Raw genomic sequence first — 40,987 nt, forward strand, 5'->3', positions numbered from 1 at the left:
CAATTCAATATCGCTGCTTTGATTCCGGCTTTTCGACCGGGAGAGTATTGGGAAAAAGCTGCAGAAGGAATAGACAAAGCTGCAGGTGAACTGAACGATTATAATGTCGTCGTCGAAAAAATATTTTTTGACCAATATGACCAATCTTCATTTGAACAAGCTTGTAAAACGGTTCTTTCAAATGAATTTAACGGAGTGTTGATCGGAACATTGTTTTCGGATTCGGTAACCGAACTTTCGGCTTGTCTCGATGAGAAACAGATCCCATACGTGTATATCGATTCCAATATTCCAGAAAACAATCAACTGGCATATTTCGGAACTAATTCTTATGACGGAGGCTATATTGCCGCAAAACTGCTTACCGGAAAAATAGCACAAGGAAGCGATATTCTTATCGGGAAAATAGTCCGAGAACGAAACAACAGTTCCACTCAGGTAAAAAATAGAGAAAAAGGTTTTATGGAATATCTCCATAAAACAGGATTTACCGGTCATGTTTTCTTTTGCGAACTGCATATCGAAGAACCTGAATATAACGAAAAAGTCTTAAATAAAATATTCAAAGCTAATCCCGGCATAAAAGGAGCTGTCGTATTTAATTCGGTATGTTGTGTATTGGCCGATTACTTAGAGAAGAAGGGCAAAAAGGAGATAAAGCTGGTGGGATATGACCTTATTGAAAGAAATATACGGCATCTTTCGGAAGGGACAATTACATGGCTTATCGCCCAACGTCCTGAGATACAAGGCTACAACGGGATAAAAGCGTTAGGTAACTTTTTGACATACGGCAAAAAAATTCCTCGAATCAACTTTATGCCGATAGATATTCTCATTAAAGAAAATATCGGTTACTATCAAAATAATAATCTTTAAAAATTTAATATTACAATTATGGCAAATCTATTCAGTGTTAAAGACAAAGTAGTGGTAATGACCGGAGCTGCCGGTATTCTCGGCCGTACGATATCTTCATATCTTGCCGGAGAAGGAGCAAAAATGGTTATCCTCGACCGTAATGAAGAAGCAGGAAACGAACTGGTAAATAACATTAAATCTGCAGGAAACGAAGCTATATTTTTATATACCGATGTACTGAACAAAGATGTTCTATTGCAAAATAAGAAAGATATTATCGCCAAATACGGTCGTATAGACGTATTGCTTAACGCAGCAGGAGGTAACATGGCGGGCGCTACGATTCCTCCCGAAAAGACGATTTTCGATCTTGATGTAGAAGCTTTTAGAAAAGTCGTCGATCTAAATCTTTTCGGTACGGTATTGCCTACAATGGTATTTGCAGAAGAGATGGCGAAACAGAAAGAAGGGGCTATCGTAAATTTCAGTTCCGAGTCGGCTCTACGTCCACTAACTCGTGTCGTAGGTTATGGCGCAGCAAAAGCCGCAATCTCGAACTTTACAAAATATATGGCCGGTGAGTTGGCTCTAAAATTCGGACCGGGATTACGTGTTAATGCCATTGCTCCGGGATTTTTCCTGACTGAACAAAATCGTACTTTATTAACTAATCCCGACGGGTCGCTGACAGACCGTTCCCGTGTTATTCTTGCCCATACACCGTTCGGACGCTTCGGCGAACCTGAGGAACTTGTCGGAACTATCCAATACCTGATCAGCGACGCTTCAAAATTCGTAAGCGGAACGGTGGCTATTGTTGACGGAGGATTCGACGCTTTTTCGATTTAAGTACCCATTTAAATTTTCTGATAAAAATTACAAATATGATTTTATGTGAACAGACATGGCGCTGGTATGGTCCGAATGACCCTGTCAGCCTGCAAGATATAAAACAAGCCGGAGCTACCGGAATCGTAAATGCTCTGCACCAGATTCCCAACGGAGAGGTATGGACAGTGGAAGAGATCATGAAACGCAAAAAAATGATCGAAGATGCCGGACTTAAATGGTCGGTGGTAGAAAGTGTTCCGGTACATGAACACATCAAAACTCAAACCGGAGATTTTCAGAAATATATCGATAATTATAAAGAAAGCTTGCGGAATCTTGCCAAATGCGGCATATATATCGTAACTTACAATTTCATGCCGGTACTCGATTGGACTCGTACCGACCTTGCCTATACAATGCCCGACGGTTCGAAAGCCCTGCGGTTCGAACGTGCAGCTTTCCTTACCTTCGACCTTTTTATCTTGAAAAGGCCGGGTGCTGAAAAAGAGTATTCCGATGAGGAAAAAGCCAAGGCAAAAGCCCGTTATGAGCAAATGAGTGAAGCCGACAAACAATTGCTGGTACGCAACATGATCGCCGGACTTCCGGGATCGGAAGAGAGTTTTACCGTAGAACAATTTCAGGAAGCTCTCGACCGATATAAAGATATCGATGCAGAAAAACTACGTGCCAATCTGATCTATTTCTTAAAAGAAATTACTCCTGTAGCCGATGAAGTCGGTGTAAAATTAGTCATTCATCCGGATGATCCCCCCTATCCGATTCTGGGGTTACCGAGAATCCTGAGTACTGAAGAAGATTTTAAAAAACTGATTGAAGCCGTTCCGAATGAATCGAATGGACTTTGCTTGTGTACCGGTTCATTCGGTGTACGGGGAGATAACGACCTTGCCGGAATGATGGAACGTTTCGGAGATCGTATCAATTTCGTCCATTTGAGAAGTACACAACGAGATGAAGAAGGGAATTTTTATGAAGCGAATCACCTCGAAGGAAATGTAGATATGTATAACGTTATGAAAAACTTCTTGCTGTTGCAACAACGTAGAGGCGTTTCCATACCTATGCGTCCCGACCACGGACACCAGATGATCGATGATCTCCATAAAAAAACCAATCCCGGATATTCTTGCCTGGGTCGTATGCGTGGTTTAGCAGAATTACGGGGATTGGAAATCGGTATCGCAAAATCTTTGTTTAAATAAAGTTTCACCTTTTATACATAATCGCCCTTTATCTTCAACTTTCGGAAATAAAGGGCGGTTTTCTTTTTAGAGTATTCACGATCTGTTTAATTTTTCCTCCCTAAAAAGAGAATTAAGAGCCTGTTTAAATTTTACTCGAGTCAGTTTTGAAAATTTCTTCCAAATATATTTTTCTGTTTTTACGAGGATGATAGCGAGCTATCTGACGAACGAAAACGGGAAAACAGAGCGAAAGAAAATACAAAGACGACTTGAGAATATTTCTTGCATCGGAAAATTTAAACATGCTCTAATACTCTTTATCGAATAGTTTTCGTAATATTGTACCATAAAAATAACCGAACCGCTATGCTTACATTAGATAAAATCTATCAGGCTTCTTATGTACTGAAAGAAGTTATTCGCCATACAGATTTGATATATGCACCACAAATAAATCCGGAAAGTCAAATATTTCTGAAACCGGAGAATCTGCAACTGACCGGTTCTTTTAAAGTAAGAGGTGCTTATTACAAAATATCCCAACTCACCGATGAAGAAAAAGCTCATGGCGTTATCGCCTGCTCTGCCGGAAATCATGCACAAGGCGTAGCTTTGGGAGCTACCAAAAACGGCATAAAGTCTTTGATATGTCTTCCGGCAGGAGCTCCTATTTCAAAAGTAGAAGCTACAAAAAAATATGGAGCTGAAGTGTGCCTCGTCGAAGGAGTTTATGACGATGCTTATCAAAAAGCATTACAACTGAAAGAGGAAAAAGGTTATACATTCGTTCATCCGTTCGATGACGAGAACGTTATCGCCGGACAGGGAACCATCGGACTCGAATTATTAGAAGAGCTCCCCGACGTAGATGTCGTAATCGTTCCGGTAGGTGGCGGTGGTTTAATCTCCGGTATCGCTTTTGCCATAAAATCGCTGAAACCTGATGTTAAGGTTTACGGAGTACAGGCAAGCGGAGCTCCCAGTATGCTCAATTCTATAACCAACCGGAAAATAGAACGTCTTAATTCCGTATCGACGATCGCCGACGGTATCGCCGTAAAAGAACCGGGTATTCATACCTATGACATCTGCAATAAATATGTTGACGGAATCGTTGCCGTAACCGACGATGAAATCTCCACGGCAATATTGACGCTTATCGAACAGCAGAAGCTGATAGCCGAAGGAGCTGGTGCTGTATCGGTGGCAGCCGCCATGTTCAATAAAGTTCCGATCAAAGGGAAAAAGGTAATTTGCCTTGTATCCGGCGGGAACATCGACGTAACGATTCTTTCCCGTGTCATCAACCGAGGGCTTCTCAAAACCGGAAGGTCTTATACGCTTACGGTAGAACTGGCAGACCGTCCCGGTCAATTGGTCGGCGTAACCGGAATTATTGCCAGAATGGGAGCTAATGTCATTTCCGTCCATCACGAACGGGCGGGTAGTAAAGACATAACGGGTTGCTATCTGCAAGTCGTTATGGAAACCCGTAATCATGAACACATCGAAAAAATCCGGCAAGAACTGATTCGAGAAGGTTATCATGTTATTTCTTAAACGCGCAAGTATATGGAACACAGATTTGTTACATGTCTATCTTTTTTTCTATGTTTGTTGATTTTGCCGGCTTGTCAACCGAAAAAACAAAACACAGATAACAACGAGAATGAAAAAAGATATGAAAAATTTCCTCTTTCCGACTGGGTTATCGAAGATGAATCGGATTCGGCAAGCTTTACATTTCTGCACGATACATTGGAGATCGTTTCTCCTAAAGGTCTTACTATGTGGTATAATCGGGAACTTTCGGGTAACTACGAAATATCTTACTCCATATCTCTGCGCATGGACGGACGAAAAAGCGACCGACTTGCAGACATGAATTGTTTTTGGGCTGCATCCGATCCTTTGCACCCCGATTCGCTTTTCTTCCGATCGGAAGAACGACACGGTATATTCAAAAATTATAACTCTCTGAATTTATACTATGTAGGATACGGAGGAAATGACAACACGACTACCCGTTTCCGGAAATATCACGGGAAATTCTATGGTACAGAAGACGATAGCCGTGTAAAACCGTTGTTACAAGAATATACAGACGAAAAGCACTTATTGAAACCGAACAACTGGTATAATATCGTTATTACGGTACAAAACGGAGTCTCACGATTTTCGGTAAATGGTGAAGAGCTTTTCCGACTGGAAGATAAAGAAGCGTATAAAAAAGGGTATTTCGGAATACGGTTATTAGAAAACCGGGCACAAATAACGGCATTCAGCGTAGAGAAACTTTGAATTTTTTTAATTCAAGAATACCAAAATTAATTTCTCCCGATCATCATTCAAACCGGATATCGACTTGTCCGACCTTAGCGTTACCCTGCCATATAGGACCGCTTTTCAATAGCCGCATCGCTTCACGATCTAACGAAGGACATAAAGATTTTCTAATTTTGATATTTATCGGATGACCTTGCCCGTCTATTTCGAAAGTCAAAGAAACTTTACCCGAAATATTTCGGCAAGTATCTACGGGAAGCCGCATCTCCCGTTTCAAATATTTACGGAACTCCCTCCACCCCATGACCGGCTCTAAATCGGCGGATTTTACTATCACCGATTCGCTTAAAGTCATCGGACTTTCCGATAAAACAATCGACATAGGAGAATTCGGATCGGCACAGATTGAGGTAGTCTCAAATCCTACGAATGAAAATTGTAAAGAATCTTTTCCCGAGACCGGTATCGAGAATCTTCCATCCGATCCGGTAACAACCCCTGTTTTTGAGTTTTTTATCTGCACGGCGACTCCCGCCAAAGGGCTTCCCGACTTATCGGTAACAATCCCGATCGCTTCATGAGCAGCAGTAGCAAGCGGTCGTGCTGCAGCAACAGCATGTTTGCTCATAGCCATGACTTTTATCTCTTCTACCGGTTCATCGGCAAGTCTCACCTCATCCTCCGACACAACATCTGTACTCATCGCCAAAGACTCTTCAACAACACTCTCTTTATTTTTCTGTCGGATAACAGGTGTATTATGTGCCTTTCTTATCTCATCATCACTACGAACCTTTTGCTCGGTTTCTCTCTTTTTTGCCTCTGCGATCAGGGGCGGAACGATTTCAGTTTCGACACTTTTTCCTGTATCCGCCCAAATAGCCTCCGCTTGTCCGGCAGTAGTATCCATCGCCGTCATTTCGACTTCTTCTTTTCGGTTAAAAAAGAAATTGATCGTAAACAGAATCAAAAGCCCGGCAACCAAACCTGCTAAACGACGAAAATCGGCCCTCTCTAATGACGAGCGGGAAACTTTACGATGCAAATTCTCCAAATGCCGGGAATGGTCGCCCGGTACGGCATCATACCCGTCGATCGCATCATTCAGAAAAGGGTCGTTCAACGCTTCCTTCTCCAAATCCCGGGCAGCCTTGCCCCTTCTCCCGCCTCGTATGTACTGCTTTAAATTCATTCGTCACTCTGTTTTAAGATACAAATTTTCAAGTTCCTTTTCCCATTCTGGATATAGCTCTTTACATGGTTTAAAGAATAACCGGTCTTACTTGCAATATCGGCATACGACTGTTCTTGCATAAAAAACAACTCGATACATTCTCGTTGCTGCGGAGGCAGTTGTCTCATACATTTCTGTAATGCCGGTAAACGAGAATCCTCATCGTCGTCACTCAATAGATGCACAATATCCGCAGATTCCATAAAATCGGCATCAAAGTTTACCGGAATTTCCCGTTCTTCTTTCCGTAACAATCGAAAACAGTGATTTTTTACCACGCTATATAACCATGTACGAAATACGGTAATCTCATACCGTCCTATTTTTTCGGTCAACTCCTCAAAAAGCTGCATTACGGCATCTTCTGCTTTCTCGGCATTTCCCAAATATTTCAAACAGACTCCGTACAATAACGGAATATAACGGTTATATAGTTCTCCGAAATACTTCGTATCACCCGTTCTATTATACCGAGCAAGTAGCTCTTCATCGGGCAAAGATGATATGTGCGGTTTAAAAAACGTCGATTTAATTTTTTCGTAAAGATAAAGTTTCCAACCCAAAACGACAAAGGAAAAAAATTTTTCATCTCGTTTATGGAATTATGGCAAGTGCATGCATCTATATAACAAAACAATAAAATAATATATTATCTAACTCCTAAAAAAACGTATATTATGAGAACTGTTAAAATTAAGTCGATACTCAGCGTAATTTTGTGTATGGTCTGTTTTTCAGGACTATCCGCTCAATCCTTGACCGTAACGGGAACAGTAACCGATGAAAATGATCAGCCCCTTATCGGAGCAAATGTTTCGATAGAAAAAAGCCGGAAAGGAACGGTCACAAACGAACAAGGGAAATATTCGATCGAAGCGACACAAGATGACATCATCCGTTTTTCTTATATCGGATATAAAACCAAAAAAGTAAAAGCCAACCGAAAAATAATCAATGTCAAACTATATCCTGATAACAATTTGTTAATGGAAGAATGTGTCATAACGTCGGATGAAGTAAGTAACCGGGCAGTCAGCAGCAAACAAATGGCGGTCAGAAGTCTCGGCATGCCGGCACTTATCTACGATCGATATGCAAACCGGGAAGAATACAGCCATAATGACGAAAACCGATTCAAATCTCCCGTCAAAGATCCTCTATCGACATTTTCTATCGATGTGGATGCTGCTTCATACAGCAATATAAGAAGATTTATCAACCAAGGCGAAATGCCTCCGAAAGATGCCGTACGCATCGAAGAGATGATCAATTACTTCAATTACAATTACCCGAAACCAACAGGAAATGATCCGGTACGAATCACAACAGAAGTCGGTATCTGCCCGTGGAATAAAACTCATCGCTTGGTACAAATCGGATTAAAAGCCCGAGAAATCGAAAGCAAAAACCTCCCGGCATCGAATTTCGTATTTCTGATCGATGTATCGGGTTCTATGTTCGGACCGACACGTCTCGAACTCGTAAAGTCTTCGCTGCGGCTGCTGGTGAACAATCTGCGTGAAAAAGACCGAGTAGCTATCGTTACTTATTGCGGAGATGCACGGATCGCTCTACCATCTACTCCGGGAAATGAAAAACAAAAAATCAAAGATACTCTCGAAACACTCACTGCCGGAGGATCTACCGCCGGAGGTGCAGGCATAGAAGAAGCCTATCGCATTGCTCAAAAAAACTTTATCGCACAAGGAAACAACCGGATCATACTTTGTACCGACGGAGATTTTAACGTCGGCGCATCCAGCGAAACAGAATTGGAGAACCTGATCGAATCGAAACGAAAAAGCGGAATCTTCCTGACTGTTTTAGGTTATGGAATGGGAAATTATAAAGACAACAAGATGCAGATACTGGCTCAAAAGGGAAATGGCAACCATGCATATATCGACAATATTCAAGAGGCGAATAAAGTTTTGGTAAACGAATTCGGAACTACGATGTACGTCGTTGCCAAAGACGTAAAATTACAAATAGAATTCAATCCGGCAAAAGTACAGTCATATCGTCTCGTCGGATATGAGACTCGGATATTGGATAACGAGGACTTTAACGATGATACTAAGGACGCCGGAGAAATGGGTGCAGGACACACGGTCACAGCCCTTTATGAAATCATCCCCACCGGAATATCGGGTAATATTCCGGGAAGTATCGATCCGTTGAAATACCAAACCGAAACGAATATAAACACGCAAACAGGCAACTCTTCGGAACTACTGACCGTGAAACTCCGGTACAAAACTCCGGAAGAAGAGAAGAGTAAAAAAATAGAAAAGAGCGTAACGGATACGGATAAAGACAATGTATCACCGGATTTCCGATTCGCTTCGGCTGTCGCCATGTTTGCCCAATTGCTCCGAAATTCCGATTACAAAGGCGAAGCTTCTTATGATCAGGTTATAGAAACTGCCCAAAGAGGCTTATCATTCGATCCGGAAGGATACCGTACCGAATTTGTCCGTCTCGTACAAAGTGTAAAAGGGTTTTAGGTCTACATTCAATTTATTCACACGACAAGGTGAAATAATCACACAATAATTATTCCACCTTGTCATACAACTAAGTATCGACAAAACTATTCCAATAAATCATTAGTCATCAACTAATTAAATTCTCATAAATAACTCTTATAAAAATTTTCACCGAATCTATTTTCTTGCTTCGAATAAGCTTCGTAACTTTATCCCCATACAAAGAACAGTCATTATATTTATCATGCATCCATTTATACATTTACACGTCCATTCCCAATATTCTATTCTTGACGGACAAGCAAGCATACAAGCCTTAGTAGATAAAGCCATACGTGACGGCATGCGGGGCATTGCCATTACCGATCACGGAAATATGTTCGGAATCAAGGAATTTTATAATTATGTAAATAAAAAGAACGGAAGCGTCAAAAACGAGATAAAGGATTTAAAAAAAAGGATATCGGGTATCGAAAACGGAAAAATCGAATGCGAAGACCGGGATACCGAACTCTCACGCTGTAAAGCAGAACTGGAAGAGAAGGAGAAGAAACTCTTCAAACCGATCATCGGCTGCGAAATGTATGTGGCAAGAAACCGCTTACAAGATAAAAACGGTAAGCCAGATCAAAGCGGATACCACCTAATCGTTCTTGCCAAAAACCTGAAAGGATATAAAAATCTGATTAAACTGGTATCAAAAGCATGGACAGAGGGTTTTTATATGCGTCCACGTACCGATCGTGTCGAACTGGAAAAGTACCACGAAGGGTTGATCGTCGCATCTGCCTGTTTAGGCGGTGAAGTCCCGAAAAAAATAAACAAAGGCTTGCTCGACGAAGCAGAAGAAGCTGTACGATGGTACAAGAATCTATTCGGTGAAGATTATTATCTGGAATTACAACGGCACAAAGCTACCGTTCCGAATGCCAATCACGAAGCATATCCTTTGCAAGTACAAGCTAATACTAAAATTCTGGAATATGCAAAAAAATATAATATCAAGGTAATCTGTACCAATGATGTGCATTTTGTCGACGAAGAACATGCCGAAGCTCATGACCGGCTGATCTGCTTGAGTACGGGAAAAGATCTTGACGATCCCAACCGTATGTATTATTCAAAACAGGAATGGATGAAAACAACCGAAGAGATGAATGCTCTCTTCGCCGATATTCCCGAAGCCCTTATCAATACCAATGAAATACTGGATAAGGTGGAGTTTTTTTCGATCGATCATGCTCCTATCATGCCGACATTCGCTATTCCTGAAGAATTCGGGACAGAAGAAGGATATCGGAAAAAGTTTACGGAAAAAGATTTGTTCGATGAATTTACTCAAGATGAAAACGGAAATGTAGTCCTGGATCAAGCTGCAGCAGAGGCAAAAATAAATACATTAGGAGGATATGACAAACTATACCGTATCAAACTGGAAGCAGACTATTTAAAGAAATTAGCTTTCGACGGGGCAAAAACTCGTTATGGAGATCCGTTGAGTCCGGATGTAAAGGAACGGCTGATCTTCGAGCTCCATATCATGAAAACAATGGGTTTCCCAGGATACTTCTTGATCGTACAGGATTTTATCGCTGCAGCCCGTAACATGGGGGTATCGGTAGGTCCGGGACGAGGATCAGCTGCCGGATCGGCAGTTGCCTACTGTCTCGGGATTACCCAAATAGACCCGATACAATATGACTTGCTGTTCGAGCGTTTTTTGAATCCCGACCGTATTTCTTTACCGGATATAGACATTGACTTCGATGACGACGGACGAGGAGAAGTGCTTCGTTGGGTAACTGAAAAATACGGACATGAAAAGGTCGCTCATATTATTACCTACGGTACTATGGCAACCAAAATGGCTATCAAAGATGTTGCCAGAGTAGAAAAATTACCCCTTTCGGAATCAGACCGTCTTACAAAATTAATTCCCGACAGGTTACCCGAGATAGATGGTAAATCTCCGAAAATCAATCTAAAGAATTGTATTGCCGCAGTTCCCGAATTGCAACAAGCTTGTGAATCGGACAATAGGTTGATACGCGATACGATGAAATATGCTCGTATGCTCGAAGGAAATGTACGGGGTACGGGTGTTCATGCTTGCGGAACGATTATCTGCCGAGACGACATTACCGATTGGGTTCCGGTAAGTACAGCCGATGATAAAGAGACCGGTGAGAAAATGTTGGTCACTCAATATGAAGGTTCGGTAATCGAAGATACAGGACTGATAAAAATGGACTTCTTAGGATTGAAAACACTATCGATTATCAAAGAAGCCGTAGCGAATATAAAATCTCACCGAGGCATCGATATCGATATCGACAAAATATCGATAAACGACGATGCGACTTATAAATTGTACAGCGAAGGGAAAACCGTAGGGACATTCCAGTTTGAATCGGCCGGCATGCAAAAATATTTGCGTGAACTACAACCGACGACCTTTGAAGACCTCATCGCCATGAATGCTCTCTATCGACCGGGACCTATGGATTATATTCCGCAGTTTATCGACCGGAAACACGGCAGAGAACCAATTGTATATGATATTCCGATTATGGAAAAGTACCTGAAAGATACTTACGGAATTACAGTGTATCAAGAACAGGTGATGCTTCTCTCTCGGTTATTGGCTGACTTTACGCGTGGACAGTCCGATGCTTTGCGTAAAGCGATGGGAAAAAAATTAAAGGATAAACTGGATGCTCTAAAACCGCTGTTTATAAATAACGGACAAAAGAACGGACACGATCCCAAAACTTTGGAAAAAATCTGGGCAGACTGGGAAAAATTCGCATCGTACGCATTTAATAAGTCTCATGCGACATGTTACTCTTGGGTGGCTTACCAGACAGCTTACCTGAAAGCTAACTACCCTTCGGAATATATGGCTGCCGTGATGAGCCGCAATATCTCGAATATTACGGAAATCACCAAACTTATGGACGAATGTAAAGCTATGGGTATTAAAGTGCTCGGTCCGGATGTAAATGAAAGTAATTTGAAATTCAACGTTAATAAAGACGGCAATATACGCTTCGGATTGGGAGCTGTAAAAGGTGTAGGAGAAAGTGCTGTCCGCAGCATTATGGAAGAAAGGGAGAAAAACGGCCCGTTCACCAGTGTCTTCGATTTCGTACAACGAGTCAATCTGAATGCTTGCAACAAAAAAAATATAGAAAGTCTTGCCTTATCCGGAGGCTTCGACAGCTTTCCGGAAATTAAAAGAGAACAATATTTCGCCCCAAACAGTAAAGGTGAAGTTTTCCTCGAAACTCTTGTCCGTTACGGTAATAAATATCAAGTAGATAAAGCCGCTCAGATCAACTCACTATTCGGCGGAAGCGATGCTATCGAAGTAGCCAAGCCGGAAATTCCTGTTGCAGAAAGCTGGTCTGATTTGGAACGACTGGAAAAAGAACGGGATTTAGTAGGAATTTATTTGTCTGCTCATCCTTTAGACGACTATGCCTTGACTCTCGAATACGGATGCAATACCCGAATGAGCGAACTGGAAGACCGTCAGGCCTTAATCAACAAAGATATTGTCATGGGTGGTATTGTAACAGGTTTTAGAGAGGGGATGACAAAGACCGGTAAACCATTCGGAATTCTAAAAATCGAGGATTATTCAGGGTCTGCCGAGATTCCTCTTTTCGGAAAAGATTTCGTCGATTTCCGGAAATTCGGATACAACGGTATGTACCTGCTTATTAAAGCGAAATGTCAACCTCGAAAATTCAATGAGAGTGTTCTGGATATACGAATTGTCTCAATCGAATTATTGCAAGACGTAAAAAATAAACTATTGGAAAGTCTTACTGTAGTAATTCCGATCGATCAGATCAACAATGGTATAATAGAGCCATTGACAGACCTGCTTAAACCCGATAAAGAATCGAATACCGAACTTTTCTTCGAAATCTATGATCCTGAAGAAAAATATCAAGTAAAGCTTTTCGCCCGATCACACAAAGTTAATGTAACAAAAGACCTAATCCGATTTATAGAGGACAACAACGGACTATCATTCAAAATAAACGGTATTTCCCGCAAAGAAATGCAACGCAATACCGAAGAGGCAGATGACGAACTGGTGCTATACGGTACAGAGGCATCGGCTTAAAAAACATATTTATAATTCATCGAACAAATAGGATTGGTTTATTGTTTTTTTATAACTTTGTTAGACTTTTGAAAACCATTATAAATTAAAATTTTAATACTTCAAAATCATGGCATTACAAATTACAGATGCAAACTACAAAGAGCTTCTCGCTTCGAACAAGCTCGTAGTAATTGATTTTTGGGCGGAATGGTGCGGTCCATGTCGCAGTATCGCCCCAGCCGTTGAAGAACTGGCTACCGAGTTCGAAGATAAGGCGATTATCGGAAAATATAATGTCGATAACGACAATGAGTTGAGTGAAGAATACGGTATCCGTAGCATTCCCACTCTTTTATTTTTTAAAGATGGTAAACTTGTTGATAAACAAGTAGGTGCATCTTCTAAAGCCGATCTGAAAGCAAAAATCGAAGCTAACTTATAAAATATAGAATATCAGTGAAAGATTGTATGGAAAATTTCATACAATCTTTCTTTCTACCGACTCTCCTCCCAATTTGTTTTTAGAATTTTACTTATTAAAACTGAAAACATTATGAGAATCTTTATGTTAATCGTTTCGATGACGACCATCATTTTTACCGGATGTCATCAGCAAAAGAAAAGCGAGAGTCTGCTTATTGAAATGACCAATCCTACAGACCGTTACCGGAATAATGCAGGTATTGTTATCGAACGTAGCCAATTAAATAATCCGGACTCTACATTACTGCCTGTCCTTCACGATAACAACGGAAAACTAATCGTCTCTCAACTCGATGATATAGATCAAGACGGACAATGGGACGAACTCGCATTTATCAGCAATTTTTCTCCGAATGAAAACCGCACTGCAACACTTACATGGGTAACTCCGGAAAAATATCCGACTTTTAAAGATTCTATACAGACATCCGTAGGCAAGGAATCATTCAAACAATTTACCGCTTCAGGATATACCATTCTGCAAGAAGCCGATTCTATCGGATTAGGGGAAATTGCCGTTTATTCAAAAAAAGTGGCCTATCCCATAGGAGAACCGCACTATTTAATAATTAGTGAAGGGCCGGTAAGAAGAATTTTCGGAATCGACCGAAAAGAAAATGAAACATTCGCAGGCCGTATCATCGAGCTGGTAACAATCTGGGCTGGACATAACGGTTATGAAAAGGAAATAGCATTAATAAATATGCCTTCGAATACACTTCTACTCACAGGCATAAAAGATAATGTATTAAATCCGGATACGACTTTCCGGGCTTATGAATACGGATATGTCGCACTCATGGCTCATACTCTGGAAAAAGAATCATATTATACGGGAATGGCGATCATCATTCCGAATGAATATTATACCCGACGAGGTTACACTACCTACAAAGATCATAAACTATGGTATGCGGAATTGAAACCGAATGCAGAAAACAAATTGACTTTTTATGTATACGGTGCTAAAGAAAAAGATAACGAAGGATTTCGCAGTGCTGACTATTTTGAAGAATTTATCGATTATGAAACACTTTACATCGATAATCCTATAAAAGTAAATCTTGTAAATTGATATTATGGACGAAGGCCGCCTCAAACAAAAAGTACAAACCGTAATCGTATCTTGTTCCGTCATTCTGATGATTGGAAAGTTCATCGCATTTTTCATGACTAATTCGATCGGGATTCTGACCGATGCGATGGAAAGTATTGTAAATGTGGCAGCCGGATTTATTGGCTTATACAGCCTTCATCTTGCGGCAAAACCTAAAGATGAAGGCCATCCTTTCGGACATGGTAAAATTGAACTTATCTCAGCTTCTGTAGAAGGTCTTCTCATTATCCTTGCCGGGAGTTTAATCGTTTTTGAGGGAATCAAACGACTATTCATCCCTTCTGTAATCGAAAAACTGGATATCGGTATTTACATCATCGCCGGAGCTGGGATTATCAACTATTTATTGGGATATTATAGTATCCGCACCGGAAAAAAATATGACTCCATTGCCTTGATTGCCGGAGGAAAACATCTGCAATCCGACACTTATTCGAGTATAGGCTTAGTCATCGGATTAGTTCTGATGTATATTACCCGGATAGAATGGATAGATAGTGTCCTCGCATTGATTTTCGGGACTATCATTATTTTCACGGGAATCTCTATACTCAGGAAAACAGTTGCCAACCTTATGGATAAAGCGGATAAAGAGATTCTCGGCATAATCGCCGACATAATATCAAAAAACCGGCAACCCGACTGGATAGACATCCATAACCTGAAAATGGTAAAATACGGTAGTTATTATTATATAGACTGCGACCTTACTCTTCCTTGGTACTATAATATAAAAGAGGGTCACTCAGTTTGCAGAAATCTGGAAAAGATTATATGTAAAGGATTTACCGATAAAATTTCATTCTCGGTACATTCAGATTTCTGTACCAGATCCTACTGCAAGCACTGCCAAGTGACAAATTGCACATATCGGAAACAACCATTCGTTTCACCTCTACAACTTACGCTCAAGGAAATTACAGAGAGTGATGAAGAGCGTAATGAATAAAATTATCTACAAAAAGAAATCTTTAGAACTATTCAGAAAAAGAAATTCTTGTAAGAGTGAACAACTCCCATATCTCCGATTGTTATAGTAAAACAGTGTAATCTGTAATTACTGAATAATAATGAGAGCATACGATTGTAAAATCGGGGGTTCCTATGCTTCTCCAGTTATATTTCCTTCATAACCGGAACCGGAAGGATAAAATTTCTGAATATGAGAAAACTTATTCTTGCATCTGTTATGATGCTTATGGCAACAGCCTTTTCTTTCGGGCAAATGGATATTGGATTCGGCCCTAAAATCGGATTAAATCTGACAAACATGACAAACTCAAACATGAGGATAAAACCGGGCATAGTAGTCGGGGCGTTCGCAAACATGCGAATAAATGATTACTTAGGGGTTCAACCTGAAATATTATTTTCTATGCAAGGGACTAAAAAAAATGATTATACGCTGAAAATGAATTATTTCAATATCCCAATCATGGCAAAAGCCTACATGTGGAAAGGTCTAAATCTCGAACTCGGTCCACAGTTCGGATTCCGGACAAAAGCTTCCAGTGAAGAAGGAGATATAAGTGTGAATGTAAAAGATGAAACAAAAGTTTTCGATTTTGCAATCGGCGTAGGGTTGGCTTATGAGACGGAAATGGGACTCACTGCGGGATTCAGATACCTGATTAGTGCAACTAAAGCCATCGATCACGAAAAAAATAAGAACAGCGTATTTCAACTTACTGTAGGTTGGATGTTTTGAAAAAAATAAAGAACATAATTTTTTAAAGAGGGGGTCAAAACTCAATTTTAGAGAAAATGAACTTTTAATTTGAAACTTGACATCTTTCACCGATTATAAAAAAGCCGTATCACTACTCGAGAATAGAATTGATACGGCTTTTTACGTTTATCAGTTACAATCTAATAACTTTTCAAAATATTCATCTTAGAGCCTATTATTTTTTATAAAATGCGAAACAATAAAATTATCCTGTCTATTATGCCAACATACAACATTTATTCTAACAAAATTAAAATAACTTAAGTAGAAAAATAGACCACAAAAACATAAAAAAAGACAATCACATTTTTATTTTATTATATTATTTTTGTTGTATAATCAACTATGGGATATACAACTATATTTGTGGAGGTCATATCCCCTACTATAATAAATTTATTCTTACCGGCGGCCTCACGGTAAATAAAAACTTGATATATATGAAAAAATTTGTGCTTGCATCTGTTATGCTGTTTTTAGCCACCGCCTTTTCTTTTTCTCAAGAAATCGCTTTTGGAGCAAAAGCAGGTTTATCACTTTCGAACCTGACAAATAGTGATTTTAATGCACGACCGGGACTTGTAATCGGAGGCTTTGCCAACATTCGTTTCAATGACTATGTTGCTTTGCAACCGGAATTACAATATGCCATGCAAGGTGGTAAATACGATGATCTGACAACTAAACTGGACTACATTCAAATTCCGGTTATGGTAAAAGGATATATGTGGAAAGGACTGAATATCGAGGCAGGTCCACAATTCGGATTCCGCGTAGTCGGTAAAGAAAAAATAGGTAGCAAAAGTTATAGTATAAAAGACGCCACAAATGTTTTTGATTTTGCAATCGGCGTAGGATTGGGATATGAAACTGAAATGGGACTTACAGCCGGTTTCCGGTATCTGATCAGTGCAACTGATGCCTTTGACGGTGCTGACGCTAAAAATAGCGTATTCCAAATCGCTTTAGGATGGAAATTCTAATATATTAAAATAATTGCAAACCTCGGCAGAAGCATTGAGCTTACTCGAACAATTACACCGAGATATTGCATTTATTCTAACGAAAACAAAACAGGAATCTACCATTCAACAATAACAGATGCACCCTCTATATCTCCGGGTATAGGGGGTTTTTGTTTTGAAATACTCAATATTCCCCCCTCAGAAAGAGGAAACTCTGTTTGTATCGCACGTATGATTCTCCCCGCAACATGCTCTAATAAATGAGAAGAAATTTTCATTTCCCGATAAATAATTTCATACAACTGCGCATAGTTGAGCGTAGCGTCCAAATTATCCGTCTCCATAGCATCCTTGAAAGGATATTTTACTTTAACATATATTTCATAATCATTTCCTACGCATCGTTCTTGTTCAGCAACACCATGATAAGCATAAAAACGAATTTTTCTCAACTCTACAAACGTATTCATATCTGCTTTTATTTAAAGACTACCGCAAAAATACATTTTTCTATCTATTTCCATACATCGACATATCAATTCCGACTAAGAATCTGTCTAAATTTTACGATAAAAAATTCTCAAATCAATCCCGAACTAAACTCAGCCAAGCTCCGAACTTATAAAAGTTTTTATCCGGCATGAATTGTTTTTTCATTAGAAATCGTAATTTTGCAACCATAGGAGAAATAATAATATGGCAAAGGAAAACCAACCTACCGGGATGGCGCATAGCGCACTGACTGTAGAGACAACCGTTACCGGAAACATTTCAGCCTCTACGGATATTCGTATAGACGGAATTCTTCAAGGGAATCTTGATTGTCAGGGAAAAGTCATTATCGGAGAGCAAGGACGTGTACAAGGAGACATAAAAGCGGTCAATGCCGAGATTATGGGTACTGTATGCGGAAATATTGTCGTAGCAGAGACTTTGGTCTTAAAATCGAGTTCCTTTCTGGAAGGAAATATTACGGTTACAACTTTAATAATCGAACCGAATGCGCATCTGAATGGACAATGTTCGATGCGAACCTTTCAAAAATAGAAATTATCTATAATCCCTCTTATTTTTATATAACATTTATACAGTTGTTTGAGAAAATAGCCGTATCTTTGCAGTCGTTTTTGAAAAAATCACAAATACAAAATAATATTTATGGCTTTTGCGAATAATGTACTCATTGTCCGCCGGGTATTAATGGCAAAACTCGTTGAGTTATGGAAACAAGACCGTTTGGTAGAACACATTGACCGTTTACCTATCGAACTCAGTCCGCGTAATGCGAAAATTATGGGACGTTGTTGCATCCACAAAGAAAGAGCTGTCTGGAAATATAAATCCTTTCCGCTGCTGGGATTTGATATGAATGACGAACAAGATGAGTTGATCCCTCTCTCTTATTACGCCGAGAAAGCTTTAAAAAGAGGGAAAAACAATAAAGAAAATATCTTATGTGTTATTGATGAAGCTTGCTCTGCATGTGTTCAGGTAAATTACGAAGTAACCAATTTATGTCGAGGATGTGTAGCAAGAGCTTGTTATATGAATTGTTCTCGAAAAGCCATCTCTTTCGGAGAAAACGGCCAGGCCAGAATCGACCACAGTAAATGCGTCAGTTGCGGGATCTGTAAAGAAGCTTGTCCTTACCATGCCATCGTATATATTCCAGTACCTTGTGAAGAAGCCTGTCCGGTAAAAGCTATTTCTAAAGATGAAAACGGCATCGAACATATCGATGAATCGAAATGTATCTATTGCGGTAAATGCATCAATGCCTGTCCTTTCGGATCTATTTTCGAAATATCTGAAGTATTCGACGTTCTCACTAAAATAAAAGAAGGGAAACAAGTTATTGCGATCGTCGCGCCTTCTATCATGGGACAGTATTCCGAAAAACCGGAAACCATATTCGAAGCGATACGGGAAATAGGCTTCCATGACGTTCTTGAAGTAGCCGAAGGTGCTATGGAAACAACCCGAAGGGAAGCAGAAGAGCTGAAAGAAAAACTGGAAGAAGGCCAACCTTTTATGACAACATCATGTTGTCCATCCTACATAGAGCTGGTAAATAAACATGTCAAGGATATGAAACCTTATGTATCAAGTACCGGAAGTCCTATGTATTACACAGCTCGAATCGCTAAAGAAAAATATCCCGAAAGCCTTATCGTATTTATAGGTCCTTGCGTTGCCAAACGGTCAGAAGCCCGCAGAGATGAGGCTGTAGATTATGTAATGACATTTGAAGAAATAAATGCTATATTCGATGGATTATCCATCGATATGACACCGAAAAACAACGAACCGTTCCATTGCTCAGCACCCAAAGAAGGAAAGGGCTTCGGTATGTCAGGTGGAGTTATCGGAGCTGTGAAAGCACAAAATTTAATTCCCGACCTGAAAGCCTTACAAGTATCAAATCTCAATAAAAAGAATATCGGTCTGCTTCGGGCATTCTCCAAAGGTAAAGCGCCGGTTAACTTTATCGAAGTAATGGCTTGTGAGGGTGGATGTGTAACAGGACCTTCAGCACATGTAGATGCCGCAACAGGAAGCAAATTGTTTAAACAAGCTATGGAAAAGTTTTCTGCCGAAACAGAATCAGAAAAATAATACGACTAACTTAAGAGCCTGTTTAAATTTTCCAATAAAAAATACCATCAGGTCATTTTTGCGTTCTCTTCCTGTCCTTTTCCCTGTTTTCACTCGTTAGATAGCCCGCTATCATACTCGTAAAAGCAGAAAAACATACTCGGAAGAAATTCTCAAAACTGACCCTGTAAAATTTAAACAGGCTCTAAATTATCGAAGCATCGAATGAATTTTAAAATTCATTCGATGCTTCGATAATTTAATAGGTTGACTAATTTTATTAAGATACAATAAAGGCCTGCCAGAATTTTCCTATTAATAACCGAGACAGGCTATTCAAAATATAAAAGCGTTTCTTTTTACAGTTCTTTTACGATTAATAGATAATTCTTACCTTTGAAGGCAAGAAAAATAACAGCAGAATGATAGAATATATCACAGGTAAAATTTCCGAATTAACTCCGGCATCGGCAGTAATAGAATGTAATGGAATAGGCTATTTCCTCAATATATCTTTAACGACTTACAGTGCACTATCCCCGAATACCGCAACCAAACTATTTGTATATGAATCTATACGCGAAGATGCTCACGTACTTTTCGGATTTATCAGCCGTCGCGAAAGAGACCTGTTTTTGTTGTTAATTTCCGTTTCCGGTGTCGGGCCGAATACCGCACGAATGATTCTTTCCTCTCTTTCTGCTCCTGAACTGGAGCAAGTTATCGTTTCTGAAAACGTAAACATATTGAAAAGCGTTAAAGGGATCGGTGCAAAAACCGCTCAACGTATAATTGTTGACCTCAAAGATAAAATAAAACCGGGGGACAATACGTTAAATATAAGTATGCCCCAAAATCAAGAGGTACAGGATGAGGCTGTGGCCGCTCTGGTCATGTTAGGATTTCCGCAAACCGCTTCAATGAAGGTCGTACAAAAATTATTGAACGAATCTCCCACATTAAAAGTAGAAGCTATTATTAAAGCTGCACTTAAAATGCTGTAACACACATACGGGAGAAGGGAAAAGGATTCACGGATCAATGAATAAAAGGCTTTATTATCTTTTATATATTTTTCTATGTATCAGCGGGATAGGAATCTACTCTGCCTTTGCGGCTTATAACCGTGCTTTTTCCTCACTAAACCTTCCGGAAGCATCCGTCTCATCTATTCCCGCACCTGAAGACACTACAAAAAAAAGCCGTTTCCCGGTAGCTAAAACATCGATAGAGACTTATGAAGATCTTTATAAAAGCAGTCCGGCAGATCTAAAAACTCCTGAAAACGTACGCTCGGTGTTCGAATATGATCCGGTAACTCAATGTTACGTTGTGCGTACAAAAGTCGGAGATATGGAAGTATCTACCCCCTTTATGTTGACCCCTGAAGAATACAAAGATTATTCCTTACGAAAGTCCATAGAGGCTTACTATCGGGAAAAAAACAAAGAAAACGCAGGTAAGGGAAAAGACCCTTTTGATATTCTCGATATGAAATTCAATCTCGGTCCATTAGAAAAAGTTTTCGGTCCGGGAGGCGTACAAATCAAAACTCAAGGGTCGGCAGAACTGACTATGAGTATAAAGACAAATAAAATCGATAATCCGGCATTGGCATTGAGTGCAAGAAAAAAGACCTACTTCGATTTCGATGAACAAATTCAAGCAGATATTACAGCAAAAGTAGGAGATAAACTTAACTTCAATATGAACTATAATACCGGTGCGACATTCGATTTCGATTCCCAAAAACTGAATCTGAACTATGAAGGGAAAGAAGACGAAATTATCAAAAGCATAGAAGCCGGTAATGTAAGTATGACTACAGGATCTTCCTTAATACGCGGAGGATCGGCATTATTCGGGATAAAAACGAAAATGCAATTCGGTAAACTGACAGTTACGGCCTTAGTTTCTCAACAAGAATCAGAATCTAAAACCGTCAACTCCAAAGGAGGAGCTCAAACTTCGGAGTTTTCTTTCAGTGCCGACCAATATGATGAAAACCGTCACTATTTTTTAGCTCACTATTTTAGAGATAATTATGATAATTCTATGTCCAAACTCCCCTATATATCGTCGGGAGTGACCATTAATCGTATAGAAGTGTGGGTAACCAACAAAAGGGGAAATTATGATCAGGCACGTAACATCGTCGGATTTATGGATCTTGGAGAGCAAAGCAGAAATAATTTAGCAAATCCGGATCTATGGCATACAAACGGAAGCTATACATGTCCGGCAAACAATGCAAACAGTTTATATGAGTATATTCAAACCAACTATCCCGATGCCAGAAATATCAATCAGGTAACTCAGGTATTAGAACCTCTTGAAGCCCAAGGGTTCAATGGGGGACAAGAATATGTCAAAGTCGAAAGTGCCCGACTGCTCACCAGTTCGGAATATACACTGAACAGTCAACTCGGATATATTTCTTTAAATAGTCAGCTCAATCCGGATGATGTATTGGCAGTAGCATTCGAATATACGAAAAACGGACAGACATATCAGGTAGGAGAATTCTCAGGGAATATTACAGACACGGACAAGAGCTTATACGTAAAACTATTAAAAGGAACTACAATCTCTACAAGCGTTCCGGCATGGAAGTTGATGATGAAGAATGTATATTCCCTTAACGCCACTCAGATACAAAAAGAAAAGTTTCGGTTAAATATTTACTATAAAAGCGACACAGCCGGAACACAATTGACATATATGCCTATCGGAAACATCAAGAACGAAACCTTATTGAAGGTTATGAACCTTGACCGATTAGATAACAACCAAGAGACAAATCCCGACGGATTTTTCGACTTCGTAGAAGGATACACTATTCTTGCATCCAAAGGTCGAGTATTTTTCCCGGTAGTAGAACCTTTCGGCTCACATTTAAAAAAGAAAATCGGAAACATCCCGAATGTCGACCAATATGTCTATCAAGAACTGTATGACACTACATTAACAGCAGCCAGGCAGTATGCCGATAAGAACAAGTTTGTAATCAAAGGAGAATATAAAGCATCATCAGGAGCAGAAATACAACTTAACGCCACGCACGTGCCCCGAGGATCGGTACGAGTCACGGCCGGAGGTATGACCCTGACCGAAAATGTAGATTATTCGGTCGATTACACAATGGGAACTGTAACTATCTTAAATCAAAGTTACATCGATTCCGGAACTCCGATCAGCGTCAGTCTTGAAGACCAGTCATTATTCAATATGCAACGGAAAACAATGGTCGGACTGGATCTCAATTATGCATTTTCTAAAGATTTTAATGTCGGAGCTACGATTATGCACTTGGGAGAAAAATCTCTGACCGAGAAAGTTAACATCGGAGATGAAGTGCTGAATAATACTCTGTGGGGATTAAATACTTCTTACAATACAGAATTCCAATGGCTAACATCTCTGATCAACAAAATACCGACCGTGAATGCTACAGCTCCGTCGCGATTATCGCTGAATGCAGAATTTGCACAGTTAATACCGGGAAAAGGAAAAAACAACTCGCTCTCCTATATCGATGATTTCGAGTCTTCTCAATCGGGTTATGATTTGAGGACTCCATACTCGTGGTCTCTCGCCTCGACTCCGTCTATGTTTCCCGAATCAAAATACTCCAACAATGCAGATTACGGGAAAAACAGAGCTTTAATATCTTGGTATTATATAGATCGGATGTTTACTCAAAAAAACTCCTCGTTAACTCCTGCCCATATTAAAAACGATTTAGATCAATTATCTAATCATTATGTACGGGAAATCGATGTCAGCGAGGTATTCCCGAACAAAGAACTCGGTTACGGCGAATCTTCTGTCCTACAAGTTCTGAACCTATCGTATTATCCGACAGAACGAGGCCCTTACAACGTCGATGCGGAGAAAATAAACAACGACGGTTCTCTCAAATTCCCGGAACAACGTTGGGGAGGAATTATGAGAAAAATGGATAATACCGACTTTGAAGCTGCAAACATTGAATATTTACAATTTTGGATGATGGACCCGTTTCTCGATCCGGACAATCCGGGAAATGAAAGTCAGGTCGGATACCTGTATTTCAATTTTGGAGAAATATCGGAAGATATACTGAAAGATGGCATGAAATCGTTCGAAAACGGTCTTCCTGTCGATGGAGATGAATCGAATCTGACAACCACCGTATGGGGAAAAGTTTCGAAACGCCAATCTATGACCTATGCTTTCGAGAATGCAGACGGTGCTCGTGAAAAACAAGACGTAGGATTAGACGGACTTGCAAACAGCGAAGAATTTACATTTTCCACCTATTCCGACTTTTTAGAGAAATTGAAACAAAATACGACGGCAGAGGCTCAAGCTAAAATGTTGGAAGACCCGTTCTCTCCTTTGAACGACCCTGCAGGAGATAATTATCATTTTTACAGAGGTGTAGATTACGATGACATGCAGCTCGATATTCTTAGCCGATATAAACATTATAACGGAGTAGAAGGGAACTCAAGTTCTCCGGATGATGCTGCCGACAAATACTATCAATCCTCCAAAAGTGTTCCGGACGTCGAAGATATCAATCAAGACAACACGTTGAACGAATACGAAAGATACTATGAATACGGTATAAAAATATCTCCTCAGAATCTTCAAGTAGGAAGAAATTACATCACTGATAAACGCACGACTGTCGTTCGTCTGAGAAATGGTCAGGAATCAGAAGTTACATGGTATCAATTTAAAATACCTTTGAAAGACGACAGCGACGATGAAACCCATATTCCACGAAAAAAATACGGTTCTATACAAGATTTCAAGACAATTCGTTTTGCCCGAATGTTTATGACCGGATTCGAAAGAGAAACTCACCTGCGTTTCGCTTCGCTCGAACTCGTACGGGGAGACTGGAGGAGCTATTCTCTTCGTCTGCAAACAGGAGAATCTCCCAACACGTCACTACCGGCAGAAGGGGAATTAGATGTATCGGTCGTCAATATAGAAGAAAATGCGGGACAAACACCCGTAAACTATGTGTTACCTCCGGGAGTCAGCCGAATAATTTCTCCCGACCAATCCCAGATTACGCAGTTAAACGAGCAATCTTTATCCCTGAAAATAAGAAATTTACCACCAAAAAATGCTCGGGCTGTATATAAGAATACAAGTCTTGACATGCGGAATTACAAATATCTGCAAATGTTTACTCATGCCGAAAAACTGATCGATGATAACACAGACTTAAGGAACGGAGAAACTTCTGTATTCATCCGTTTCGGATCTGATTATCGAAACAATTATTACGAATATGAAGTACCTCTGGCACTTACTCCTCCGGGAACTTATAATACATACAATACACAAGATCAAGAGACCGTTTGGCCGACACAAAACATGATCAACTTTCCCTTGTCTCTGGTAACAGAATTGAAATTAAAACGGAATGCGGCAAAACGAAGAGGGGATGAAGGTTCGAGCTATCAGGACGTTTATTCAATATACGATCCGGATCACCCGAGAAATAAAGTCTCGGTAATCGGGAATCCGAGCCTGTCCGACATATCGACAATTATGATCGGTGTCCGGAATAATGCGGGAACTAATAAAGATATCGTAGTATGGGTTAACGAACTCAGATTATCCGGATTTAACGAAAGTGGCGGCTGGGCTGCACGAGCTAACGTAAATTTGGCGATATCCGACATCGCTACCGTAAATTTCGGCGGCCATATCGAAACTTGCGGCTTCGGAGGAATAGATCAAAGCCTCAACGAACGTCGACTCGACGACTATTATCAATACAATATAGCGACAATGGTGGATGTCGGTCGTTTTTTGCCTGAAAAGCTAAAACTCAAAGCACCGATATTCTATTCATTATCAGAAGAACGAACTTTACCGAAATATAATCCGCTCGATCAGGACATTTTACTGTCAGATGCTTTAGACGCTGCCGGTTCTGATGCAGAAAGGGATTCGATCAAGAATGCCTCTATCGACATATCGACAGTTAAAAGTTTCAGCGTATCAGGATTGAAATTCGACATACAAAGTAAAAATCCGATGCCTTATGATCCGGCAAACTTTACTTTTAGCTACTCGTCAAACATACAAAATAAGCAAGACCCGACAACTCTATTCGAGAATACGCTGGACAGAAGAGGAAATTTCAGTTACAGTTATACACCGTATGTGAAACCCCTTCAACCTTTTAAATCATTAAAAAGCAGATCGAAACATTTGAAGGTTATCAAAGATATGAGTATCAACTATGTACCGAATAATATTTCGTTCTATACCAATATGTCCCGTTACTATTACGAACAACAATTGCGAGAGTTAGGAGAAGATGGCACAAGCACACAACTTCCTATTTCGGTAAGCAAGAACTTCTTATGGGATCGACAGTTCTCTATTCAGTGGAATCTGTTGAAATCTTTAAATATGTCTTTATCTACCATGACAAATGCCCGTATCGACGAACCTTCGGGTGTAGTAAATAAAAAACTTTTCCCCGATGAATATAAAGCATGGAAAGACACGGTCATGCAAAGTATATGGCATTTAGGAACACCTTGGAATTATAACCAGACATTCAATGCTTCTTTCGACGTTCCGTTATCTAAAATTCCTATGCTGAACTGGATGACTCTATCGGCAAAATATAATTCAACATATTCTTGGGACAGAGGGGTTTATATCGACAGTGAAACGACAATGGGTAATAATCTGAATAATCAAGGCCAATTCGGAATCGACGGTCGTTTCAATCTGGAGACTCTTTACAACAAATCGGATTTTCTGAAAAAAGTAAATCGGAAGTTTGCCAATACTTCCCGGACATCTTCCCGTACCAGTGCACAGAAAAAAAGATTCCAGCGCAGCATCTCTTTAAAAAGTGACACGACAACTACGGTGAAACACAATCTGGACAATAAAAAAGTAAAAGTTTCCGCAAAAACCAAAGACGGAGTATATTATTCCGTAAAATATAAAGTAGTAGACAAAAATACAATCCTTATAGAGAACAGAGATACGGCCAAAATAACACTAACCGTATTGCCCGGCAAACGTCCTGAAGATTCTTTCTGGTATAAAGCAGCAGAATACACAACACGGTTTGCCATGATGGTAAGAAATGTGAACGTCCATTACAAAAGCAGTAACTCAATGTATATTCCGTCTTTCTTGCCTAATGTCGGGGACATGTTCGGACAATCCACAGCGACCAGTACTTTAGCTCCGGGTCTTGATTTCGCTTTCGGATTGACGGACGAAAGCTATATCAAAAAAATCAAAGACCGAGGCTGGCTTATTGTCAACGACTCATTGGTAAGTCCGGCCATTATGAATCGTACAGAAGAATTCAGCATAGATGCCACCTTAGAACCGTTTAAAGGATTTAAAATCACGCTAAATGCCAACCGCACCGTGAGCAACAACAATCAAATACAATTCATGTATGATGGTATGCCCACCATACGGGGAGGAAGTTTCACAATGACCCATATAGCGATCGCTTCATCTTTAAAAAGCGCAAAGGCATCGAACGGATATTATTCTAAAGCCTTCGAAAACTTCTTACAAAATCGAGAAATTATTGCTCAACGATTAGAAGCCAAGTACAGCCGAATGACATATCCTTCAGCAGGATTTATCAGTGAAAAAGGATTAGTCGGACAACGATATAACTCAGAAAACGGAGGAGTTAACCGTAATTCTCCCGATGTCATGATACCTGCATTCATCGCCGCTTACAGTGGCAAAGACGCTGGAAAAATCGGATTGACGGCTTTTCCGTCGATTAGAAGTTTATTGCCTAACTGGAAAATAACCTATGACGGACTTTCTAAAATAAAGGCATTAAAAAAATACTTCAAAAGTATCGTTTTGAGTCATGCCTACCGGTGTACTTATACGGTGGGTTCTTTTTCCTCTTTCCTCAACTGGGCCGAAGCTGAGGAAGAAGATTTCGGTTTTGCGAAAGACGAACTCACCGGAAATCCGATACCATCCTCTCCATACGATATCTCTTCAGTAAGCATCAATGAAAGTTTTGCTCCACTGCTCGGATTAGATATGACCTTTAAAAACAGTATTACCGCTAAAGTAGAATATCAAAATTCTCGTACATTAAGCTTGAATTCTTCGGCAGGTCAAATCGTCGAATATACAAGTCAAGGTGTTACCGTCGGAGCAGGCTATACAATTACCGATTTCAACGCCATTTGGAGAGGAAAAGGCGGCAAACAAGGAACATTTAACAATGATCTGAAATTACGGGCAAACTTCTCTTTCAAAAGAGATCAATCTTTAATACGTCGTATTGAACAGAATTTCACTCAGGCTACTTCCGGTACAAAAGTAATGATGCTTAATTTCTCTGCCGATTATGCTTTAAGCAAACTCATTACACTACGGGCTTTCTATGACCACCAAATCAACACCCCGTTGGTATCATCGACTTCATATCCTATTTCAGACAGTAGCTTCGGTATATCGATCCGCCTTGATCTTGCCCGATAAGCACCATTAAGTAGCTTTCTAAATTTTACAATAAAAATACTATCAGGTCATCTTTGCGTTTTCTTTCGGTGTATAACGTTGCCAACGATATATCGGTACGATTCCCTTCTGGAGAGACTACGTAAAAACTCAGACAAGTTCTAAGACGATTTTCAGAATCATCCAGGATAAAAACAAATTTTTTCTCATTATATTCGCAAAAGAAAAACGAAAAAATTTATGGAGCAAATAAATTTTGCAGCAATCGATATAGGATCAAATGCCGTGCGTCTGCTTATAAAGGGAATATATAAAGGAGAGACGGCAAACCAACTAAAAAAAACTTTCATCGTCAGAGTCCCTTTACGATTGGGACAGGATGCTTTCACATTAGGCAGAATTTCGAATGACAAGACCGAACGGCTGTTACGGCTCATTGCTGCATTTAAACAAATGATGCAAGTATATAGAGTCATCAGTTACAGGGCCTGTGCGACTTCCGCTATGCGGGATGCTTCGAACGGATCGGAAGTTGTCCGTTACATATCTGAACAAACCGGAATAAACATCGATATTATCGACGGAAAAGAAGAAGCGAGAATCGTATATGACAGTCATATCGTCGATATATTAGATCGTCCGGGAGATTATTTATACGTAGATGTCGGAGGAGGAAGTACCGAAATAAGCCTGATCAAAGACTGTAAACTCAAGGATTCTCGTTCGTATAACATAGGAACCGTACGCATCCTTAACAATAAAGTCAGAAAAGAAGAACTTCTTAAACTATACTCCGACCTGAGATCGTTAGCATCGGAATATCCTGATATTTCTATCATAGGATCTGGCGGAAATATTAATAAAATATATAAACTGTCGGGTACGGCAAAAGGAGAACCGTTATCGCTCGAATCCTTGTATCAAGTATCGAACATGCTTCAGGCACTCCCCATAAAAGAACGAATGAAGCAGTATGATCTGAAACCTGATAGAGCAGACGTTATCGTACCCGCCGCAGAATTATTTATACAAATAACACGACACCTCAACTGTAAATCGATATGGGTACCTACCATAGGTATTGCCGACGGAATTACCTATTCACTCTGTTCTGATTATCTAAATACACATAATTAATAATATGAAAATGAAAAAGTTAATCTTAATCGTCTGTGGGACTGTCTTATTTTCGTTCCCGTTCATCTCCTCTATTAAATCTCAAGATTTATACGAAAAAGCAAACATCCGGAAATATGAAAAAGTAAATCAAGAACTTCCGGCTACCACAAAAAAAGAAAAACGCGTGGTATTTATGGGTAACTCCATAACCGAAGGTTGGGTCGGCACACACCCGGAATTTTTCACTGAAAACAATTATATCGGTCGTGGAATCAGCGGGCAAACAAGTCCGCAAATGCTTATGCGCTTTTACGAAGATGTTGTCGCCCTCAAACCGAAAGCAGTAGTCATTAACGCCGGGACAAACGATGTCGCTGAAAATACTGGCGCTTATCATCCTGAATTTACACTCAACAATATCAAAGCTATGGCTTCCATTGCCGAAGCAAACGGAATCAAGGTGATTCTTACATCGGTACTTCCTGCCTCACAAATAAAATGGCGGCTCGATATCAAAGATGCTCCTCAAAAAATTATGGCCTTAAACAAAGAAATAGAAGCTTATGCCAAAGCAAACAAATACGGGTATGTAGATTATTTTTCTGCTATGAAAGATGAAAAGAACGGTCTTCCTGAAAAGTTGAGCAAAGACGGTGTACATCCGAACGGAGACGGTTACAAAATCATGGAGAAACTGGTAAAAGAAGAAATCAAAAGAGTCGTAAAATAATCAAAGATCGAGACAGCGGGGAAACTTTTGTGAAGAATCTCCCTGCTGTCTCGATCTTTACCTTAAACTCTCGGTCTGATTATAGATTGCCTCCAAAATATCCTTATCGACATCGGTAAGTATTTTTCCTCGCCGTGCCATCATCCGTTCAGCAATCGAATAAAACTTAGATAACTGCACATCAGAAAAGCCGGCAGCACCGCCATCACTAAAAGATGCCACAAAATTTCGAGGAAAACCAGAACCATGTATGTTCACTCCCACTCCGACAACCGTAGCGGTATTGAACATGCTATTGATTCCTGCTTTGGAGTGATCGCCCATCATCAACCCGCAAAATTGCAAACCGGTACGCAAAAAACGACCTGTGGGATAATTCCACAGTTTTATTTCGCTATAATCATTTTTTAAATTCGATGCATTTGTCCCAGCTCCCAAGTTGCACCACTCTCCGATAACCGAATTTCCGAGAAATCCATCATGTCCTTTATTTGAATAGGCAAGCATCACCACATTATTCAACTCTCCTCCTACTTTACAATAAGGGCCTAATGTCGTCGCTCCGTAAATCTTCGCTCCCATATTCACGACCACATGCTCACATGCCGCAAAAGGAGCACGGATGCATACACCTTCCATAATTTCAGCATCTTTCCCGATATAAATCGGACCTTTTGTCACGTTCAATATCGAACATTCGACAACTGCTCCCGACTCTATAAATATTTTAGGTGTGCCATCGGGAAAACAAGGATCTCCGACAACCTTGTTCGATACGGATAACGGTTCGGACTTTTTGGAAGAGACGATATGTCGATAATCTATTTCTAAAGCCTCTCCGTTTTTCAGAAATATATCATACAATTTCCGAATCATAAAAGGCTCTTCATTCAAAATATGCTTTACACCGAAATCTTTCTTACGGAAAGCATCCAACGATCCGTAAAAAGCAATCAGTTCATCTCCGTAAAAAAGAGATTCACACTCTGATAAAGAAGAAATAGCTGCTACCAGTTTCTCATCCGGACATACATTTCCGGCAATAAACAAACTAATCGAAGCAGTATTCATCGGATATTTCACCGTCAAGTAATCAGCCGTGTCATAAGAATAGATTCCCGGAAACCAAGATTCCCATTTTTCCCGTATCGTAAAGATACCGATACGTATATCCGAAACCGGCCTTGTAAATGTCAGCGGCAGAAATTCCTGATGAATTCCCGTCGTATCAAAAAGAATAATGTTCTGCATATATGCTGTTTTTAATCTTCATTATCCTGCACTCCTGCAAAATGCACGATAAATGTCGTTGAACCCACCGTTATTATAGCCCCGTCTTCCAAAACCACACGCTCCTTTTTCCCCAGACGCTCATGCCGTAAATATGTCCCGGATACACTCGGAAAATCACGCAACGTATATATAAAATCTCCGGACTTGTTCTTCCTTACATTAATAACACAATGCTGGCGTGCAAGGGTTATATCCGTAGTCTCTATCGGAACGTGAATTTCCGTTCCCTTAGAGCGGCGTCCTATTATATTATCTCCCATAAAAAGAGGAAGTTCTTGACGATATCCGTATGAATTTTCCAATACGACGATAAAACCGCAATCAGAAATCTCCTGATCATCCGTCAAATCGGCAACCGACACATTGAACTGTTTTCCGCAATAAGGACAAACGAAAAACAAAGAGACATTTTTTTCATAACGATCCTCATTAAACGTTATATCATTATCGCATTTGGGACATAAAACTTTTTTCATTTTTACTGCATTTATCTGACAAAGGTAAAAGTTATCTCTTAGAGATACAAGGTACAGAATAGCTAAATTCAGAGAATAAAACCTCCAAAAACAGAATCATTGGTATAAAAAAGGAATTAATCTGTTTTTAAGATTCCCGTTAACCCGATATTATAAAAAAATTAAGAGAATATACTTTTCTTTGTAGAAAATAACTTGCGCATAATCGAATTTTATGAAAACACGCGACAAAAACACTATGCTGAAAAAATGTATGCTAATCGCCGGGAGCGTTTTTCTGGCAGGACAAATGGCTTTTGCCAAAGTGAACAAAGGTTCTATTTATCATGACGGCTGGATCGATTTCAACAAAAACGGAAAAATGGATGTATTCGAAGATCCTAAGCAACCGGTCGAAAAACGAGTACAGGATTTATTGTCTCAAATGAATCTGGACGAAAAGACCTGTCAACTGGCAACTTTATATGGATATAAACGGGTAATGAGCGACTCGTTACCGACTCCGGAATGGAAAAATAAAATTTGGAAAGACGGGATTGCCAATATCGATGAACAATTGAACGGTGTAGGTCGTGGTGCGAAAATCGCTCAAGACCTGATCTACCCTTTCAGCAAACATGCCGAAGCAATCAACAAAACTCAAAAATGGTTTATCGAAGAGACTCGTCTGGGTATTCCGGTAGATTTTTCCAACGAAACAATACACGGGCTCAATCACACAAAAGCGACTCCTCTACCCGCGCCTATCGGCATAGGAAGTACATGGAACGCACCTTTGATTTACAAAGCCGGAACAATTGCAGGAAAAGAAGCCAAAGCTCTCGGATATACCAATATATATGCGCCGATATTAGACCTTGCCAGAGATCCCCGTTGGGGTCGTGTTCTTGAATGCTATGGAGAAGATCCCTTTCTTGTCGCTACACTCGGAACACAAATGGTCAAAGGTATCCAGGAACAAGGTGTGGCAGCAACTCTAAAACACTTTGCCGTATATAGCGTTCCCAAAGGAGGACGGGACGGCAGTGTACGCACCGACCCCCACGTCGCGCCCCGAGAAATGCACCAAATGCATCTGTATCCGTTCAAAAAAGTAATTCAAGACGCCCACCCGATGGGAGTCATGAGCAGTTATAACGACTGGGACGGCGTTCCGGTTACCGCAAGTTATTACTTCTTGACCCAGTTACTTCGTCAAGAATTCGGATTCGACGGTTATGTTGTCAGTGACAGCGATGCGGTAGAGTATGTATATAACAAGCATCATGTCGCCGAGACTTACGAAGAAGCGGTAAGAATGGTTCTTGAAGCCGGTCTCAACGTAAGAACGACTTTCGCCGCACCGGATATTTTCATTTTGCCTGCACGAAAATTGGTAAAAGAGGGACGATTATCGATGAAAGTCATAGACGAACGTGTCGCTGACGTTTTACGGGTGAAATTCCGTCTCGGACTTTTCGACCAACCCTTTGTCGCAGATCCTAAAGCCGCAGATAAAATCGTCGGAGCAGACAAGAACAAAGACTTTGTGCTCGATATACAACGTCAATCTTTGGTTCTCCTAAAAAACGAAAATAATTTATTGCCTCTCGATAAGAACAAGCTGTCCCGAATATTGATCACCGGACCGCTTGCCAAAGAAGAAAATTATATGGTAAGCCGTTACGGACCTCAAGAACTGGAAAATATCACGGTATATGAAGGTATCAAAAATTATCTCGGGAATAAAGTTTCTGTCGATTACGCTTTAGGCTGTAAGGTTAAAGATGCCAAATGGCCGGAAAGCGAAATTATACATTCTCCGCTGATGACAGAAGAACAGCAAGAAATACAAAATGCCGTCGAAAAAGCAAAATTAAGCGACATTGTTATTGCCGTACTCGGTGAAGATGAAGAAAGTACCGGAGAAAGTAAATCTCGTTCGGGACTCGATTTGCCGGGACGTCAGCAACAACTCCTCGAAGCGTTGTATGCCACAGGAAAACCGGTCGTACTGGTTCTCATCAACGGACAACCGCTTACCATCAACTGGGCAGACCGTTATATTCCGGCAATTCTGGAAGCCTGGTTTCCCGGACAAATGGGAGGAACTGCCATTGCAGAAACACTTTTCGGAGATTATAATCCGGGAGGGAAACTTCCGGTCACATTCCCCAAAACATTGGGACAAATAGAATTGAACTTCCCTTTCAAACCGGCCTCTCAGTCGAAACAGCCCGAAGCCGGACCGAACGGATACGGAAAAACACGGGTCAACGGAGCTTTGTATCCTTTCGGATTCGGGCTCAGTTACACGACATTCGAATATTCCAATCTGAAAGTTTCCCCCGAGAAACAAGGCCCTAAAGGAGATATTCAGGTATCGTTCGATATCACGAACACAGGAAAAAGAGCCGGAGATGAAATCGTACAGCTATACATAAAAGATAAAGTGAGCAGTGTAATCTCTTATGAATCTCTGTTACGAGGCTTCGAACGTGTTTCCCTGCAACCGGGAGAAACGAAAAACATACAATTCACTCTGCATCCCGAAGATCTCGAAATATTGGATATTAATATGAATTGGAATGTAGAACCGGGAGAATTTGAAGTTCTCATCGGAGCTTCATCCGAAGATATAAAACTGAAAAAGAATTTCCGTATCGTAGCAGAAGGAATACAAGCAAATAATTGATTATCAAACTCTATAAAACAGTAGAGCCGCCGAATAATTCAGTGGCTCTACTGTTTTATAAAGAAAATTCTTTCGTGACTCTCAAAAGAACAAGATAAAAACAAAAAAGTCCTTAGATAACTGTATCTAAGGACTTTAAGTATCAAGTCAGAGACTTTAAAGACTGTTTCCAGTGACCCCGGAGAGGCTCGAACTCTCGACCCAATGATTAAGAGTCATTTGCTCTACCAACTGAGCTACGGAGTCATTTCTTTTGTTGGTTGCGGTTGCAAAAGTAATGCTTTTCAAAAAAATGACAAAACGTTTTCAATAAAATTTTATTCGAAATTGTAATATTCTGAAGGATGATTTCTTTTAAGAGCAACTAACTGAACATCCTTTCCCACACGTATTCCCTCCTGATAAAGACGATATTCTACTGTTTTATAGGCCAATTCGGGATGATTATTTTCCCGGCTCAAATGACAAAGAAAAATATATTGCATATCTTCCGTAAAATTCCGAGCCAAAAATTCTGCCGTATCGGCATTACTCATGTGACCGTTCGGGTTAATGATTCTTTGTTTCAAATGCGGAGGGTATGTTCCATGAGTCAACATCTCAATATCATAATTCGCCTCTATAACCAAATAATTCGCTTTGCGAAGATAGTGTGCCACACCCGGAGGAATATGTCCGAGATCTGTAGCAAAAGCAAATTTCCGGTCTCCGTATTCTATAAAGTAACCGACATTATCCGTACCGTCATGAGGAACTTCAAACGAAGTAATCTTAAAATCCCGAATCTCAAAAGGGACTTCCTTACAGATAGGATGACATGCCGTATAAATCTTCTCGGTCATGCAATAGCTGCGATTCATTCCGGCAAGAATTTCCTTTGTCGTATATACCGGAATAAAATATTTTTCACCCAAACAACCTGCAGACTTTATATGGTCGGCATGGTCATGAGTGATACACAGACCGACAATATTTTCAAACGGGATATTATGTTCTTTTAAGTGCTTCTTTATAGTGCGTATGCCTATACCTGCATCGATCAGAATTCCATATTCGTCATTTCCAAGATAATAACAATTTCCGCTGCTTCCGCTGGCAAGGCTCAAAAAACGTAAATTCATCTACAAACTCTCTTTTTGTCTTTGAAGTCTACAAAGATAATTCTTTTGCGTCAAAAAAAGAGGATTGCCAGACTATTTATAAAGTAAAAATATACACGGCTTTTTACCCAAATCAGGTTTCTCTTTATTCCATTCCTTTAATGTCAAGGTACGGATATACTCATCTTCACACGTAATATTCGCTGCGATACACAATTTAGTGCGAGGATTGCATATTTTTATAAAATCATCTATAATACGACTGTTTCGATAAGGTGTCTCTATGAATATCTGCGTCTCATTTTCGGCATAAATACGATGTTCCAGAATTTTCAGCACCCGTGCCCGCTCTCCGGCATCTATCGGCAAATAGCCGTGAAAAGCGAAACTCTGACCGTTAAACCCCGAAGCCATCAACGACATCAAGATAGATGACGGCCCGACTAAAGGAACCACCTTATATCCGGCTCGCTGGGCAATCGCCACGACATCCGCACCGGGATCGGCAATTGCCGGACATCCGGCCTCCGAAATAATTCCGACGGAAAAACCTGCAGCTAATGGCGTCAGATAATCCGAAACCTCTTCGGGACGTGTATGTCCGTTCAATGTATAAAATGTCAAGGAATCTATATTGATTTCCGGATTCGATTTTTTTAGGAAACGACGTGCTGTACGGATATTCTCCACTATAAAATGAGAGATACCGGATATTATCGTATTATTATAAGCCGGCAATACTCGATCTACCGGCGTGTCTCCCAATGTTACAGGGATCAGATAAAGTGCTGCTGAATGCATAGGTACAATACTCTTTGCGACAAAGGTAAAGATTTCCCGGCACTTATCATAAATGCAAAACCGTTTCTTTATATCCGAAAAGTATGTAATTTTGTGCAAATAACAGAAACACGACATGGAATTACCTCTTGCTTTTACCGACCGAACAAAAGATTTATTGAAAGACGAATACCCGGCTTTCGAAAAAGCTCTGCGAGAAGAATCTCCGGTAAGTATCCGGCTAAACCCTTTAAAAACCAATTCCGGATTATCCGGGCAAGAGCAAGTTCCTTGGTGTAAAAACGGTTATTACCTGCAAGATCGTCCCGCATTCACATTCGACCCTCGATTCCATGCCGGAGCTTACTATGTGCAAGAAGCTTCGTCCATGTTTCTCGATCATGTCATCAGGCAGCATATAACCCGACCGGTTCGTTATCTCGACTTATGTGCCGCACCCGGTGGAAAAACGACATTGGCCTTATCAGCTCTGCCCGAAGGCAGTCTGGTCGTCTGCAATGAAATAGTCCGTAATCGTGCACATGTTCTTGCAGAGAACATAATCAAGTGGGGGAATCCGTACTGTATCGTCACAAACAACGACTCGGCAACGTTCAATTCACTGAAACACTATTTCGACGTTATTCTCACCGATGTCCCTTGTTCCGGAGAAGGCATGTTTCGTAAAGATCCGGCGGCTGTACAAGAGTGGTCTGCATCGAATGTCGGACTATGTTCGGAACGTCAAAAAGAAATACTGCATAATATCTGGGATGCTTTACGTCCCGGTGGTATACTGATATACAGCACTTGCACCTACAACACCGATGAGAACGAATTCATAGCCGCATACATACAAAACAGATTGGGGGCTATACCTTTACCGGTAAAAACATATCCGGAATGGGGTATTCATAAAGAACTGACCGGCACTGTTCCTTGCTACCGGTTTATGCCGCATGTGACTAAAGGTGAAGGTCTTTTCATGACCGTGTTCCGTAAACCGGAGCACGAAGATATTATTCCAAGAGAAAAGCTCCAAAATCGACTGTCAGCGAAAAAGGACAAGAATCGAAACGTATGTTCCATTCCCGATAATATCAGATCGTGGATCAGAAACAATGAAAGATTCTTCTTCAGTTCTAACGCAAATTCGATATTCGCATTCCCGTCAGAATATTCAGAAGACCTGATCTTGTTCGATTCCCAGACAAATGTTATACATGCAGGAATTCCTTTGGCTCATGCCAAAGGAAAAGATTATATTCCCGAACATGCGTTAGCTTTATCAACATTCCTGAACCGAAATATTTTTCCGGAAGAAGAGCTACCCCTAAACACAGCTCTATCCTATTTGCGTAGAGAATCTTTTCAATTGCAAAGCAATGAACGTGATTATTTTCTACTGACATTCGAGGGAATGCCGTTAGGATGGGTAAAAAATCTCGGAAACAGGGCAAACAATTTATATCCGCAAGAATGGCGTATCCGAAGCGGATACACCCCTACCCATGCATCATCGGTCGCTCTCAAATAAGAGATTGTCTGAATTTTCCAATAAAAATAATACTATCGTCATCTTCGCATTTTCTTCCGGTTTTCCCCGTTTCCTCTCGTCAGATAACCCGCTATCATCCTCGTAAAAACGACAAAACATCCTCGAAAGAAAATCTCAAACCTGACCCGAGTAAAATTCAGATGAGTTCTAAAACTCCATGCGACTCTACATTTTCTAATTATTATACCGAAAACATTTCTAAAGAATACAACGTCCTATTCCGATCAAACGATCATACCGTTCTCCTTGTACACGGTGATAAACCTTAATCAAATATTCATTTTTAGTATCCACATAATTCCCTTCAATGAGAGAAGGTGTCGCTTTCGTCTGCCCGAAAGGCAAATAGAGATATTGATAATTATATGCTCCTTGTTTCAAAAACAGAGTTTTTTCATACCGGCGAGTATCCGGATTATATATCATTTGACTCCGATCATTAAATAGGTCATACGTAAACTCCCCCTCTAAATAAATATTTCCATCCGACAACGGTTTATCATAATCCAAAGAAAAGTGAACTATAAAATAGTCGGCTTCAAGGTCACTATCTACCGCATCGCTCTCCCGTATCGTAAACCGCCCATTTTGAGTTTGGTCATAGAGATAGTTTTTTCCGGCTCTCGGGAAATCCGGGAAAAGCGTCACGTTAAAATACGGATCATAATAACGTAGTTCGGAAACTCTCATGCCTTTATATTTTGTCGTTACCATTTCAAAACGACGGTATTCATTTCCCGCTTCAAAAATAAGGTCCTTATTATGGGCATAAACCAACTCTCTGGATTTGACATAAAGAGGATGCGTTATAAGCACCTCATTATCACGACGATTATTCTGAGAAACATAAATTTTCAATTCGGTTTGCGGACTACGAATATCATAATGAGGATATTGTACATTAAACTCTATTTGCTGATGAGCCTTATTATAATCGATATCCGTTTTCGTCAAGATACGGCAAGGAACTGATACTTGATCTGAAGAAATAGAAAAACACGCGTGCAATAGAATTCTATCGGGCTCATCTTCGGGATATACGATTACTACATAATTCCCGGAAACTTTAAACCTCATCGATTCATTCGGCAGTACGATTTTATAATGAATATAGTTCCTATATGTACTGAGAGACATTTCTGAATACTCTACCGGACGGTTGTTAAAACCATCTAAATATTCCAATTCAGATAAGCTCGAACGAGTCCAATCCGCATTACAATGAATTACACTATAACTCAAATATTGTGGATCATCGACAAACTGATCAAAAGAAACGATAATTCGGTCATCACCTCGTAACGAAATTATCGGAGGATATAAAGGAGCATTCTCTACACGTACTTGTAAAGTCTGGATCAACGGATCAAGAGCCTCGGTTCTATATATCTTTTTTTGTCCTTTAACCGGAACAACCATCCAAAAACATAATAACAACAGACATAATCGCATCATAATCGTACAATAAGTTATAAAACAAAAATAGTCATAAAAAGAGAGATAAAAAGAATATTCCTGAAAAATCAGCCTATTTTAACCTCTTATACAAAAATGAAATGTTATCTTTGACTCGCTTATATTATGCTTACCTAAAACCAATATATGTTATGATAAAAAATTTAATATCGATTTCCCTTTGTCTGCTATTTATATCTTACAGCTGGGCACAAGAACCGAAAAACGACAAAGAAAAAGCAAAAACCGACGGGTACGAATTTACCGATACCAAGATTGCAAAATACACGCCTGTAAAAGATCAGAGCCGCTCAGGCACATGCTGGAGTTTTTCCGGTCTGGCATTTTTAGAAAGCGAAATGTTGCGACAAGGTAAACCTGAAGTCGACCTTTCAGAAATGTTTATAGTCAGAATGACATATTTAGAAAAAGCAGAGAAATATGTACGTATGCACGGAACTGGAAATTTTAGTGCAGGAGGAGCAACTCACGATGTTATGAATATTATCAAAAAGTACGGAATCGTTCCTGAAGAAGCATATCCGGGACTTAATTACGGTTCGACAAAACACAACCACGGAGAACTGGATGCCGTACTTTCTGCATATATTAAGACTATCGTTGACCGCAAATCGCAAATTACACCAGCATGGAAAGAAGGATTTAACGGAATTCTCGATGCTTATCTGGGTAAATTTCCAGAAAAGTTCACTTATCAAGGGAAAGAATACACACCCAAATCTTTTGCAGAATCTCTCGGTCTGAATATGGACGACTACGTATCTGTCACCTCTTTCACTCATCATCCGTTCTACGAAACATTTGCAATAGAAGTTCCTGACAACTGGGCATGGGGAGAATCGTACAATGTTCCGTTAAATGATTTCGACCGCATTTTAAATAACGCCATAGATAATGGATATACTATTTTCTGGGCAGCCGATGTCAGTGAAAAAGGATTCAACTACAACAAAGGTTATGCTGTAATTCCTGAAGAAAAGAAGATCGAAAGTGAAGCCGGAACAGAAAAAGCCCGCTGGACAACACTATCTCCGGAGGAAAGAAAAGCAGCAAAACAGAAAGGTCCGGGAAAAGAGCAAGAAATTACTCAAGAGCTCCGTCAAGTTGCATACGACAAGTTTGAAACGACCGATGACCACGGCATGCAAATTGTAGGAAAAGCAGTAGATCAAAACGGAACGACTTATTATAAAGTAAAAAACTCATGGGGCGATGGCGGTGTATATAAAGGATTCTTTTACGCATCAGAGCCATATGTCCTTTATAAAACCATGAATATGGTAGTTAATAAAAAAGCCATACCTAAAGACATCGTTAAAAAATTAAATTTAAAATAAATTATAAAGCAGGCGGGGGAAATCGGATGATTTCCCCCG

The 40,987-nt window shown here is 40.1% G+C and carries 29 protein-coding genes and 1 tRNA gene (1 of these 30 running past the window's edge); 21 read left to right on the forward strand and 9 right to left on the reverse strand.

The features are described 5' to 3' along the window. The 5 genes from Q0093_RS05995 to Q0093_RS06015 form a co-directional block, all read left to right on the forward strand. Positions 1 to 879, forward strand: partial view of a substrate-binding domain-containing protein gene (locus tag Q0093_RS05995; RefSeq protein ID WP_297928968.1) — the 3' portion only. 192 nt of this gene lie to the left of the window's left edge; only the last 879 of its 1,071 coding nucleotides appear in the window; the start codon falls outside the window, past its left edge; it ends in the stop codon at positions 877 to 879. Positions 880 to 897: 18 nt separating this feature from the next. After that, on the forward strand, positions 898 to 1,710 hold the full coding sequence (locus Q0093_RS06000) for an SDR family oxidoreductase (RefSeq protein ID WP_294179038.1): 813 nt from the start codon (positions 898 to 900) through the stop codon (positions 1,708 to 1,710). 35 nt (positions 1,711 to 1,745) lie between these two features. Further along, a complete protein-coding gene (uxuA, locus tag Q0093_RS06005) occupies positions 1,746 to 2,918 on the forward strand; it encodes a mannonate dehydratase (protein WP_297928970.1) in 1,173 nt (390 codons plus the stop codon). A gap of 348 nt (positions 2,919 to 3,266) precedes the next feature. Next, positions 3,267 to 4,460 carry a threonine ammonia-lyase gene (ilvA, locus tag Q0093_RS06010; RefSeq protein WP_297928971.1) on the forward strand — a complete coding sequence of 398 codons (1,194 nt, stop codon included), beginning with the start codon at positions 3,267 to 3,269 and terminating at the stop codon, positions 4,458 to 4,460. Between the two features lie 12 nt (positions 4,461 to 4,472). Next, a complete protein-coding gene (locus Q0093_RS06015; protein WP_297928972.1) occupies positions 4,473 to 5,201 on the forward strand; it encodes a DUF6250 domain-containing protein in 729 nt (242 codons plus the stop codon). A gap of 43 nt (positions 5,202 to 5,244) precedes the next feature. On the opposite strand, the gene Q0093_RS06020 is transcribed toward Q0093_RS06015, so the two are convergent. Together Q0093_RS06020 and Q0093_RS06025 are read right to left on the reverse strand one after the other, a co-directional pair. Further along, positions 5,245 to 6,378, reverse strand: a complete 1,134-nt coding sequence (locus Q0093_RS06020) for a carboxypeptidase-like regulatory domain-containing protein (RefSeq protein WP_297928974.1) — start codon at positions 6,376 to 6,378, stop codon at positions 5,245 to 5,247. Further along, a complete protein-coding gene (locus Q0093_RS06025) occupies positions 6,375 to 6,953 on the reverse strand; it encodes a sigma-70 family RNA polymerase sigma factor (protein ID WP_297929005.1) in 579 nt (192 codons plus the stop codon). Before Q0093_RS06025 ends, Q0093_RS06020 begins: the two co-directional genes overlap by 4 nt. Positions 6,954 to 7,097: 144 nt before the next feature. Here Q0093_RS06025 and Q0093_RS06030 point away from each other — a divergent pair, with 144 nt between their 5' ends. The 7 genes from Q0093_RS06030 to Q0093_RS06060 all read left to right on the forward strand — a co-directional run bounded on the left by Q0093_RS06030 (position 7,098) and on the right by Q0093_RS06060 (position 17,341). Continuing rightward, positions 7,098 to 8,927 carry a von Willebrand factor type A domain-containing protein gene (locus tag Q0093_RS06030; RefSeq protein ID WP_297928976.1) on the forward strand — a complete coding sequence of 610 codons (1,830 nt, stop codon included), beginning with the start codon at positions 7,098 to 7,100 and terminating at the stop codon, positions 8,925 to 8,927. Between the two features lie 226 nt (positions 8,928 to 9,153). Then, on the forward strand, positions 9,154 to 13,047 hold the full coding sequence (gene dnaE / locus Q0093_RS06035) for a DNA polymerase III subunit alpha (protein WP_297928978.1): 3,894 nt from the start codon (positions 9,154 to 9,156) through the stop codon (positions 13,045 to 13,047). 109 nt (positions 13,048 to 13,156) lie between these two features. Then, entirely contained in the window at positions 13,157 to 13,471 is a 315-nt protein-coding gene (gene trxA / locus Q0093_RS06040) for a thioredoxin (RefSeq protein ID WP_294179022.1), read from the forward strand. A gap of 111 nt (positions 13,472 to 13,582) precedes the next feature. Further along, positions 13,583 to 14,587, forward strand: coding sequence for a DUF4861 family protein (locus tag Q0093_RS06045; RefSeq protein ID WP_297928981.1), 1,005 nt, complete (start codon positions 13,583 to 13,585; stop codon positions 14,585 to 14,587). Between the two features lie 4 nt (positions 14,588 to 14,591). Continuing rightward, entirely contained in the window at positions 14,592 to 15,578 is a 987-nt protein-coding gene (locus tag Q0093_RS06050; protein WP_294179019.1) for a cation diffusion facilitator family transporter, read from the forward strand. A 213-nt stretch (positions 15,579 to 15,791) separates the two neighbouring features. Further along, positions 15,792 to 16,337 (forward strand): porin family protein, encoded by a 546-nt coding sequence (locus Q0093_RS06055; protein ID WP_294179017.1) that lies wholly within the window; start codon positions 15,792 to 15,794, stop codon positions 16,335 to 16,337. 461 nt (positions 16,338 to 16,798) lie between these two features. Continuing rightward, a complete protein-coding gene (locus Q0093_RS06060) occupies positions 16,799 to 17,341 on the forward strand; it encodes a porin family protein (RefSeq protein WP_297928984.1) in 543 nt (180 codons plus the stop codon). A gap of 98 nt (positions 17,342 to 17,439) precedes the next feature. Here the strand turns inward: Q0093_RS06060 and folB are convergent, their stop codons facing one another. Next, on the reverse strand, positions 17,440 to 17,793 hold the full coding sequence (gene folB / locus Q0093_RS06065; RefSeq protein ID WP_294179012.1) for a dihydroneopterin aldolase: 354 nt from the start codon (positions 17,791 to 17,793) through the stop codon (positions 17,440 to 17,442). Between the two features lie 226 nt (positions 17,794 to 18,019). Between folB and Q0093_RS06070 the strand changes: the two genes are divergently transcribed. From Q0093_RS06070 to Q0093_RS06095, 6 genes are all read left to right on the forward strand, one after another. Further along, positions 18,020 to 18,370: a polymer-forming cytoskeletal protein gene (locus Q0093_RS06070; RefSeq protein WP_294179010.1), complete on the forward strand. Its 351-nt coding sequence runs from the start codon at positions 18,020 to 18,022 to the stop codon at positions 18,368 to 18,370. A 111-nt stretch (positions 18,371 to 18,481) separates the two neighbouring features. Further along, on the forward strand, positions 18,482 to 19,939 hold the full coding sequence (locus tag Q0093_RS06075) for a monomeric [FeFe] hydrogenase (protein ID WP_297928986.1): 1,458 nt from the start codon (positions 18,482 to 18,484) through the stop codon (positions 19,937 to 19,939). 401 nt (positions 19,940 to 20,340) lie between these two features. Then, positions 20,341 to 20,922, forward strand: coding sequence for a Holliday junction branch migration protein RuvA (ruvA, locus tag Q0093_RS06080; protein ID WP_294179005.1), 582 nt, complete (start codon positions 20,341 to 20,343; stop codon positions 20,920 to 20,922). A gap of 37 nt (positions 20,923 to 20,959) precedes the next feature. Then, on the forward strand, positions 20,960 to 28,426 hold the full coding sequence (gene sprA / locus Q0093_RS06085) for a cell surface protein SprA (protein WP_297928988.1): 7,467 nt from the start codon (positions 20,960 to 20,962) through the stop codon (positions 28,424 to 28,426). A 219-nt stretch (positions 28,427 to 28,645) separates the two neighbouring features. After that, a complete protein-coding gene (locus Q0093_RS06090) occupies positions 28,646 to 29,542 on the forward strand; it encodes a Ppx/GppA family phosphatase (RefSeq protein WP_297928990.1) in 897 nt (298 codons plus the stop codon). Positions 29,543 to 29,552: 10 nt separating this feature from the next. Further along, a complete protein-coding gene (locus Q0093_RS06095) occupies positions 29,553 to 30,254 on the forward strand; it encodes an SGNH/GDSL hydrolase family protein (protein WP_297928992.1) in 702 nt (233 codons plus the stop codon). Between the two features lie 57 nt (positions 30,255 to 30,311). Here Q0093_RS06095 and Q0093_RS06100 read toward each other — a convergent pair whose 3' ends face one another. After that, positions 30,312 to 31,505: a putative sugar nucleotidyl transferase gene (locus Q0093_RS06100; RefSeq protein WP_297928994.1), complete on the reverse strand. Its 1,194-nt coding sequence runs from the start codon at positions 31,503 to 31,505 to the stop codon at positions 30,312 to 30,314. Between the two features lie 11 nt (positions 31,506 to 31,516). Next, on the reverse strand, positions 31,517 to 32,023 hold the full coding sequence (locus Q0093_RS06105; protein ID WP_297928996.1) for an FHA domain-containing protein: 507 nt from the start codon (positions 32,021 to 32,023) through the stop codon (positions 31,517 to 31,519). A gap of 289 nt (positions 32,024 to 32,312) precedes the next feature. Here Q0093_RS06105 and Q0093_RS06110 point away from each other — a divergent pair, with 289 nt between their 5' ends. Then, positions 32,313 to 34,697 carry a glycoside hydrolase family 3 N-terminal domain-containing protein gene (locus Q0093_RS06110; RefSeq protein WP_297929007.1) on the forward strand — a complete coding sequence of 795 codons (2,385 nt, stop codon included), beginning with the start codon at positions 32,313 to 32,315 and terminating at the stop codon, positions 34,695 to 34,697. A 173-nt stretch (positions 34,698 to 34,870) separates the two neighbouring features. Here Q0093_RS06110 and Q0093_RS06115 read toward each other — a convergent pair. The 3 genes from Q0093_RS06115 to Q0093_RS06125 all read right to left on the reverse strand — a co-directional run bounded on the left by Q0093_RS06115 (position 34,871) and on the right by Q0093_RS06125 (position 36,598). Then, positions 34,871 to 34,943 (reverse strand) — tRNA-Lys (locus Q0093_RS06115). Positions 34,944 to 35,014: 71 nt separating this feature from the next. Further along, a complete protein-coding gene (locus Q0093_RS06120) occupies positions 35,015 to 35,818 on the reverse strand; it encodes an MBL fold metallo-hydrolase (protein WP_297302694.1) in 804 nt (267 codons plus the stop codon). A gap of 72 nt (positions 35,819 to 35,890) precedes the next feature. Beyond that, complete coding sequence (locus Q0093_RS06125) at positions 35,891 to 36,598, reverse strand: SAM-dependent methyltransferase (protein ID WP_297928998.1); 708 nt, start codon at positions 36,596 to 36,598, stop codon at positions 35,891 to 35,893. A gap of 115 nt (positions 36,599 to 36,713) precedes the next feature. On the opposite strand from Q0093_RS06125, the gene Q0093_RS06130 reads away from it, so the two are divergent. Then, positions 36,714 to 38,114 (forward strand): rRNA cytosine-C5-methyltransferase, encoded by a 1,401-nt coding sequence (locus tag Q0093_RS06130; protein WP_297929000.1) that lies wholly within the window; start codon positions 36,714 to 36,716, stop codon positions 38,112 to 38,114. Between the two features lie 219 nt (positions 38,115 to 38,333). On the opposite strand, the gene Q0093_RS06135 is transcribed toward Q0093_RS06130, so the two are convergent. Beyond that, positions 38,334 to 39,590 (reverse strand): DUF5103 domain-containing protein, encoded by a 1,257-nt coding sequence (locus Q0093_RS06135; protein WP_297929002.1) that lies wholly within the window; start codon positions 39,588 to 39,590, stop codon positions 38,334 to 38,336. Between the two features lie 152 nt (positions 39,591 to 39,742). On the opposite strand from Q0093_RS06135, the gene Q0093_RS06140 reads away from it, so the two are divergent. Then, on the forward strand, positions 39,743 to 40,948 hold the full coding sequence (locus tag Q0093_RS06140) for a C1 family peptidase (RefSeq protein ID WP_297929004.1): 1,206 nt from the start codon (positions 39,743 to 39,745) through the stop codon (positions 40,946 to 40,948). Positions 40,949 to 40,987: the final 39 nt, after the last annotated feature.

Source organism: uncultured Coprobacter sp. (genome assembly GCF_947855755.1).
Lineage (GTDB): Bacteria > Bacteroidota > Bacteroidia > Bacteroidales > Coprobacteraceae > Coprobacter.

Coding starts and splice junctions, on each gene's coding strand:
- sprA (WP_297928988.1), top strand. CDS start 20,960: ATGAATAAAAGGCTTTATTATCTTTTATATATTTTTCTATGTATCAGC.
- folB (WP_294179012.1), bottom strand. CDS start 17,793: ATGAATACGTTTGTAGAGTTGAGAAAAATTCGTTTTTATGCTTATCAT.
- Q0093_RS06130 (WP_297929000.1), top strand. CDS start 36,714: ATGGAATTACCTCTTGCTTTTACCGACCGAACAAAAGATTTATTGAAA.
- Q0093_RS06110 (WP_297929007.1), top strand. CDS start 32,313: ATGGCTTTTGCCAAAGTGAACAAAGGTTCTATTTATCATGACGGCTGG.
- Q0093_RS06120 (WP_297302694.1), bottom strand. CDS start 35,818: ATGAATTTACGTTTTTTGAGCCTTGCCAGCGGAAGCAGCGGAAATTGT.
- Q0093_RS06135 (WP_297929002.1), bottom strand. CDS start 39,590: ATGATGCGATTATGTCTGTTGTTATTATGTTTTTGGATGGTTGTTCCG.
- Q0093_RS06090 (WP_297928990.1), top strand. CDS start 28,646: ATGGAGCAAATAAATTTTGCAGCAATCGATATAGGATCAAATGCCGTG.
- Q0093_RS06045 (WP_297928981.1), top strand. CDS start 13,583: ATGAGAATCTTTATGTTAATCGTTTCGATGACGACCATCATTTTTACC.
- Q0093_RS06055 (WP_294179017.1), top strand. CDS start 15,792: ATGAGAAAACTTATTCTTGCATCTGTTATGATGCTTATGGCAACAGCC.
- dnaE (WP_297928978.1), top strand. CDS start 9,154: ATGCATCCATTTATACATTTACACGTCCATTCCCAATATTCTATTCTT.
- Q0093_RS06070 (WP_294179010.1), top strand. CDS start 18,020: ATGGCAAAGGAAAACCAACCTACCGGGATGGCGCATAGCGCACTGACT.
- Q0093_RS06095 (WP_297928992.1), top strand. CDS start 29,553: ATGAAAAAGTTAATCTTAATCGTCTGTGGGACTGTCTTATTTTCGTTC.
- ilvA (WP_297928971.1), top strand. CDS start 3,267: ATGCTTACATTAGATAAAATCTATCAGGCTTCTTATGTACTGAAAGAA.
- Q0093_RS06020 (WP_297928974.1), bottom strand. CDS start 6,378: ATGAATTTAAAGCAGTACATACGAGGCGGGAGAAGGGGCAAGGCTGCC.
- Q0093_RS06050 (WP_294179019.1), top strand. CDS start 14,592: ATGGACGAAGGCCGCCTCAAACAAAAAGTACAAACCGTAATCGTATCT.
- Q0093_RS06105 (WP_297928996.1), bottom strand. CDS start 32,023: ATGAAAAAAGTTTTATGTCCCAAATGCGATAATGATATAACGTTTAAT.
- Q0093_RS06140 (WP_297929004.1), top strand. CDS start 39,743: ATGATAAAAAATTTAATATCGATTTCCCTTTGTCTGCTATTTATATCT.
- Q0093_RS06125 (WP_297928998.1), bottom strand. CDS start 36,598: ATGCATTCAGCAGCACTTTATCTGATCCCTGTAACATTGGGAGACACG.
- Q0093_RS06060 (WP_297928984.1), top strand. CDS start 16,799: ATGAAAAAATTTGTGCTTGCATCTGTTATGCTGTTTTTAGCCACCGCC.
- Q0093_RS06000 (WP_294179038.1), top strand. CDS start 898: ATGGCAAATCTATTCAGTGTTAAAGACAAAGTAGTGGTAATGACCGGA.
- uxuA (WP_297928970.1), top strand. CDS start 1,746: ATGATTTTATGTGAACAGACATGGCGCTGGTATGGTCCGAATGACCCT.
- Q0093_RS06030 (WP_297928976.1), top strand. CDS start 7,098: ATGAGAACTGTTAAAATTAAGTCGATACTCAGCGTAATTTTGTGTATG.
- Q0093_RS06100 (WP_297928994.1), bottom strand. CDS start 31,505: ATGCAGAACATTATTCTTTTTGATACGACGGGAATTCATCAGGAATTT.
- Q0093_RS06015 (WP_297928972.1), top strand. CDS start 4,473: ATGGAACACAGATTTGTTACATGTCTATCTTTTTTTCTATGTTTGTTG.
- trxA (WP_294179022.1), top strand. CDS start 13,157: ATGGCATTACAAATTACAGATGCAAACTACAAAGAGCTTCTCGCTTCG.
- ruvA (WP_294179005.1), top strand. CDS start 20,341: ATGATAGAATATATCACAGGTAAAATTTCCGAATTAACTCCGGCATCG.
- Q0093_RS06075 (WP_297928986.1), top strand. CDS start 18,482: ATGGCTTTTGCGAATAATGTACTCATTGTCCGCCGGGTATTAATGGCA.